At 61.5% G+C, this 56310-nt stretch carries 53 protein-coding genes and 4 pseudogenes (1 of these 57 only partly in view); 25 read left to right on the top strand and 32 right to left on the bottom strand.

What is annotated here, in order from left to right; translation table 11 throughout:
- The 4 genes from nhaD to rlmF all read left to right on the top strand — a co-directional run.
- On the top strand, positions 1–1200 hold the 3' portion of the coding sequence (nhaD, locus tag DQ405_RS17490; protein WP_168425361.1) for a sodium:proton antiporter NhaD. 183 nt of this gene lie to the left of the window's left edge; only the last 1200 of its 1383 coding nucleotides appear in the window; its start codon lies off the left edge, out of view; it ends in the stop codon at positions 1198–1200.
- A gap of 76 nt (positions 1201–1276) precedes the next feature.
- Complete coding sequence (locus DQ405_RS17485) at positions 1277–1573, top strand: winged helix-turn-helix domain-containing protein (protein ID WP_168425360.1); 297 nt, start codon at positions 1277–1279, stop codon at positions 1571–1573.
- A gap of 148 nt (positions 1574–1721) precedes the next feature.
- Positions 1722–2891 (top strand): YbfB/YjiJ family MFS transporter, encoded by a 1170-nt coding sequence (locus DQ405_RS17480; protein ID WP_168425359.1) that lies wholly within the window; start codon positions 1722–1724, stop codon positions 2889–2891.
- A gap of 47 nt (positions 2892–2938) precedes the next feature.
- Positions 2939–3943: a 23S rRNA (adenine(1618)-N(6))-methyltransferase RlmF gene (rlmF, locus tag DQ405_RS17475; protein WP_168425358.1), complete on the top strand. Its 1005-nt coding sequence runs from the start codon at positions 2939–2941 to the stop codon at positions 3941–3943.
- Position 3944: 1 nt separating this feature from the next.
- Here rlmF and DQ405_RS17470 read toward each other — a convergent pair whose 3' ends face one another.
- The 4 genes from DQ405_RS17470 to DQ405_RS17460 all read right to left on the bottom strand — a co-directional run bounded on the left by DQ405_RS17470 (position 3945) and on the right by DQ405_RS17460 (position 6048).
- Entirely contained in the window at positions 3945–4379 is a 435-nt protein-coding gene (locus tag DQ405_RS17470; protein WP_168425357.1) for a GNAT family N-acetyltransferase, read from the bottom strand.
- Positions 4380–4382: 3 nt separating this feature from the next.
- Complete coding sequence (locus tag DQ405_RS17465; protein ID WP_168425356.1) at positions 4383–4574, bottom strand: hypothetical protein; 192 nt, start codon at positions 4572–4574, stop codon at positions 4383–4385.
- 149 nt (positions 4575–4723) lie between these two features.
- Positions 4724–4846 carry a hypothetical protein gene (locus tag DQ405_RS28115; RefSeq protein ID WP_274597421.1) on the bottom strand — a complete coding sequence of 41 codons (123 nt, stop codon included), beginning with the start codon at positions 4844–4846 and terminating at the stop codon, positions 4724–4726.
- Positions 4846–6048, bottom strand: coding sequence for an MFS transporter (locus DQ405_RS17460; protein ID WP_174824690.1), 1203 nt, complete (start codon positions 6046–6048; stop codon positions 4846–4848). The genes DQ405_RS28115 and DQ405_RS17460 overlap by 1 nt, the downstream gene beginning before the upstream one ends.
- Positions 6049–6199: 151 nt before the next feature.
- Here DQ405_RS17460 and yejK point away from each other — a divergent pair, with 151 nt between their 5' ends.
- The gene (yejK, locus tag DQ405_RS17455; protein WP_168425354.1) at positions 6200–7207 is read left to right on the top strand and encodes a nucleoid-associated protein YejK; all 1008 of its coding nucleotides are present in this window, start codon (positions 6200–6202) and stop codon (positions 7205–7207) included.
- A 205-nt stretch (positions 7208–7412) separates the two neighbouring features.
- Positions 7413–8210: an undecaprenyl-diphosphate phosphatase gene (locus DQ405_RS17450; RefSeq protein ID WP_168425353.1), complete on the top strand. Its 798-nt coding sequence runs from the start codon at positions 7413–7415 to the stop codon at positions 8208–8210.
- A gap of 57 nt (positions 8211–8267) precedes the next feature.
- Here DQ405_RS17450 and DQ405_RS17445 read toward each other — a convergent pair whose 3' ends face one another.
- Together DQ405_RS17445 and DQ405_RS17440 are read right to left on the bottom strand one after the other, a co-directional pair.
- Positions 8268–9206 carry a glutathione S-transferase family protein gene (locus DQ405_RS17445; RefSeq protein ID WP_168425352.1) on the bottom strand — a complete coding sequence of 313 codons (939 nt, stop codon included), beginning with the start codon at positions 9204–9206 and terminating at the stop codon, positions 8268–8270.
- Positions 9207–9273: 67 nt separating this feature from the next.
- Positions 9274–9573: a GIY-YIG nuclease family protein gene (locus tag DQ405_RS17440; RefSeq protein WP_168425351.1), complete on the bottom strand. Its 300-nt coding sequence runs from the start codon at positions 9571–9573 to the stop codon at positions 9274–9276.
- Positions 9574–9880: 307 nt separating this feature from the next.
- Between DQ405_RS17440 and mltF the strand changes: the two genes are divergently transcribed.
- Complete coding sequence (mltF, locus tag DQ405_RS17435; protein ID WP_168425350.1) at positions 9881–11341, top strand: membrane-bound lytic murein transglycosylase MltF; 1461 nt, start codon at positions 9881–9883, stop codon at positions 11339–11341.
- A gap of 22 nt (positions 11342–11363) precedes the next feature.
- On the opposite strand, the gene ybaK is transcribed toward mltF, so the two are convergent.
- Together ybaK and metE are read right to left on the bottom strand one after the other, a co-directional pair.
- Positions 11364–11834 (bottom strand): Cys-tRNA(Pro) deacylase, encoded by a 471-nt coding sequence (gene ybaK, locus DQ405_RS17430; RefSeq protein WP_168425349.1) that lies wholly within the window; start codon positions 11832–11834, stop codon positions 11364–11366.
- Positions 11835–11949: 115 nt separating this feature from the next.
- Positions 11950–14250 carry a 5-methyltetrahydropteroyltriglutamate--homocysteine S-methyltransferase gene (gene metE, locus DQ405_RS17425; protein WP_168425348.1) on the bottom strand — a complete coding sequence of 767 codons (2301 nt, stop codon included), beginning with the start codon at positions 14248–14250 and terminating at the stop codon, positions 11950–11952.
- Between the two features lie 161 nt (positions 14251–14411).
- Here metE and DQ405_RS17420 point away from each other — a divergent pair, with 161 nt between their 5' ends.
- Together DQ405_RS17420 and metR are read left to right on the top strand one after the other, a co-directional pair.
- Positions 14412–15002 carry an exopolysaccharide biosynthesis protein gene (locus DQ405_RS17420; protein WP_168425347.1) on the top strand — a complete coding sequence of 197 codons (591 nt, stop codon included), beginning with the start codon at positions 14412–14414 and terminating at the stop codon, positions 15000–15002.
- A 163-nt stretch (positions 15003–15165) separates the two neighbouring features.
- Positions 15166–16092: a transcriptional regulator MetR gene (gene metR, locus DQ405_RS17415; protein WP_168425346.1), complete on the top strand. Its 927-nt coding sequence runs from the start codon at positions 15166–15168 to the stop codon at positions 16090–16092.
- A gap of 7 nt (positions 16093–16099) precedes the next feature.
- Here metR and DQ405_RS17410 read toward each other — a convergent pair whose 3' ends face one another.
- The 3 genes from DQ405_RS17410 to DQ405_RS17400 form a co-directional block, all read right to left on the bottom strand.
- The gene (locus DQ405_RS17410) at positions 16100–17227 is read right to left on the bottom strand and encodes a GNAT family N-acetyltransferase (protein WP_168425345.1); all 1128 of its coding nucleotides are present in this window, start codon (positions 17225–17227) and stop codon (positions 16100–16102) included.
- A gap of 90 nt (positions 17228–17317) precedes the next feature.
- Entirely contained in the window at positions 17318–18622 is a 1305-nt protein-coding gene (locus DQ405_RS17405; protein ID WP_168425344.1) for an OprO/OprP family phosphate-selective porin, read from the bottom strand.
- A 259-nt stretch (positions 18623–18881) separates the two neighbouring features.
- Positions 18882–20003 (bottom strand): beta-ketoacyl-ACP synthase III, encoded by a 1122-nt coding sequence (locus DQ405_RS17400; RefSeq protein WP_168425343.1) that lies wholly within the window; start codon positions 20001–20003, stop codon positions 18882–18884.
- A gap of 314 nt (positions 20004–20317) precedes the next feature.
- On the opposite strand from DQ405_RS17400, the gene DQ405_RS17395 reads away from it, so the two are divergent.
- A complete protein-coding gene (locus DQ405_RS17395) occupies positions 20318–20848 on the top strand; it encodes a hypothetical protein (protein ID WP_168425342.1) in 531 nt (176 codons plus the stop codon).
- A 39-nt stretch (positions 20849–20887) separates the two neighbouring features.
- On the opposite strand, the gene DQ405_RS17390 is transcribed toward DQ405_RS17395, so the two are convergent.
- Entirely contained in the window at positions 20888–21100 is a 213-nt protein-coding gene (locus DQ405_RS17390; protein ID WP_168425341.1) for a DUF3820 family protein, read from the bottom strand.
- Between the two features lie 345 nt (positions 21101–21445).
- Between DQ405_RS17390 and DQ405_RS17385 the strand changes: the two genes are divergently transcribed.
- The 4 genes and pseudogenes from DQ405_RS17385 to DQ405_RS28625 form a co-directional block, all read left to right on the top strand.
- Positions 21446–21970, top strand: coding sequence for an ankyrin repeat domain-containing protein (locus DQ405_RS17385; protein WP_168425340.1), 525 nt, complete (start codon positions 21446–21448; stop codon positions 21968–21970).
- A gap of 177 nt (positions 21971–22147) precedes the next feature.
- Complete coding sequence (locus tag DQ405_RS17380) at positions 22148–23371, top strand: MFS transporter (protein WP_168425339.1); 1224 nt, start codon at positions 22148–22150, stop codon at positions 23369–23371.
- Between the two features lie 134 nt (positions 23372–23505).
- Positions 23506–24081: pseudogene (locus DQ405_RS28630) on the top strand (cache domain-containing protein); the annotation flags it as partial.
- A 99-nt stretch (positions 24082–24180) separates the two neighbouring features.
- A pseudogene (locus DQ405_RS28625) lies at positions 24181–25188 on the top strand (methyl-accepting chemotaxis protein); the annotation flags it as partial.
- 132 nt (positions 25189–25320) lie between these two features.
- Here DQ405_RS28625 and DQ405_RS17370 read toward each other — a convergent pair.
- On the bottom strand, positions 25321–26226 hold the full coding sequence (locus tag DQ405_RS17370; protein WP_168425337.1) for an alpha/beta hydrolase family protein: 906 nt from the start codon (positions 26224–26226) through the stop codon (positions 25321–25323).
- Positions 26227–26523: 297 nt separating this feature from the next.
- Between DQ405_RS17370 and DQ405_RS17365 the strand changes: the two genes are divergently transcribed.
- Positions 26524–28380, top strand: a complete 1857-nt coding sequence (locus tag DQ405_RS17365) for an SLC13 family permease (protein ID WP_168425336.1) — start codon at positions 26524–26526, stop codon at positions 28378–28380.
- 57 nt (positions 28381–28437) lie between these two features.
- Here DQ405_RS17365 and DQ405_RS17360 read toward each other — a convergent pair whose 3' ends face one another.
- The 4 genes from DQ405_RS17360 to DQ405_RS17345 all read right to left on the bottom strand — a co-directional run bounded on the left by DQ405_RS17360 (position 28438) and on the right by DQ405_RS17345 (position 30615).
- Positions 28438–29424, bottom strand: coding sequence for an alpha/beta fold hydrolase (locus DQ405_RS17360; protein ID WP_241730057.1), 987 nt, complete (start codon positions 29422–29424; stop codon positions 28438–28440).
- Positions 29425–29656: 232 nt separating this feature from the next.
- Positions 29657–30085, bottom strand: coding sequence for a 3-isopropylmalate dehydratase (locus DQ405_RS17355; protein WP_168425335.1), 429 nt, complete (start codon positions 30083–30085; stop codon positions 29657–29659).
- Between the two features lie 82 nt (positions 30086–30167).
- Complete coding sequence (locus DQ405_RS17350) at positions 30168–30389, bottom strand: hypothetical protein (RefSeq protein ID WP_168425334.1); 222 nt, start codon at positions 30387–30389, stop codon at positions 30168–30170.
- A gap of 73 nt (positions 30390–30462) precedes the next feature.
- Positions 30463–30615, bottom strand: coding sequence for a hypothetical protein (locus DQ405_RS17345; protein WP_168425333.1), 153 nt, complete (start codon positions 30613–30615; stop codon positions 30463–30465).
- Between the two features lie 200 nt (positions 30616–30815).
- Here DQ405_RS17345 and DQ405_RS17340 point away from each other — a divergent pair, with 200 nt between their 5' ends.
- Positions 30816–31208: a hypothetical protein gene (locus tag DQ405_RS17340; RefSeq protein WP_168425332.1), complete on the top strand. Its 393-nt coding sequence runs from the start codon at positions 30816–30818 to the stop codon at positions 31206–31208.
- A gap of 147 nt (positions 31209–31355) precedes the next feature.
- A complete protein-coding gene (locus tag DQ405_RS17335; protein ID WP_168425331.1) occupies positions 31356–32621 on the top strand; it encodes a DUF445 domain-containing protein in 1266 nt (421 codons plus the stop codon).
- A gap of 42 nt (positions 32622–32663) precedes the next feature.
- Here DQ405_RS17335 and DQ405_RS17330 read toward each other — a convergent pair whose 3' ends face one another.
- Positions 32664–33110: an HIT domain-containing protein gene (locus DQ405_RS17330; protein WP_168425330.1), complete on the bottom strand. Its 447-nt coding sequence runs from the start codon at positions 33108–33110 to the stop codon at positions 32664–32666.
- An 89-nt stretch (positions 33111–33199) separates the two neighbouring features.
- Positions 33200–33541: a hypothetical protein gene (locus DQ405_RS17325; RefSeq protein WP_168425329.1), complete on the bottom strand. Its 342-nt coding sequence runs from the start codon at positions 33539–33541 to the stop codon at positions 33200–33202.
- A 192-nt stretch (positions 33542–33733) separates the two neighbouring features.
- Between DQ405_RS17325 and DQ405_RS17320 the strand changes: the two genes are divergently transcribed.
- Entirely contained in the window at positions 33734–34438 is a 705-nt protein-coding gene (locus tag DQ405_RS17320; protein ID WP_168425328.1) for a glutathione S-transferase N-terminal domain-containing protein, read from the top strand.
- Positions 34439–34444: 6 nt separating this feature from the next.
- Here DQ405_RS17320 and DQ405_RS17315 read toward each other — a convergent pair whose 3' ends face one another.
- The 3 genes from DQ405_RS17315 to DQ405_RS17305 form a co-directional block, all read right to left on the bottom strand.
- A complete protein-coding gene (locus tag DQ405_RS17315; RefSeq protein WP_168425327.1) occupies positions 34445–35173 on the bottom strand; it encodes an anti-sigma factor in 729 nt (242 codons plus the stop codon).
- Complete coding sequence (locus DQ405_RS17310; RefSeq protein WP_168425326.1) at positions 35170–35715, bottom strand: sigma-70 family RNA polymerase sigma factor; 546 nt, start codon at positions 35713–35715, stop codon at positions 35170–35172. Before DQ405_RS17310 ends, DQ405_RS17315 begins: the two co-directional genes overlap by 4 nt.
- Before the next feature lie 129 nt (positions 35716–35844).
- Positions 35845–36375, bottom strand: a complete 531-nt coding sequence (locus DQ405_RS17305) for a DUF3455 domain-containing protein (RefSeq protein ID WP_168425325.1) — start codon at positions 36373–36375, stop codon at positions 35845–35847.
- 584 nt (positions 36376–36959) lie between these two features.
- On the opposite strand from DQ405_RS17305, the gene DQ405_RS17300 reads away from it, so the two are divergent.
- Both DQ405_RS17300 and DQ405_RS17295 read left to right on the top strand, forming a co-directional pair.
- The gene (locus tag DQ405_RS17300; protein WP_168425324.1) at positions 36960–37379 is read left to right on the top strand and encodes a YciI family protein; all 420 of its coding nucleotides are present in this window, start codon (positions 36960–36962) and stop codon (positions 37377–37379) included.
- A 19-nt stretch (positions 37380–37398) separates the two neighbouring features.
- On the top strand, positions 37399–37824 hold the full coding sequence (locus DQ405_RS17295) for a VOC family protein (RefSeq protein ID WP_168425323.1): 426 nt from the start codon (positions 37399–37401) through the stop codon (positions 37822–37824).
- Positions 37825–38154: 330 nt separating this feature from the next.
- Here DQ405_RS17295 and DQ405_RS17290 read toward each other — a convergent pair whose 3' ends face one another.
- Together DQ405_RS17290 and DQ405_RS17285 are read right to left on the bottom strand one after the other, a co-directional pair.
- Positions 38155–38898 (bottom strand): Mut7-C RNAse domain-containing protein, encoded by a 744-nt coding sequence (locus tag DQ405_RS17290; RefSeq protein WP_168425322.1) that lies wholly within the window; start codon positions 38896–38898, stop codon positions 38155–38157.
- Between the two features lie 77 nt (positions 38899–38975).
- Positions 38976–39758 (bottom strand): sulfite exporter TauE/SafE family protein, encoded by a 783-nt coding sequence (locus tag DQ405_RS17285; protein WP_168425321.1) that lies wholly within the window; start codon positions 39756–39758, stop codon positions 38976–38978.
- Between the two features lie 204 nt (positions 39759–39962).
- Between DQ405_RS17285 and DQ405_RS17280 the strand changes: the two genes are divergently transcribed.
- On the top strand, positions 39963–40973 hold the full coding sequence (locus DQ405_RS17280; RefSeq protein WP_168425319.1) for an MBL fold metallo-hydrolase: 1011 nt from the start codon (positions 39963–39965) through the stop codon (positions 40971–40973).
- Between the two features lie 222 nt (positions 40974–41195).
- On the opposite strand, the gene DQ405_RS17275 is transcribed toward DQ405_RS17280, so the two are convergent.
- Positions 41196–41753 (bottom strand): TetR/AcrR family transcriptional regulator, encoded by a 558-nt coding sequence (locus DQ405_RS17275; protein ID WP_168425316.1) that lies wholly within the window; start codon positions 41751–41753, stop codon positions 41196–41198.
- A gap of 91 nt (positions 41754–41844) precedes the next feature.
- On the opposite strand from DQ405_RS17275, the gene DQ405_RS17270 reads away from it, so the two are divergent.
- The 3 genes from DQ405_RS17270 (at position 41845) to DQ405_RS17260 (ending at position 43918) form a co-directional block, all read left to right on the top strand.
- A complete protein-coding gene (locus DQ405_RS17270; RefSeq protein WP_168425314.1) occupies positions 41845–42576 on the top strand; it encodes an SDR family oxidoreductase in 732 nt (243 codons plus the stop codon).
- Between the two features lie 22 nt (positions 42577–42598).
- Positions 42599–43195, top strand: coding sequence for a 2-hydroxychromene-2-carboxylate isomerase (locus tag DQ405_RS17265; RefSeq protein WP_168425313.1), 597 nt, complete (start codon positions 42599–42601; stop codon positions 43193–43195).
- 243 nt (positions 43196–43438) lie between these two features.
- The gene (locus tag DQ405_RS17260) at positions 43439–43918 is read left to right on the top strand and encodes a VOC family protein (protein ID WP_168425311.1); all 480 of its coding nucleotides are present in this window, start codon (positions 43439–43441) and stop codon (positions 43916–43918) included.
- A gap of 204 nt (positions 43919–44122) precedes the next feature.
- Here the strand turns inward: DQ405_RS17260 and DQ405_RS17255 are convergent.
- From DQ405_RS17255 to hrpA, 7 genes and pseudogenes are all read right to left on the bottom strand, one after another.
- Positions 44123–45465: pseudogene (locus tag DQ405_RS17255) on the bottom strand (OprD family porin).
- 12 nt (positions 45466–45477) lie between these two features.
- Positions 45478–46941, bottom strand: coding sequence for an ATP-binding cassette domain-containing protein (locus tag DQ405_RS17250; RefSeq protein WP_168425309.1), 1464 nt, complete (start codon positions 46939–46941; stop codon positions 45478–45480).
- The gene (locus DQ405_RS17245) at positions 46938–47759 is read right to left on the bottom strand and encodes an ABC transporter permease (protein ID WP_168425307.1); all 822 of its coding nucleotides are present in this window, start codon (positions 47757–47759) and stop codon (positions 46938–46940) included. The genes DQ405_RS17250 and DQ405_RS17245 overlap by 4 nt, the downstream gene beginning before the upstream one ends.
- Positions 47756–48691 carry an ABC transporter permease gene (locus tag DQ405_RS17240; RefSeq protein ID WP_168425305.1) on the bottom strand — a complete coding sequence of 312 codons (936 nt, stop codon included), beginning with the start codon at positions 48689–48691 and terminating at the stop codon, positions 47756–47758. Before DQ405_RS17240 ends, DQ405_RS17245 begins: the two co-directional genes overlap by 4 nt.
- Positions 48688–50229, bottom strand: coding sequence for an ABC transporter substrate-binding protein (locus DQ405_RS17235; protein ID WP_168425303.1), 1542 nt, complete (start codon positions 50227–50229; stop codon positions 48688–48690). Before DQ405_RS17235 ends, DQ405_RS17240 begins: the two co-directional genes overlap by 4 nt.
- Positions 50230–50648: 419 nt before the next feature.
- Positions 50649–51542 carry an EamA family transporter RarD gene (gene rarD, locus DQ405_RS17230; protein ID WP_168425301.1) on the bottom strand — a complete coding sequence of 298 codons (894 nt, stop codon included), beginning with the start codon at positions 51540–51542 and terminating at the stop codon, positions 50649–50651.
- 60 nt (positions 51543–51602) lie between these two features.
- The gene (gene hrpA / locus DQ405_RS17225) at positions 51603–55727 is read right to left on the bottom strand and encodes an ATP-dependent RNA helicase HrpA (protein ID WP_168425389.1); all 4125 of its coding nucleotides are present in this window, start codon (positions 55725–55727) and stop codon (positions 51603–51605) included.
- Between the two features lie 276 nt (positions 55728–56003).
- On the opposite strand from hrpA, the pseudogene DQ405_RS27185 reads away from it, so the two are divergent.
- Positions 56004–56310 (top strand): annotated as a pseudogene (locus DQ405_RS27185) (tyrosine-type recombinase/integrase); the annotation flags it as partial.

The raw sequence follows: 56310 nt of genomic DNA, 5'->3' as shown, positions 1-56310 counted from the left end.
TCGTCCGCCGTGGTGGTCGAGGCGCTGCGGCATCACCTGGGAGAGATATCGGAAATCCTGTTCTTTCTGCTCGGTGCAATGACCATCGTCGAGCTGATCGATTCCCACGAAGGTTTCAAGGTCATCACCGACCGCATTCAGACTCGCAAGCGCGTCCACCTGCTTTGGATCATCGGCTTCCTGACGTTCTTCCTGTCTGCCGCACTGGACAACCTGACCACCACCATCGTCATGGTCTCGCTACTGCGCAAGCTGATCCGCGGCCGTCCGGAGCGCTGGCTTTTCGTCGGCGTTGTGGTGATCGCCGCCAACGCTGGTGGTGCCTGGTCGCCCATTGGCGACGTAACCACCACCATGCTCTGGATCGGCAATCAGATCACCGCACCAGGCGTGATCGTCGGGCTGTTTGTACCGAGCCTGGTTTGCCTGCTGGTACCGCTGCTGATCCTCAGCTTCCGCCTGCGCGGCGAGGTGCCCCGCCCTCGGGCCCGCGCGCATCTGGCCGAGCGCCATCCGTCGGCTACCACAGCCTTCGAACGCAACCTGGTACTGGCCCTGGGCCTGAGCGCACTGGTATTCGTGCCGGTGTTTAAGACGGTTACGCACCTGCCACCTTACATGGGCATCCTGTTCGGCCTTGGCGTCCTCTGGGTCGCCACTGAATTCCTCCATCGCCACAAGGAAGAAGAGCACAAGCATCCCCTCTCGGTCGTGGGCGTGCTGCGCAAGGTCGATACTCCGAGTGTGTTGTTTTTCCTCGGCATCTTGCTGGCTGTCGCGGCGCTAGCCACCGCCGGTCACCTGACCCAGGTGGCCACGTTGCTGCGCGAGTCGATGGGTCACATCTATCCGATCAACTACACCATCGGCCTGCTTTCGGCCGTGGTCGATAACGTGCCACTGGTAGCCGGGTCGATGAAAATGTATCCGCTGGTCAGTCCTGCCGTACTTGCGGCGGCCGCGCCGGGTGAGGTCGCCTGGCTGTCGCAGTTCGTGGTCGACGGTAATTTCTGGGAGATGCTCGCCTATTGCGCCGGCACCGGAGGCAGCACTCTGATCATCGGTTCGGCGGCCGGTGTCGCAGCCATGGGCATGGAAAAGATCAGTTTCACCTGGTACGTCAAGCGTGTCAGCCTACTGGCTTTCCTCGGTTACACGGCCGGCACGGTCACCTACATCGGCATGCTCGCCCTGCGTTGATGCGTGGCAATCCTCGAGTCGTCGAAGCCGTATAAAGCGGGCTTCAACGGCCCGGGTTTCAAATCATGGAATCGCGATGACCATCAGCAAGACCAAGAGCAGTTTCTACCGACGCCTCTACGTCGCCTGGCTGATCGACACCGGAGCGGCCACCAGCGTGCCAGCGTTGATGGCTGCAACCGGTATGCCCAGACGCACCGCTCAGGACACCCTGGCCGCATTGGCCGATCTCGATATTGACTGCCGGTTCACCCAGGAAGACGGTGAGCGACATAACGCCGGCCAGTACCGTATTTACGATTGGGGTGCGATCGACCAGCAATGGATCGAGCGCAACCTCGCCCAACTCAAATCTGTTCTCGGTTATCCATGACTTGCGCCCGGCGGCGAGGCGCCGCCGATAGGGTTACGCTCCGCTCTCCCATGCACTGACACACGCGCCATACTATCCATCGGTCGCGTGTTCGTTTATCGCGGGTATCGCTAAGCTGTGGATCTTTTCGCTGGATGGTCCGCTCCCGATGCCCCAACGCCCCGCCCTATTCCCGACTCTGCTGGCCGGTGCCACGCTGCTGCTGGTCGTTCACGGCCTTGGCCGCTTCGTCTATACACCGCTACTGCCGTGGCTGGTGCAAGACGGACTGCTGACGGTACAGGAAGGCGCCAGCATCGCCAGCTGGAACTACCTGGGCTATCTCATCGGGGCGCTCCTTGCGTTGCGCTGGCACCGGGTTGCTCAGATCCGCCGCAGCCTGCCGTGGGCGCTGGTCCTGCATGGGCTCAGCACGCTGGCGCAGACTCAGGTCGAATCAGCCGACGCGCTCTCCGCGCTGCGCCTGCTCAACGGCATCAGCAATGGGCTGGTTTTCGTCCAGGCCCCTTCATTGATCCTCGAGTGGCTTGCGCGCCATCGCCGCGTGTCCTCCAGCGGCCTGGTCTACCTAGGCGTGGGTGTCGGGATGATCCTTTCCAGCCTCCTGGTGAGCCTGAGCAACGGCGTGCTCGAAGGTGCCGATCGCTGGTGGCCGGCCGCGCTGCTGTCCATTCCGCTGGCATGGTGGGGCTGGTGGCGGCTGGCCCGCCTGGACATGCCGGAAGCTGAGCCCACCGAGGAACCAGTACACGTACCAAGCGGGCGTCTGCTGGATCGCGCCAGCACACCGCTATTTCTCTCCTACGCTGGCGCCGGTATGGGCTACATCCTGCCGATGACCTTCCTACCCATGGTGGCTAGCCTGCAGGTCGACCCGAGTGATTTCCTCATCGAAAGCAGCTGGTTGGTGGTCGCGCTCGCGACGCTCCCCTCGCCCTGGTTGTGGAACCGTCTTGGTGCGCTGCTCGGAGACATCCTGGCCCTGCGTCTAAGTTATGTCGCCCAACTGGCCGGCGTACTGGCCGCCCTATTACTGCCGGGTGCGCCGGGCATCTTGCTTTGTGGGGTATTGGTCGGCGGAACCTTCCTCGGCACTGTGTTGCTGACCCAGCGACTGGCCCGCGCCCTGCATCCGCACCAGGGGCCGCGACTGTCCGCCGCGCTGATCGCGCTCTACAGCCTTACCCAGTTGGCCGGCCCCTGGCTCACTGGCATCTGGCTGAATATGGGCGGCTCCCTGCACAGCGCCTTCTGGCTCGGTGCCGGTGCGCTGCTATGGGGTTTGATCTGGACGCTGCTGGTTCCACGTCGCACCTGAAAGCTGTGGGACAATACGGACTTTTCAACCGCTACCAGCAGCCGAACATGACCGTCTCGAAATCAGCCAAGGCGCCATCGCGCGCCGCCAAGCCCGCCGCTGACAAGACCGCTTTGCACCCCCGTAATCGGCACACCGGACGATACGATTTCCCTGGCCTGATAGCCGCCAGTCCGGAGCTGGCCGAATTCGTGATCATCAACCCCTACGGCAAGCAAAGCATCGACTTCGCCAACCCGGATGCGGTGCGGGTGTTCAACCGGGCGCTGCTGAAGCAGTTCTACGGAATCGCGCACTGGAATATTCCACAGGGCTACCTGTGCCCGCCGATTCCTGGCCGGGCCGATTATCTGCATGGACTCGCCGATCTGCTGGCCGACGAAAATGCCGGCCAGATCCCTCGTGGCGCAAGCATTCATGCGCTGGACATCGGCACCGGCGCCAACTGCATCTATCCGCTGATCGGCTTGCGCGAATATGGCTGGCGCTTTACCGGCTCGGACATCGACGCCACTGCGCTGGCTTCGGCGCGTACCATCGTCGCGGCGAACAAGCTGGGCAAGAGCATCACCCTGCGCCAGCAAACTGACCCACGCCACGTTTTCGAGAAGCTGCTGCAGCCGGATGATCGCTTCGACATCACGCTTTGCAACCCACCCTTCCACGCCTCGCAGGCCGAGGCCAGCAGTGGTAGCCAACGCAAGTGGCGCAACCTCGGCAAGCTCGACCCCAAGCGCAAGCTACCGGCGTTGAACTTTGGTGGCCAGGCGGCCGAGCTCTGGTGCGAAGGGGGCGAGGCGGCATTCACCGCTCGACTGGCGGACGAAAGCCACAGTGTGGCGCAGCAAGTCTGCTGGTTCAGCACGCTGGTATCCAAAGCAGGCAATGTGCAACCGCTACAGGCCCGGCTGAAGAAGCTCGGCGCCCGGCTGGTACGGGTCTCGGACATGTCTCAAGGGCAGAAACGTAGTCGATTCGTCGCGTGGACCTTCTTGACCGAACAGCAGCGGAGCGAGTGGCGCGCGACGCGCTGGAACCGTCGGCCCGGCTGATTCAGGTCGTCAGCGAGCGGCGAAAGTACTTCGGTGCATCTTCGTAGCCCAGTCTCGTATAGAAGCGATGGGCCGCGTCGCGACGAACATCGCAATGGAGCTCCAGGCGATCACAGCCACGGGCACGGGCTCGCTGTTCAGCAGCCTTCGCCAGCAGCGACCCGACACCCAGGCCGCGTGCCCTCGAGTCGACGCAGAAATAGCTGATGCGGCAGAAGTCGCCTTCAAGGGCGAGCTGCACAACGAAATGGAGGGAGATGAACCCCATCAATTGACCATCGTCCCCTTCCGCCACCAGCAGACAGGCATCAGCGTGATTCAGCTGTTGTTGTAGGCGATGGTCGATGAACTTACCGGTCCCTGGGTAACCCAGTTCGGCAAGCAGATGGGTTATCGCTGCAGCATCGCCGCAATGCGCGTCGCGCACGTGAGCCATGGCTCAGATTGCCACGTCCCATAATTGTTTGTTCTTCAGCGCCATGGTCTGGATGTAGCGCGGCTCGCCATTGATCTCCTCCAGCTCGGTCATTCCGGCAAGCTCGCCTACCACGCGGTAGCGCTTGCCAACACGCTTGTCCTGTAGAGGGTAGAGCTGGGCGATCTGTTGGGCGAGTTCGGTGAGAGTAGACATGGGTTCGGTGGCTCCAGATAACTGCATGCCGCAGCTTTTTACAGATCTTCGATGACGATTGCGCGACAACTTTCAATCGTCTCGTTTGTTGGAGCCACTGGTTGGCGAATTGATTCCATCGCTGACGATAAAAACGACCAAACGGTTGATCAGCAGATGCCGACGCCCAGCTGCAGCAGAGCCAGTCCACCCTGATGCCAGCCCCACCAGGCCGCAGCCAGCACCAGCGACGCCAGCACGATGCCGCCTGCCCAGAGTCCAGCGTTACGCATCAGGCGGTTCCCGCAGCCAGGCGCACCCGCTCGACCGGTTGCTCGCGAATCGGCCAGTTCAGTGCGGCGGCCATCAGGCTAAGCGCGATGGAAATTTGCCAGACCAGATCGTAGCTGCCGGTCTGGTCGTATACCCAACCACCCAACCAACCTCCAAAGAACGAGCCGATCTGATGAAACAGGAAGACGATGCCACCGAGCATCGACAAGTTGCGCACACCGAATAACGTCGCCACGGTGCCATTGGTCAGCGGCACCGTGGACAGCCACAGCAGACCCATGGCGATGCCGAAAGCATAGGCGGTCCAGAGCGTCAGCGGAGCGAAGAAAAACGCGCTGATCACCACCGCCCGCAGCAGATAAAGCGCCGTCAGCAGCTTGGGTTTCGAATAGCAGCCACCCAGCCAACCGGCGGTATAGGTACCGACGATATTGAACAGCCCTACCAGCGCCAGGACCGTGGTGCCCGCCATGGCCGGCAGTTGCTGATCCACCAGATACGCCGGCAGGTGAACGCCGATGAACACCACCTGGAAACCACAGACGAAAAAACCCAGCGCCAACAGGCGAAAGCCCGGATGCGCAACAGCCTCTCGCAGCGCCTCAGCCAGCGACTGCTGCGGTCCGGTCACCGGCGCGGGTGGACCGCTGCGCAGCATCAGCGCCAGCGGCATGATCAACGCCACCAGAAGCCCCAAGGCCAGCAAGGCCGAGGACCAGCCCAGCCAGCCGATCAGTCCGAGTGTGCCGGGCAGCATGGCAAACTGGCCGAAGGATCCCGCTGCACTGGCGATACCCATCGCCATGCTGCGCTTCTCCGCCGGTACGGCGCGACCGACCGCGCCGAGAATTACCGAAAACGAGGTGCCGGAAAGCCCCAGCCCGATCAGCAGTCCGGCGCTCAGCGAGAGCGACAGCGGCGAATCCGCGCCAGCCATAAATAACAGACCGACCGCGTAAAGCACGCCGCCAATCAGTACCGCCCGGGCGACCCCGAAACGATCGGCCAGAGCGCCGGTGACCGGCTGCGCCAGGCCCCAGATCAGGTTCTGCAGAGCGATGGCGAACGCGAAGACCTCGCGCCCCCAACCGAACTCCGCACTCATGGGTGGCAGGAACAAGCCGAACCCATGTCGCGTCCCCAAAGAAACGGCCAAGATCAGGGAACCACCCAGCAGAATCCAGACACTGTTGCGCCATATCGCATTCATCGCCGACACACTTAACAAAAAACGAGGGGGATCCATCTTACTCGTATACCCCTACCCGCTCGCATCCACTTTTTTGCTCTGCGGAGGACGTGGATGCTCGGGTAAACTGCCGCCTGCCTGTCTCACCCGACGCGAGTAACCCATGCCGATTCGCCACTGCATTGTCCACCTGATCGAGAAAAAGCCGGACGGCACCCCTGCCGTGCTTCACGCCCGCGACTCGGAGCTGGGCGAGTCCCAGGCCATCGAAAATCTGCTGGCCGATCTTAACGAGAGTTACAACGCCAAGCAGGGCAAGGCCTGGGGCTTCTTCCACGAGGAATCCGGCGCCTATCCGTTCAGCGGCTGGCTCGCGCAGTACATGGAAAGCAATCAAGACTTCGCCGCGTTCAGCCGTCAGGCAGTCGAGCATCTGCAGAAGCTGATGGAAGAATCCAACCTGTCCACCGGCGGCCACGTACTGTTCGCCCACTACCAGCAGGGCATGACCGATTACCTCGCCATCGCCCTGCTGCACCACAGCAACGGCGTCACCGTCACGGACTCGCTGGACGTCACCGAAGCCAGGCACCTCGACCTCAGCCAACTGCACTTGGCCACGCGGATCAACATCTCCGAGTGGCAGAACAACAAGCAGTCCAAGCAGTACATCTCCTTCATCAAGGGCAAGAACGGCAAGAAGGTTTCGGAGTACTTTCGCGACTTCATCGGTTGCCAGGAAGGCGTCGACGGCCCCGGCGAGACACGAACGCTGCTCAAGGCCTTCAGTGATTACGTCGAGAGCGAAGACCTCCCGGACGAGAAGGCGCGCGAGAAAACCAGCGCCCTGGTGGGTTACGCCAGCAGCCAGGCGAAGATCGGCGAGCCGATGTCGCTTGAGGAGCTGTCCGGCGTGATCGATGAGGAACGCCCGCGAGCCTTCTACGAGCACATCCGCAACAAGGACTACGGACTCTCGCCGGAGATTCCGGCGGACAAGCGCACTCTCAGCCAATTCCAGCGCTTCACCGGGCGCGCCGAGGGGTTGTCGATCAGCTTCGAGTCCCATTTGCTGGGCTCGAAGGTCGAATACGACGAAGCCCGCGATATGTTGATCATCCGGCAACTCCCGACCCAGCTGACCGATCAACTCAAGCGCCGCAAGGGCTGAGCCGCCAACCAGCGGAGACAGCTGACGCTACTTTCTCATCTTGGTTGCAGACAGCCGCTGCTACAGCGGCTCGGGTCATGCCGGCGCCGGTTCACTGAGCGGAACGAATTCCAACCGCTGCTGAATGAAACGCCGGTTTGTCAGTCACATGGGCTGCTCTATTGGAGCAGCAAACGTGCACGACCCGTTCTGGTAAGGATTCACAATGGATTGGCTTCACCTGATTGTTCTGTCCCTGGTTCAGGGCATCACCGAATTTCTCCCGATCTCCTCCTCCGCTCACTTGATCCTCCCGTCGCAGGTTCTCGGCTGGCCGGACCAGGGCCAGGCGTTCGACGTCGCCGTGCACGTGGGCACCTTGTTCGCCGTGCTGATCTGCTTCCGCCATGAAGTGATCGCCACCAGCCGCGGCTGGCTGTCGCATGTGTTCCGCCAGCAGGCCAGTGCCGAAAGCCGGCTGGGTTGGGCGATCATCATCGGTACGCTGCCGGCGGCGATCATCGGACTGCTGCTGGAGGACTACATCGAGCAGTACACCCGCTCCATGCTGTTCATCGCTGCCACCACGATCATTTTCGGCTTGCTGCTGTGGCACGCGGACGTCAAGGGCAGACGCGTCTCCGAGATGGATCAACTGACCTGGAAGAGCGCACTGATCATCGGCTGCGCCCAGGCGCTGGCATTGATTCCCGGCACGTCACGCTCAGGCATCACCATGACCGCGGCGCTGCTGCTCGGGTTCACCCGGCAGACCGCTGCTCGCTTCTCGTTTCTGCTGTCGATACCGCTGATTCTCGCGGCGGGTGGACTGAAGGCCGTCGAACTGGCCCAATCAGGAGAAGATGCGCAGTGGAACGACATTTTCATCGGTGCAGCGCTGTCCTTCGTCGCCGCCTTTCTTTGCATCAAGCTGTTCCTGAAGGCACTGGATGCAATGGGCATGCTGCCGTTCGTGATCTACCGATTGCTGCTGGGCGTTACCCTGCTGTTCATTGCGCTGTAACTGCAGGGGCCGGAGCGACCCGCGGCGCGGCGATCGCCGTACCGCGGGCCATACGCATCAGAGCGCGTCGATTCGATAGCCGATACGCGGGAAATGCACGTGCACCACCCCGGCGCGCTCGTCTTCACGGCGCAGGATCAGCTCCTCGACACCGGCAAATTGCAACTCACCGGCCACCGGTTCGGTCCCGTAATCCACGGCGCTGATGCTGACCTGCTGGCCGAGCTTGAAACCGTTGGGTTCGACGAATGCCTCATCCGGCAACGCGGCGGGCGAGGCATCCCTGGAGATTGTCAGCGCATCTTCGGAAGACAGTTCGCTATACGAGCCATGCCCGACACCCAGGATCTTGCTCAGCCAGACAGCGACCTCAGGGTAATTGTCGACAAGCGGCGAAGTCACCGGCGTGCCCTTGAGGAACCACAGGCAATGAGCCACCGCGAAATCAGCCACACAGGGCGCATTGCCCAACAGGAACTCACCATCCTCCCGTGCCAGCTGTTGCTGCAGGCGCGCCATCAGTACCGGCCACTGACTCTTGGCCTGCTCCAGTGGAATGCGCGCTACCGAGCCGCTGCTGAATAACGCGGCGCGATCCTTGCTGAACACCTGCACGAATTCCTTGGGTACCTGAGCGAAACGCACCGCCATCGACTCGGGCTGGAATGCCAGGCTCACGGCATGTAGAAACAACACCGAATCAGCCCACTGTGCCAAGGTCGCCGCTACGAATTCCTGGCCTTCAGGAAATAGCGCCGGGGTGCTTTTCTCGGCTTCGAGGCGGCGGGCCATCAGTGCGGTATCGCAATACACATCGGCCCCGATCTGCAGCACCGGCGTGCGGCGATAACCCCCCGTTAATGCAGTGAGATCCGGTTTGGGCATGATCGGTGGAATGGCCACCGAGCGCCAGGAGAGCTGTTTGAAGCCCAGCATCAGGCGCGCCTTTTCGGCGAACGGAGAGGTGGGATAGTGGTGCAGAATGATCTCGTGCATTGCAGGCTCCGCCAGTCTTGTAAGTAGACCGGCAGCTTACTCGCGCGCGACGAAGCAGCCCAGCCGTTCAGCTGATTGGCGCAGTATTCATCAGGTCGCAGCCACCCTGCATGGCGACCAGCCCTTCCTTGGCCGGCTTCTTCAGCCGCTTGATTGCACGCTCCCGGCGTAGCGCATCACCCTTGCTCTCGCAGGCTTCGACATAGACCAAAGCCACTGCCGGGCTCGAATGAAAGAAACGCGCCCCTCGCCCGGCCTGGTGCGCGGCGAAACGTCGCTGCGCATCATCGCTGATCCCGCAGTACAGCGAGCCGTTGGCGGCCCGTACCAGGTAGACGAACCAGGGTTTTGCAGCAACGACGCTCATGCGACGGAATCCTCGACGCGGATGGGTAACCACCCGGATATACCGGATAGCCCGGCCATGATCGGCAGATTTTCCCGGTCCGCAGCGCCCACGGCAAGCTCGCCAGGCTGCCGAGTACGCACCCAGGCGACCAACCCTGGCAGCGCCAACGACCGGTACGGCAATGCCTCGAAACATGTGCACCCTGACAGGCGAACTCAATAGGCCCCAAGCAGCCCGGTATCACCAGCGCCCTCTGCCGCGCTTAGCAAAGTCCGTCGATCCTGTCGAGATATGGTGGCGGTTCGCCTTTGCGTATACTGCGCCGATGTTTGCCCAAACCGCGTTCCGCAAGCGCTGCACCTCCTGGTTGCTGGCGACCGGACTCTTCCTGATGCTCAGCAGCTGCGCTGAACCGCCCAGCGCACTCGAGCGTATTAAGGAGGAAGGCGTACTGCGCGTGATCACCCGCAACAGCCCGTCCACCTATTTCCAGGACCGCAACGGCGAGGCCGGCTTCGAGTACGAGTTGGTCAAGCGCTTTGCCAGTCATCTCGGCGTCAAGCTGCAAATCGAAACCGCCGATAGCATCGAAGAGATTTTCACCCGCCTTAATCGCCCCGGCGGCCCTACGTTGGCGGCGGCCGGCCTGGTGGCCAGCGAAGGACGTAAAGATCTGGCGCGCTTCACCAAACCCTACCTGGACGTCACCACACAGGTGGTTTACCGCCGTGGACAACGCCGACCGACCGAGCCCGAAGATATGGTCGGCAAGCGCATTCTCGTACTCAAGGGCAGCAGCCAGGCGGAAAAACTCAAGGCGCTGCAGGCCGAACTGCCGGATCTGCGCTATGAGGAATCCGACGCGGTGGAAGTGGTCGACCTGCTGCGCATGGTCGACGAAGGTCAGGTGGACCTGACGCTGGTCGAGTCGAATGAACTGGCGCTCAATCAGGTGTACTTCACCAATGCACGGGTGGCCTTTGACCTGGGCGAGCAGAACAGCCTGTCGTGGATCATTGGCAAGGGTGAAGACGACACGGTGCTAGAGGCCGCGAACCAGTTTCTCGATCTGGCTCAGGAGAACGGTACTCTGCAGCGCTTGCGCGAGCGCTATTACGGTCATGTCGACGTGCTCGGCTACGTCGGCGCCTACGCCTTCGCAAAACACCTGCAGCAGCGCTTGCCTCGCTATGAAAAAGTCTTTCGCGAAACGGCCAAGGAACATGGCGTCGACTGGCGTCTACTCGCCGCGATCGGCTATCAGGAATCCCACTGGCAGCCGGAAGCGACATCGAAAACCGGCGTGCGCGGCCTGATGATGCTGACACTGAATACCGCCAAGGCCATGGGCGTGACCAACCGCCTCGACCCTGTCCAGAGCATTCAGGGTGGCGGCAAGTACATCGCCCGGGTTCATGCCAACCTGCCAGACAGCATCAAGGAACCGGACCGCACATGGTTCGCCCTGGCCGCCTACAACGTCGGCGGAGGCCATTTGGAAGACGCACGCAAGCTCGCCGAGAGCGAAGGGCTGGATCCGAACAAGTGGCTGGACGTGAAGCAGATGCTGCCACGCCTGTCGCAGAAACAGTGGTACACCAAGACGCGCTACGGGTATGCGCGCGGAGGCGAACCGGTGCACTTCGTCGCCAACATCCGCCGCTACTACGACATCCTGACCTGGGTAACCCAGCCGCAAATGGAAGGCCAGCAGCTGGTTCACAACGAGATTCACATCCCCGGCATCAACGATACCGACCTCGGCGAGATCCTGCCGCCGCTCTGACCCACTCAGCCGCCCAGCCTGATCAAGGCCGGCCGATCGGCGCGAAGCTGCCGCCGGTGTGCTCGGCCAACATCTCGGCCAACAATTCCACCTCCAATCCTCGCCGCCCGGCACTGACATAGATGCTCGGTTGCGCCTGAGCCGAACTGTCTATAAAGGTACGAAGCCGTTTCTTCTGACCCAGCGGACTGATACCACCCACCAAATAGCCCGTCGCCCGCTGCGCCGCCATGGGATCGGCCATGTCGACCTTTTTCACCCCCGCCGCCTGCGCCAACGCCTTGAGATCGAGGCTACCGGCGACGGGCACGACGGCGACCAGCAGTTCGTTCTTCTCGCTGCAGGCTAGCAGCGTTTTGAACACCCGCGCGGGTTCCAGGCCGAGCTTTTCGGCCGCCTCGAGCCCATAGGAAGCGGATTTCGGGTCGTGCTCGTAGCTGTGGATGCGATGGTCAGCCTTGGCTTTTTTCAGCAGATCGATAGCGGGCGTCATTACGGTAAGGTCATTGAATGAGAGCCGCTACATTAGCCAAAAACACAACGGCCCGCACAGTGTGCAGGCCGAACAGGTCGCAGCGGGATCGAGCGGGGCCACGACCGATCCTGGCTCAGGCCACCTTTGCCCGCTGCGCCAAACGTAGCTGCCGAGCCGCGGCGACCATGTTGACTAGCGCTGCCTCGGTTTCCGGCCAGCCGCGAGTCTTCAAGCCGCAGTCCGGATTGACCCAAAGTCGATCCGCGGGGATGCGCTCGCAGGCCTTCTCCAGCAGCTGAACCATCTCGCCCGTATCCGGCACCCGCGGAGAATGGATGTCATAGACGCCCGGGCCGATGTCGTTGGGATAGTCGAAGGCGCGGAAGGCCTCAAGCAGCTCCATCTGCGAGCGCGAGGTCTCGATGGTGATGACATCGGCGTCCATCGCCGCGATCGACTCGATCACATCGTTGAACTCGCTGTAACACATGTGTGTATGAATCTGCGTCTCATCGCGTACTCCACTGGCGCACAGGCGGAACGCCTCGACCGCCCAATCGAGATAGCCCTGCCACTGTGCACGACGCAACGGCAGGCCTTCACGGAACGCCGCTTCGTCGATCTGCACGATTTTTATACCTGCCGCTTCGAGATCGCAGACCTCGTCGCGGATTGCCAGCGCCAGCTGTCGTGCCTGCTGCTCTCGGCTGACGTCCTCGCGGGTGAACGACCACATCAGCATCGTCACCGGGCCGGTCAGCATCCCCTTCATGATCTTCCCGGTCTGCTGCTGTGCGTAGTGAATCCACTCCACCGTCATGGGTGCCGGGCGGCTCAGATCACCGTAAATGACCGCCGGCTTCACGCAGCGCGAGCCGTAACTCTGCACCCAGCCAAAGCGTGTGAAGGCGTAACCATCCAGCTGCTCAGCGAAATACTCCACCATGTCGTTGCGCTCGGCCTCGCCGTGCACCAATACGTCCAGACCTAGCTGCTCCTGTACCGCGACGGCGTGCCGAATCTCCGCCTGCATCGTCTCGGTGTAGTCGGCCGGCGCCAGCCTGCCCTGCTTGAACGCCTGACGCGCCAGGCGGATAGCTGGCGTCTGCGGAAACGAACCGATGGTTGTGGTCGGAAACGGTGGTAGATCCAGCCGTGCGCGCTGTTTCTCGATCCGCTCGGCAAAGCGTGACTGGCGCTGACTATGGCGCGGCTTGATCGCAGCCTGACGCGCTTGCACCTCGGGCTTATGGATACGCGGCGATTGCGCACGGCTGGCCTGCACGGCGCGACTATCCTGCAACGCTGCCTGCACCTGGGCATCTTCGGAACTATTCAACGCACGCGAGAGAATCGAGACTTCAGAGCATTTTTGCACCGCGAAGGCGAGCCAGCTTTTCAGCTCGGCATCCAACTGGTCTTCCCGTGCTAGATCCACCGGCGTATGCAGCAAGGAACAGGAAGGTGCGACCCAAAGCCGCTCGCCGAGCCGCTCGTCAGCATGCCGAAGCACCGCCAGCGCCTTGTCCAGATCGCAACGCCAGACGTTACGTCCGTTGACCAGGCCGAGCGACAGGATCTTGTAAGCCGGTAGGCGGTCGAGAATCACCGGGTATTGCTCCGGGGCGCGGACCAGATCGATGTGAAGACCATCTACCGGCAGCGCAGAGGCAAGTCCCAGATTGTCTTCCAGACCACCGAAATAGGTCGCGACCAGCTTCTTCAAAGGCGCACGCTGCAACAGGTTATAGGCTCGCTCGAAGGCATTCTTCCAATCCTGCGGCAAATCCAGCACCAGAATCGGTTCGTCGATCTGTACCCATTCGACGCCTTGCGCAGCCAACCGCTCAAGCACTTCGCCGTAGATCGGCAGCAGCCGTTCGAGCAATTCCAGCTTGTCGAATGCATCGCCCTTGGCCTTGCCCTGCCAGAGGTAGGTCAGTGGGCCTATCAGCACCGGCTTGATTGCATGGCCCAGCGTCCGGGCTTCCTCGACTTCTTCGAACAGCTGCATCCAGGACAGGCTGAACTGCTGGTCCGCAGTAAATTCGGGCACCAGATAGTGATAGTTGGTATCAAACCACTTGGTCATTTCCTGCGCCTGGGCTCCGCCGCAGCAGCTCTTGGTGACGCCACGCGCCATGGCGAACAGGGTATCCAGCGTCGGAATACCATCGACAGGGCGAAACCGCTCCGGAATCACGCCGAACATCAACGAGTGGGTCAGCACCTGGTCGTACCAGGCAAAGTCGCCGACCGGCAGCAGTTTGATACCTGCATCGGCCTGCAGCTGCCAATGGGCAGCGCGTAATTGCCGGCCGACCTGACGCAGCTCACCCTCGCTCAGCTCGCCCTTCCAGTACGCCTCCAGTGCCTTCTTCAATTCACGATCGGCGCCAATGCGTGGAAAACCCAGGGAATGAGCAATAGCCATAACAATCTCCAATTCATCTCGTTCTTCGATGAAGGGATTGTCGGCGCATGGAATCGATGAAACAAACTCATCTAATTTGATTCAAACCGTAGAATTCTTCATGTTGGACATTTCGTCCGGTTTGCTCTCTAACAACCTACACGCAGTGAGACGACCGAAAAATGATTGCCGAAGAACAACCGCAGAACCTCCGAACCCTCCTTGAACACCTTGCCCAGGCCGGCGAACCCGGCGAACCGATCACCATCGAGAGCATGCTCGAAGCGACCGGTCACCGCAGCTTCGGTGCCTTGTTACTGGTGCCGGGATTGCTGGTATTCTCCCCATTGTCGGGTATCCCCGGGCTACCGAGCTTCTTCGCCGTGATGGTGGGGCTAATCGCACTCCAGTTGCTGATGGGGCGCAAGCATTTCTGGCTACCTCGGTGGTTGCTTGGACGCTGCGCTTCGCGTGGTAAATATGATCGCGCCATCGCTTTTCTCAAGCGCCCCGCGCGTCTGGTCGATCGAATGCTGCGCCATCGCCTGACGTTCCTTACCGAAGGCATCGCGGTATATTTCAATGCAGTGGTCTGCCTGCTGATCGCCGCCACCATGCCTCCACTCGAGCTGATTCCGTTCGGCAATTCCATCGCGGGTGCGGCGCTGAGTTTCCTCGGGCTGGGCATGATGGCGCGCGACGGCGCACTGGTCCTCGTCGCCCTCCTGTTTCTTGTCGTGCTGGCCTATCTCGTGAGCCGCATCTGGATGTAAATCACGCAGTTGCCAGCTGAAACGGCTCGCCGTCTCCCACTCGACAATCGCCATCGCGCTGGGACAAACTTCGCCATCACGATGAGCGGTGTTCAAGTCGCCGGCTTATCCCTGATCGAGCCCAAACTCGTATCCAGGCCCCGAAACAGCAGGAAGCCGTCGCATGCTGGAAATTCGTCACCTGAAAACCCTTCATGCACTGCGCGAGACGGACAGCCTCGTCGAGGCGGCCGAACGCCTGCATCTGACCCAGTCGGCGCTGTCGCACCAGTTCAAGGAACTGGAAGAGCGCTTAGGCCTTCAGCTTTTCGTGCGTAAGACTCGGCCGGTTCGCTTCACCAGCGCCGGTTTGCGTCTGCTGCAACTGGCAGACAGCCTGCTGCCACAGCTGCGCAGCGCCGAGCGTGACCTGGCCAGATTGGCCGGGGGGACCGCCGGCCGCCTGCACATGGCGATCGAGTGCCACAGTTGCTTTCAGTGGTTGATGCCGACCATTGATCAATTCCGCGATGCCTGGCCGGAGGTCGAGCTCGATCTGGCATCGGGGTTCTCTTTCGCGCCCCTACCGGCGCTGGCACGGGGCGATCTGGATCTGGTAGTGACGTCCGACCCGATCGAGCTGCCCGGCATTACCTACGTTCCACTGTTTACCTACGAAGCGTTGCTGGCGGTCGCCAACCAACATCCACTGGCAACCAGGCCTTACGTGCGCGCCGAAGACCTCGCCAGCGAAACCTTGATCACCTATCCGGTGGACCACGATCGGCTGGACATCTTCACCCGCTTCCTCGAGCCGGCGGATGTGGAGCCGGCCCAGGTCCGCACCTCGGAGCTCACAGTGATGATGATGCAGCTGGTGGCGTCAGGCCGCGGCGTTTGCTGCGTACCGAACTGGGCGCTGCACGAATACAGCACGCGCGGCTATGTCACCGCCAAGCGCTTGGGTGAGAAAGGCCTGTTCGCCACCCTGTTTGCTGGCATTCGTGCCGACATGCTGGATTCACCCTTCATGCGTGATTTTCTGCTGACCGCCAAGGACACCTCCTTTGCCACGCTCGAAGGCGTCAGCGCAGCGCCGAAGGCGAAATAGCACCTGCTCAGCCTTGCCGATAGGGCAGCGCGTCACGCGCCGCCTCGGCATAGCGCAGTACGCCCAGGCGTTCCTGCTCGAGAAATTCGCTGACCGCAGCGTGCAGTCCCGGATGCACCAGATAATGCCATGAGCGCGTAATCACCGGCTCGAACCCGCGGATCAGCTTGTGCTCGCCCTGGGCGCCGGCGTCGAAACGAGGCAATCCAGCAGCAATCGCCTGATCGATGCCCTGATAGAAGCAGGTCTCGAAGTGCAGCCGATCGAAATCGGCGAGACAGCCCCAGTAGCGGCCATAGAGCCCGCACGCGCCGATCAGGCTAAAGGCCATGGCCACCGGCCGGCCGCCCTGGCGGGCCAGCACCACCCGGATCGCCTCGGGCATCCGCTCGGCCAGCAGAGTGAAAAAGCCGCGCGTCAGGTACGGTGCCTGGCCGCGCACGTGGTAGGTGTTGGCATAACAGGCGTAGACGAAATCCCACTCGGCCTCGCCAAGCTGGTGGCCCTCGCGCCAATCGAACTCGATCCCCTGTCCCGCCACATACTCGCGCTCCTTGCGTAGCTGCTTGCGCTTGCGCGAGGTGAGGCCGTCAAGGAAGTCTTGAAAGTCCCGGTAGCCACGGTTTTGCCAGTGGAACTGGCAGCCAATTCGCTCCAGCCAGCCGTCGCGACCCTGAAAAATCGCGTCGGCATCCGGCTCGGTGAAATTGACGTGCAGGCTGGACTGCCCCGTCTCAACAAGCCCGGCAGTGAGCTGATCGAGCAGCTGGCCAGCCGCCGCGCGATCACCCAGCAAGCGCGCACCGGTCACCGGCGAAAACGGCACCGCGCAAAGCAGCTTGGGGTAATACTCGATTCCGGCCCGATGGCAGGCATCGGCCCAGCCCCAGTCGAATACGTACTCGCCGTTGGAATTGGTCTTGCGGTACAGCGGTAGCGCGGCGATCGCCTCACCCTGCGCATCGCTGAGCAATTGATGCTGCGCATGCCAACCCGAGCGCCCACCGACGCTGCCGCTGTCCTCCAGGGAAGACAGGAAGGCATGCCGTACAAATGGCTGCGGATTGTCACCGAGTAGCGCGTCCCAACGAGCGGGGTCGATGTCGGCAAGTCGGGAAAGAGTCTGAATAGGCATGGACGCCAGTCTGGCGGGTAACCGGGACGAAAAAAAGCCCCATGAAACATGGGGCTTGAAAGGGAGCATTACGGATGAAGCGGTGTTGCGTTAGAACACGTACTGAGCGCGCAGGCTGATGGCGTCACCATCGTCATCGCCATTGGCGTTGACCACGTCATCCACGCTGGTCTTCAGGTAATTGGCAGAGATCTTTACCGCCTCGTTGGCGTACCAGTTGACGCCGATGGTGTGGGTCTTCGCCGCAGCTTCGGCGTTGTCGACCGTCAGGCCAGCAACCGGCACGGCTGCACCTTCGCCGACTGGAAGCATCGCGGTTTCGTCGACAGTGATGTTGTCGTAACGATAGAACACTTCCCAGGCACCGATCTGCTTGTTTTCCGGCTTGATCTTATCGAACTTGCCGCCGTTCAGCTTGTAGCTGCGCGATTCGCCAGTCAGCGTATAAGCAAGCTGAACGTTGTAGCCGGTAGCTTCCAGATCGTTGTCGTTGCCGTTCAGAGCAGCATCACCATCCGCTGTGCGGTTGAGATACTCACCCTGTACCGAGAACGGGCCAATCATGTAGGCCGCTTCGAGCCCCCAAGCCTGATCGGTGCCGTCCAGAGCCGCGCCGCCGAACAGAGCACGGTTGCCATTCGGACCGTCTTCGGTGGTGCCGCGTACCGACAGGCGCGACTCGATTTCTTCTTCAAAGCCGGCTTCGACTTCGCGCGTCGCGAAGTTCAGACCGAAGTGCAGCACCTGGTCGTCCTGAACGATCGGAGCGATCACGCCACGCGCGATAAAGGATGTGTTGTTCTGCCCATCTTCGTCTTCGTTGCCGCTCTGACGATAGCCGCCGACTTCGCCGTGGAACATGCCCATAGTGGTACGCAGGCGAATGCCTTCACCGTTTTCATGGCTGTTCAGCCAGGGAGCCAGGTCGTACATCGAAGAACGTTCGATTGCCGTAATCCACTTGGAACTGACCGCCTCTTCCAGGCCGAAAGTCGGGTTGATACGGCCGATCGACAGCTGCATTGGCTTCCAGCCATTGTAGTGGATCGCTAGTTCGTGCCAGTTACTGGCGCTGTCGCTGAAGTTACGGTTAAAGGTGTAGCCCCAGTCTGTGAAGGCGACACCGGATATTTCGAGACGCGCGCGGCGGAAGTAGGACTCGTCAGCCCGCTCACCGTTCTGGGTGTAGAAACCATCGAAGCTGTCGGCATCGGCTTGCAGACGACCGTTGATCTTGAAGGAGAACTCCTTGTCCGTCGTCCCTACTTCCAGACCACCCTTGGTCTTGATCATGATATCGGCGCCATCGGTGGTGACGGTGCCGGCGAAAGCCTGGGCGGAAACGGCCAAAGCGAGGGCGCTGGCGGCGAAACCGGCGAAGTGCTTACGGATCATCAAAATTCCCCTTAAAGGTCAGCGTTGGTGAACACAGGAGGTTGGCTCTTTGTGCTGCGGGAATCTTGGCCAGCCGTTGTGTCAGCCAAGTGGCTGTTTGATAAAGCTTTTATTACAAGAGGAACTAAAACACCGTCCGTTTATCGCCAGAACGGGCTGCCAAAACTACATCGCCGCTGACGTTTGCCGCCTTTGGAACAAAATTCGAGCGCAAAAAAAGGGCGGGCCCGAGCCCACCCTTCATGCCCTCTGGCTGGGATCAACGCTTACGCAAAATCACGCTGCCGATCGAGTAACCCGCGCCAAACGAGCTGAGCACGCCGAGACTGCCGCTGGGCAGGTCGTCCTGATGCTTGTGGAATGCGATTACCGAACCGGCCGAGCTGGTGTTGGCGTAGGTATCCAGAATCACCGGCGCCTCTTCCGGACTGGCGTCGCGGCCGAGCAGCTTGCGCACGATCAAGTGGTTCATGTTCAGGTTGGCCTGGTGCAACCAGAAGCGCTTGACCGAGCCGACCTCGATGTCATTTTCCTTCAGGTGTTCGCCGATCAGCTCAGCCACCATGGGACAGACTTCCTTGAATACCTTGCGGCCTTCTTGGACGAACAGCTTGTCCGGGTTGGTCATGTATTCCTCGGCCGTGCGATTGAGGAAGCCGAAGTTGTTGCGGATGTTGTTGGAAAATTCGGTCACCAGCTTGGTGCTAACCACATCCCATTGATAGGCGGAAGTCGCCAGATCGGCGCGCTCGACGATCACCGCGGTGCAGGCATCGCCAAAAATGAAGTGGCTGTCACGGTCGCGGAAGTTCATGTGGCCGGTGCAGATTTCCGGATTGACCATCAGCACCGCCCGCGCCTGGCCCAGCTGCACCGAGTTGGCGGCATTCTGAATGCCGAAGGTGGCGGAGGAGCAAGCCACATTCATATCGAATCCGAAGCCCTTGATGCCCAACGCCGCCTGAACTTCGATGGCGACGGCTGGGTAGGCACGTTGCAGGTTAGAGCAGGCAACGATCACGCCGTCGATATCCGCAGCCGACTTGCCGGCCCGCTCGAGTGCCTGCTGAGCGGCCTTGACCGACATCTCACAAAGAATCGACCACTCGTCATTGCTACGCTCGGGGATGCGAGGGACCATGCGGTCCGGATCAAGGATACCGGCCTTGTCGGTAACGAAGCGGCTCTTGATACCCGATGCTTTCTCAATGAAGGCCGAGCTGGACTCCGGCATCGGCTGCACCTCGCCAGCTTCGATGGCCGAGGCATGCTCGGCGTTGAAGCGACGGGAGTAGATGTTGAAGGATTCAACCAGTTCGTCGTTGGAAATGCTGTTGGCAGGGGTATAAAGGCCGGTACCGCTGATGACGACGTTATGCACAGTCGTTCCTCTTGAAATTGGCTGATCGTTGTCTGGCGTCGGAACAGAGCGATGCCGGCCAACGCCGATCGCCATCGTCATCCCGCCTCCGTTTATATGGCGGCTATTGTGCACGAAAACCTAACAGAAACAGCAGCTGCGCTTTGAAAATGCAGACAAACGATCACAGCTCTGACACAACGCCAGCACGGATGCCGGCCGGGACTTCATGACCGACTGGATGTCGCCCACGCATATCGATCCGCATGGAGCGATCCAACCGGAGGCGCACAGCTTTCGGTTATTCTTGCGTACCCAACAAGCAGGACCGCCAGATGAAAGATCAACTCGCCGAACTGATCACCCTGATCAGCTCGGGCTGCATGAGCGAAGACGAAACCAATCGGCTCGCCGACGAAGCAGCGCAAGCCTACGCTGATCCCCAAGCGTTCCTGCAGGCCAACCCGGACATCATCTACGACGATGACTTCCCCATTCCGCTGGGCGAATGGATGGTCGTCGGCAGCCTGCCGGATACCGTGCTGTTCCAGGCCGATGATTACCAGACCCTGTTCGAGTACATCCTCGGCTCGTTCGGGCCGGATGTGCCCTTCGTGCTCAAACCCAAACAGTTGGCCAAGACCGAACCGCTCAAGGCGCTCAACCGCATCCAGACGCAGCTCAGCAGCCTGTACCCGGAGAAAGGCGGCTATGTGCTGGTGGATTTCAGCGAACCCCTGGACGACGAGCTACAGGCCGTACTGGTCTATACCTGCGATCTGGATCGGGTGATGGTTCTGGCGGTCGAGATCGGTATCTACGCCGCGCCGGCGCTGGCTGCGCTGCAGGCTGAACAGAGCGAATAAACGAGGGGCCGCACCTGCTCGCGCACGACCACGCGAGGTCTAGCGCCGCCGCAGCGGGTCGAGCAGGGACGACAGTCCGTTGTGGTCGATTTCCTGCATAAGCGCCAGGAGCTGACCAATCTCACCGGGCGGAAAACCGACCCGAGCGAACCAGTTCAGGTAGTTGCCCGGCAGATCGGCAATCAGACGCCCCTTGTACTTGCCGTAGGGCATCGTCTGGGTCACCAAGCGTTCGAGATCTTCTGGTTTCATGGCTGCAGGTCGATTAAAAGCGCAAATACTGCCACAGCCCTTCGATGGCGGCAGCCCTGCCGGACGGACCGCTTCGACGTAGCTCTTCGTCGCAAGCAGCGCGCTAGCGGCAAGGTCTAAGCGCCATTGCGCTTTAGCCTGCATCGCATCGCGGCCTGACCCAAGACTGAAAGACCGATCTCGTGGCTGTTCTGAATATGCTCGGAATCGCAGGACGAAGGGCATTCGATACAAACGGGCTATACCGGGCATAGCGATCGTCATGGCGCCTTTTGCGCTATCGCTTGTCAGAATGAGCACGCGCCGGTGGGTACCGCCGACGATGCCTCAATCAAGGAGCCGCCCATGACCAAGCCCGACCAACCCAAACCCGAATTAGACGACGCCGCCCTGGCTTTTGCCGAACAGGTGTTCGAAAGCACGCGCAAAGGCGATGCCGCTCGCCTCGCCGACCTGCTCGGCCGCGGTCTGCCGGCCAATATCCGCAACCATAATGGCGACAGCCTGCTGATGCTCGCGGCCTATCACGGCCATCTCGATACGTCGCGCGTATTGCTGGAATACGGCGCCGACCCGCAGCTGCGCAATGACAAAGGCCAGACGCCGCTGGCCGGCGCCGCCTTCAAGGGTGATCTGGCGATGATCAAATTGCTACTCGAACATGGTGCCGACGTCGAGGGTGCGTCGCCCGACGGCAAGACCGCGCTGATGATGGCAGCCATGTTCAACCGTACCGAGATCGTTGAATACCTGATTGCCCACGGCGCCAACCCGCACGCTGCCGACAGCAACGGCGCCACACCACTCGCCGCCGCGGCGATGATGGGCGCCACCGACACCCATGCGCTGTTGAGCCGGATCGCCAGCTGACCGACGCAGATTGAACGGTTGCATCGCCATGGGTTGCGAAAACCAATGCCCCGTGGCATGCGGTTGAACCAGCACGTCATCTCGCTCTTCGTCGACTGATCCGATAGCGGCAGCACTCCCCTTTCAGGCCGCCCGTACGGGATAATCCCGCGCTTTCCCACCCCTCCGAGGTACACCATGACGGCTCACGCCAACCCGCCGATGCCGCGCTTTTCGCCGCGCGCCATCCTGTTGATCGAGCTGGCGCTGGCCATGGGCGGTTTCGCCATCGGCACCGGCGAGTTCGCCATCATGGGGCTGATGCCCAACGTCGCGCAGGGGCTGGGCATCAGCGAGCCGCAGGTCGGCCATGTGATCAGTACCTACGCGCTTGGCGTGGTGGTCGGTGCGCCGCTGCTGGCGATTATGGGCTCACGGATGTTCCGCCGGCACCTGCTGTTGCTTTTGATGAGCTTCTTCGCGCTGGGCAACTTCGCCAGCGCCATGGCGCCGGATTACCACTCGCTGATGCTGTTCCGCTTCATCGCCGGGCTACCCCACGGCGCCTATTTCGGCGTGGCAATGCTGGTGGCCGCGTCGATGGTGGCGCCGGATCAGCGGGCCAAGGCGGTCAGCCGTGTGCTGGCCGGACTGACCATCGCCATGCTGATCGGCAACCCCACCGCCACCTGGCTGGGGCAATGGCTCAGCTGGCGCTGGGCGTTCGGTCTGGTGGGCATAATCGCGCTGTTGACCGTCCTGCTGGTGGCCATGTTCCTGCCGCTCGATCGGAGTGAGCCGCGCAACGATCCGACGCGCGAGCTGCGCGACTTCAACCGAAAGCCGGTCTGGCTGGCGCTGGCCATCAGCTCGATCGGCTTTGCCGGAATGTTCTGCGTGTTCAGCTATCTGGCGCCGACCATGTTGGAGGTCACCGGGGTCGGCGAGAATTGGATTCCGGTGGGCCTAGCGGCTTTCGGGCTGGGCGGCATCGTCGGGAACATCTTCGGTGGCTGGCTGTTCGACAAGCTGCGTTTCAAGGCCATCGCCTGGTTGCTGCTCTGGAGCATCTTCGTCCTGCTGGTATTTCCCTTCGCGACGCACTCGCTGTGGACCATCCTGCCGGCCGCCTTCGCCGTGGGCACTATGGTCGCGCTGTCTCCAGCGCTGCAAACGCATCTGATGGACGTCGCCGCCAATGCGCAGACGCTGGCGGCAGCTTCCAACCATTCGGCATTCAACGTTGCGAACGCGCTCGGCCCGTGGCTTGGCGGGCTGGCCATCAGCGCAGGTTTTGGCTGGACCTCCACCGGCTACATTGGCGCCGCCACCGGAGCGGTCGGCCTGCTGGTGTTCTGGTGGGCCTTGACCGCTCAGGATAGCTCCGCCAGTGCCGCCAGACCGGCAACCGCCAGCGATTGACCTCAGTGTTCGCAGAGGCGATGGGATAGAAACCGCTGGGGCCGAGTCGCGCGCGAATATCTCGACGCTGGGCTTAAGTTTTTTCGGATGCCGGTCGCCTTACTGGACCTTGTTTTCCTCACCGGCAGTTATCAATGCATCTCTCCCTGAAACAGAAAATGATCCTTCTGGCGTTGCTGCCTGTGCTACTGCTCGCGCTGGTGCTGTGCGGCGGGACGGCAAAAATCCTCGCGGATCGCGCCGAGACCGAGATCGCCGACAGGCGCGAACGGCTCATGGCACAGAGCAAAAAAGAGCTGAAGGGCTACGTCGAGGTGGCGCTCACTGCCATCGATGACCTCTATGAAAACTCGCCCAACGGCGACATGGCCGCCCGCGCCGAAGCCATCAAGCGGCTGTCACGTATCAAGTTCGATAACAGCGGATATTTCTACGGCCACGACTCGAACATCGTCCGTCTGTTCCGTGGCACCAACCCGGACGGTGTCGGCACCAGCATGAAGGATCGTCGCGATCAACAAGGCATGCTGATCAACACCGAACTGGTACGCGCCGCGAAGGATGGCAGCCATTACCTCCGGTATTTTTCCTCGATGCCGGGCAACGACAGCGTGCTGCTACCGAAGCTGTCCTATAACCACTACCTGCCGAAGTGGGATATGGCCATCGGCACCTCGATCAATATCGACAGCATCGACGCCGAACTGGAACAGATCCAGACGCAGATCGATGAACGAATCGAGGCAATCATCACCGGTACCATCGTGCTGGCGGCCATCATGCTGGTCGCACTTGGCCTCGTCGGGCTGGCGCTGAGCAACTCAATAGTGCGCCCTATCCAGCGCATCAAAGACAACCTCGACGACATCGCCGCCGGCGACGGCGACCTGACCCATCGGCTGCAGATCACCAGTCAGGACGAAGTCGGCGAACTGGCATCCTCGTTCAACCGTTTTGTCGACAAGATTCACGGCATGGTCGGCCAGATGGTCGAGGTCACCTCTCAGCTGACCGAGCTGGTTGGTGAGGTGGCCGCGCAGGCGCGGCGCTCCGAAATCGCCATGGCGCAGCAGCGCCAGGAAACCGACCAGGTGGCCACCGCCATTCATGAAATGTCCGCCGCTGCGCAGGAAGTGGCACAGAGCGCACAGAATGCGGCCAACGCCGCGCAACAAACCGATCAGGAAGGTCAGGACGCCAAGCGGGTAGTGAACGTCAGTGTTCAGCGCATTCATGCGCTGGTGCAGGACATCCGTGAAAGCGGCGCGTCCATCAACAATCTGCAAAAGGACGTGGAGTCGATCATTAATGTGCTGGGCGTGATCCGCTCGATTGCCGACCAGACCAATCTGCTCGCGCTCAACGCGGCCATCGAGGCGGCACGCGCCGGCGAGGCTGGCCGAGGCTTTGCTGTCGTCGCCGATGAGGTACGCGCGCTAGCCAGCCGGACTCAGCAGAGCACTCAGGAAATCCAGGGCATGATTGACCGCCTAGAGCAAGGCACGCAAAGCGCAGTCAACGCCATGATCCGTTCCAGCGAAGCGGGCGAGAGCAGCAGCGAACAGGCCAATCGCGCGGGCGTTTCCCTGGATGCGATCGCTCAGCTGATTGGCACCATCAACGCCATGAACGCGCAGATCGCCAGTGCCGCCGAAGAGCAGACCTCGGTTGCCGAGGAGATCAACCGCAGCGTGCATCAGATCGCCGTCTCGGTCGATCAGGTCGCCGACGAGACCCAGCAAGGCGCGCAGACGGCGCGCAACCTGGAACAGCTGGGCAACCGCCTGGGCGCACTGGTCAAGCAGTTCCGGATCTGACCTGCAATCCAATCGCCTCGCGCCAGTGCAGCGATCGGACCAAGCTAGTCAGGGAAACCGTCATCGCAGGTCGCCAGAAAGACTGGCGGCCTGCCAGCCAGTGCCGGTCTCGATCTGCTGACCATGCCGCACTCAGCATGCCCGGCATTCGGTCGACTCAACGGGGGCCGTTGTCCATGGATTGCGGCCCTCGTCTATCCAGGCCAGGGTCGCCTGCCAGAAGCCGTGCCGGTGGCGCTCGTGGAACAGATCGAAATGCCCGACCCGCGCCAGCCCCAGCTCGGCGGGGCTGAGCCTCACGTGTTCGCAGACGCTGTTTCGGTAATAACTCAACCCTCGCTCGATAGCCGGCAACGTGCCGTATTCATCATCCGTGACGCTTACCGCGAGAATCGGCGCACGCACTGCGGCAAAGCGTTGTACCACTTCGTCACGTTCGTGGGCCGGATAGCTGCTTTCCAACCGAGCGCGGCGAAACGCCCATTCCAGCGCGACACCGGCCGGCAGGTCTTCCAGCCAGCCCAGGCGCCGCCCGGGGAAATAACCGCATAGCGCCGTCACGGCCGGCATGAACAGGTGCCACTTGGCGAACATCTGCCAGCGCTGCGCCGCGGCGTAATCCGGCCAATAGGCGTATTGCGCACCGACACTGAGAAAGCGATCCACTTCCGTTGCCGCCGTCGCGAAGCCAGGCAGGAAGCCGCCGATGCTGTGCCCGACCGCCACCAGCAGCCCCTCTGGATCGCGAGCACGCATCCAGCGCACTGCCGCATCGAAGTCATAGTCGCCCCAGTCGCGCCAACGCATGCTGAAGCCACGCAGGCTCGCCGGTCGCGACCCGCCGATACCACGGTAGTCGTAGGTCAGCACCGCATAGCCCTGCTCGCGCAAAAAAACGGCGTAACGCGCGTAGTAGCGGGCCAGCACGCCGGTCGCACTGCTGACGATCACCGAGCCGCGCGCCTCGCCAGCGGGCAACCAGAGTTGCGCGGCGAGCGGATAGCCATCGCGGCATTGCAGAAGGATATGCTTGGGCATAAAGGTCGCCGGTCCGTGAGGTCCCGTACAACCTTGCCCGCTTGCATCGATTTTGGCCAGTTTGATGACGGAGCTGAGAGCCACGCCTTGCCCGGCACACCGCCGAACGGCCGGGCTGGAGCGTTCTGGACACTTCTCGGCGAAACGACAGCCGCGAACAGGAAGCTGGCACAGCGGCCGGTCCTCGGGATAATGTGGTCTCGCTGCGACGCCCGTTTCACACGAACGACCGCGTCCATCCAACCGCCCTGCCCGCCGCTTCTCTCCGATCGCGGCCGCTGCCTTCCGGAGTTATCCATGCAAAGCGATCAGCTGATCGTATTCGCCGTTCTGGCTGCGACGCTGGGCCTGTTCGTGTGGAATCGCTGGCGCTACGACATTGTCGCGCTCGGTGCATTGCTAGTCGTCACCCTGGCCGGCATCGTGCCAGCCGAGAAGGCGTTCATGGGCCTGGGTCATCCAGCGGTGATCACCGTCGCGGCGGTGCTGGTGCTCAGCCGCGGCCTGCTCAACAGCGGCGTGGTGGATTCACTGGCGCGCCATCTCACCAAAGTCGGCGATCGACCTTGGGTCCAGGTGCTGACGCTCACCGGTATCGTCGCGCTGTGCTCGGGTTTCATGAATAACGTCGGCGCGCTAGCGCTGTTCATGCCAGTTGCCGTGTGGATGTCGCGCCAGAGCGGCCGATCACCCTCGTACCTGTTAATGCCGCTGGCGTTCGGCTCGCTGCTCGGCGGCACGCTAACGCTGATCGGTACGCCGCCCAACATCATCATTGCAGGCTATCGACGCGAAGTCGGCGACGCGCCATTTCGCATGTTCGATTTCCTCCCCGTCGGCCTCGCAATCACTGCCGCGGGCTTGCTGCTCATCGTCTTGCTCTGGCGCCTGATACCACGTCGTGAAGACCGGGGCGGCGATCAGGAGCTGTTCGAGATCAGCGCCTACATGACCGAGCTGACAATCCCCGACGGCAGCAAATATGCCGGCCGCACGCTGCGTGACCTGATCGTCGCGGGCAGTGACGAGGCGGACGTGATGGTCATCGCCCTGGTGCGGGCCGGTCGTTATCAGGCCATGCCGTCGACCTACGAAGTGCTGCACGACAGGGACGTGCTGCTGGTAGAAGCCGACTCGGACAGCCTCAAGAAATTTCTCGATGTCACACACCTGCAGCTCGCCGCCGAGGCCGACAGCAAAGCGGAAGCACGCGAGAAAGCCGAACAGGACAAACAGGCGGCAAAGAACGGGGGCCAGAACGAGACAGACGACAGCGAATCCGGCAGCGATCGCCACCGCGATCGAGCACTAGCCGAGGCGATCGTCACGCCGGGATCGTCATTGATCGGCACGACGGCGACCGGCCTGTCGCTACGCGAGCGCCACGGGGTGAATGTGCTAGCCGTGGCGCGTCAAGGTCAGCGCTTGCGCGAACGCCTGGGAAAGATCCGTTTTGCCGCTGGCGATATTCTGTTGTTGCAGGCACGCGAAGATCAGCTGCAATCGACGCTGAATAATCTCGGCTGCTTGCCGCTGGCATCACGCGGCTTGCGCATCACCGCCCCTCGCCAGGTGATGTTGGCAAGCAGCATCTTCGCCGCAGCGCTGGTGCTCATCGCGCTGGGCGTGGTTCCGCCCGTCATTTCGCTGGTAGGCGCTGCGCTGGCCATGATTCTCGTCGGGCTGGTGCCCAGCGGCGATATTTACAAGAGCATCGACATGTCGATCATCGTTCTGATCGCCGCCATGCTGCCCATCGGTGAAGCACTGGAGACCACTGGCGGCTCGCGGCTGATCGCCCATGCCCTGCTGGAGATCGGTCAGGCGGCACCGCCCGCGGCGACCGTGGCGATACTGATGGCCGGCGTGATGCTGCTATCGAACGTGGTCAACAATGCCGCCGCTGCGGTACTCGCCGCACCGGTGGCAATCAGCCTGTCACGCGGCATGGAGGCCTCTGCCGATCCGCTGCTGATGGCGGTGGCCATCGGCGCTTCCTGCGCCTTTCTCACGCCCATTGGCCATCAATCGAACACGCTGGTGATGGCGCCGGGCGGCTACCGCTTCGGTGATTACTGGCGCCTGGGGTTGCCGCTGTCGGTTCTGGTCGTGCTGGTGGCCGTGCCGGTCATTCTCTGGGTCTGGCCGCTCTAGGGGTATCGTCGAGCGGCCGTGCAACAGCATGAGTCGGTGCGCTACCCGCGGTGCCAGTCAGCGCCCCCTGAGCCCTTTCAGCAACGCCTTATGGAACACATCTGGCGCCTCGACCTGCGGTGAATGCCCCAGCTCAGGGAACGGCACGAGCGTCGCATTGGGAATCATCGCCGCGGCCTGCCGACCGAGTTCAGGGTAATTACCCAGACGCTGTGCGACGTCATCCGGCGCACGATTGGCACCCGGCGCAGTGCGGTCCTTCCCACCGATCAGCAACAAGGCGGGCATGCTGATTTTTCCGAACTCGTGGATCACCGGTTGGGTAAAAAGCATCTCCGATGTCTGCGCCTGATTCCAGGCAACGATTTCCTTGCCTTCTCCGGCGTACATCCCAGCCAGCATGGCTACCCAACGGTCATATTCGGGCTTCCATTCGCCGTTGTAGTAGAACTTTTTCTGATAGGCCTTGATCTTCTCGAAGTCGGTTTTCAACTCGCTCTGGTACAACTGGTCGATCGACGCATAAGGCACGCCTTCGGCCTGCCAGTCCTCCAGGCCGATTGGGTTGACCAGCACCAGTTGTTCGACCATCTGCGGGTAGTTTAGGGCGAACCGCGAGGCCAGCATGCCGCCCATGGAGTGGCCGACCACGGTGACCTGATCGAGATCCAGCGACCGCAGCAGGGCCTGGGTGTTGTGCGCCAGCTGCGCGAAACTGAACTGGTAGCCCTTAGGCTTGCTGGAGCTGCAGAAGCCGATCTGGTCCGGAGCGATCACCCGATAGCCATTTTGCGAAAGTACGGCGATGCTCTCCTGCCAGGTCGCCGCGCAAAAATTCTTGCCATGCATGAGCACAATCGTGCGCCCGTTGGCCCTGCCCGTTGGCTGCACATCCATATAAGCCATCGATAGCGGTTGCCGCTGGGATGAAAACCCGAAGCGCTTGATCGGATGGGGATAACTGAAGCCTTCGAGGTGCGGACCATATACCGGCCGTTGCTCGGCATGCAGTGATGGGATTAGGGCAAGCCCGGCGACAAGCATCAGGGAAGACATGGCTTTGTTCACGCATCGACTCCTTGCAGGCGGCCGCTGGGCCGCATTGGCGTAGGCCGTTGTGTATCACGGACGCTGAAGGCCACGTAACAACGGCATGCCTAAATCGGAGCAAGAAACATGCGCGAGGTTCTGTGGTGCCGGAACGAGAATGTTTCGCCGTTATTCCATCGTGCAGGCATTCGACGAAGGCACGCCTGTCACCTGATCGAGGAGTGGCTTACTTGGCTTCTACCTGCTGGATGTCGAACCCGATGCGGTTGTCGGCGCTGATACGAAAGTGCAGCGCCTCGCCGACTTCTACCCGTGCGGCCTTTTCGCGCAGAAGGTTGCCCTTGCCGCACAGCGTGTCGTCTTCGGGATCGGATTCGATGCTGACGATGCGCATCCCTGCCGGCACGTGCAAGCGCACCTGCTCACCCACGTGAATGCGCGCGGCGATCTTGCGATCGACCAGCACAGCCACGTAGCACCCGCCTCCACGAAGCCCGAAGTCACGCGTCACCACCAGCTCCCCGCCGTTGGTTACGGGCGTCTGGTAGCCGCGCAAACGCTCTTCTGGCACCGGTTTGATGTCCGCCGGATCGGCCTGCCAGGACGAACAACCGGCCAGCGCCAGCAGAGGAACGAGTGCGAGTAGCAAGCGCATGCGGGGGTGTTCTCCGATAAGCGAAACGATGATGGTAGAACAGCTTGTCGCTTTGCGTGCGAAATGATGCAGCGACCGGTTTCTAGCGGGTCGATATCGGATGGCTGCTGCCCGGATAAGGTCTTTCTTCTTCCAGGCCACCATGGCGGTCATAAACCTGGACAGAAGCCGTCTTGCCCTCCATGAACGCGTCGAGCTCGGTGAACATCTCGTCCTTGGTAAGGGTTCGCAACACCGTTTCTTGCGATTGCTGGTCGGTCAGCTCCCAGCCCATTGGGGTCGGGTTGACGTGAAACGTGTCCATAGCTTGCTCCGGAGTAACGGGCACACCGTCAGGCGCACCGGGAATGAGCGGGTTGATGCGGCGGATCGGTCGTCTAGCCCCGATTGTCGCTGTCGCTTTCTATCTCGCTGTCATCGAAGTCGGGGTCCTCGCCTGGCTCCTTTTCGCCGCTATCGGTCATGGTGATATCCGGCGACTCCTCGGCGGGCTTGTCGTGCTCGGTTCGACTCTTATGGGTTTCGTTCATGGCAACCTCGCTGTATGACGCAATGGGCTCTACCGGATTGGAGCTGCACCAGCCTGACGGCGTTCGCTGCCCCTCTTGCCGGCCGTCAGAACGCCGCAGTCGGCCAGGATAATCTGCTGCACTCTTCCATCTTGCGATTGCAGCCGCACCAGGACTCCACCACACTGCCGGCAATCCCACCTGTGACCGGAGCTGCCCTCATGCCTGCCAATACCCAACCCTCACGCGACAGCATCCTGGCGGATCCGAATGCGCTTAACTGCACGATCTACCGCGCCCATGAAACCGATCCGGACGGCGAAGAGCGGGACATGGGCGATGCCCGCGTCATCATTACAGGCAACTTCGAACCACCGGCGGATTGGGACGCCAAGGCCCGTGCCGACTACTTCGACGGCATGCCGGAAGATGCCTTCTTCACCGCCGTGTTCGCCAGCGAAGCCGGCTCCGACTCCAAAGGCTACTTCACCGTCGAGGCAGATGATTACGCGGCCGTGACCGAGCAGGACGGCACCATCTCGATGTTTTACGTCTGCGAGCGCCTGGATGACGGCACCTACGTCCTGCTGCGAGAGGAAGACGACGAGGAATAAGCGGCGCAAACCGCTCCGGATAAACGTACCAAAGGGGCCACTCGAACCCACTCCCGCTCAACCGGGTCTGTTCTGTATGGGCAGACCCTCGGTCATCCGGCCGATTCCGCCTTCGCTTCATCCTCCGCCGCCACCAAGAGGAATCGCATGAGCCCTCTGCAACGCCATTGGCAATCCCCGGTTTCGCGCATGAAGCTGGTTGCCGGCCTTCTGCTGCTGTTCGCCGCCCTGCTTTATGTCATTGCGACCGCCATGGAGCCGCGCCACCCGGCCTGGGGTTACCTTGCCTCGTTCGCCGAAGCGGCCATGGTCGGCGCCATTGCCGACTGGTTCGCCGTCACCGCGCTGTTCCGCCATCCGCTCGGCCTGCCGATTCCGCACACAGCGATCATCCCGCGCAGCAAGGCGCGCATCGGGCAGAACCTGTCGACTTTCATCACCACGCATTTTCTGTCCACACCGCTGGTGCTGGCGAAACTGGAAGCCTTGGATCTCGGCGGACGTCTGGCCAATTGGCTGCGTCATCCAGACAATGCCCAAGCGGTGGGTCAGCAGCTCACCGGTATGGCGCGGTTCGGCGTCGATTCGCTGCATGACGAGCGCGTGCAAGCCTTCGTCCAGGCCAAACTGATCAAGCGCGCGCGTCAGGTCGATCTGGCCCCGGTGTGCGGACAGGTATTGGAGATGCTCACCCGCCAGAACAAGCACCAGGCGATGCTCGACGAGGCGTTACTCAAGCTCGATGCGCTCCTGCAGGACGACGATACCCGGGCGCTGGTCGCCGATGCGATTACCGCCGAAGTCCGTACCCTGCGCTATCTGGGCCTCGGAAAGGCCGTAGGTGGCTGGTCAGCGAACAAGTTCGTCGACGGCGTCTCGGCGGTGATCACCGAAATCGCGGGCGACCCCGAGCACCCGCTGCGTGAGCGCTTCGATGAGCATGTTGCCGAGTACATTGACCGGCTCAAGCATGACCCGACCTATCGATTGGAGGTCGAGCGCATCGTTGCGCAGTTGCTGGACCATCCCGCCACCACCGAATATATCCAGACGCTCTGGCACGAGCTGACCGACTGGCTGCAGGCCGACCTGGACAGCCCGGATTCGCGCATTGGCAAGCGCATCGTCAAGCTGACTCAGGGCCTCGGCGACTCCCTGGCTGCGGACGCCACCATGCGCAGCTGGATCAATGAGCAGCTTATGACTGCGGCACCGGCGATGCTGGAGCGTTACCGCGGAAAAATCGGCCACTACATCGCGCAGCGGGTGGAAAACTGGGAGAGCCGCGAACTGGTCGAGCAGATGGAACTGAGCGTCGGCAAGGACCTGCAATACATCCGCATCAACGGAACCCTGGTCGGAGGTCTGGTAGGGCTGGTGCTACATGCGTTGACCCAGCTGGCGACGGGCTGACCCCGTCGCCAGCTAGCGAGTTGCCGTGATATCGAACCCTATTCAGATAGGTTTTTGAGTGATTCGCTGCACCAGTCGCGCCTGCAGCTTTTCCAGCTCCGCCGGCTCGGCCTTTCCCGCTGCGTGGATTCCCAGGCCTTCGCCGGCGTAACGCGGCACGATATGCATGTGGATGTGAAAGACCGTCTGACCCGCCGGCGCGCCGTTGAACTGCGCGACCTGCACGCCGTCGGGCTGCAGTTCGTCAACGATTGTCCGGGTCAGCCTCTGCACCACAGCCATCATTTTGCACAACGCGTCGGTGTCCACGTCCAGGATGTTGCACGCCGCGGACCGTTTGGGAATCACCAGCGCGTGTCCGTAGGACTGTGGGAACAGGTCGAGAAAGGCGAGCACATCGTCATCCTCGTAGAGCTTGTAGCAAGGCGCATCGCCTCGGATGATCTGGGCGAAGATGTTTTGCGGGTCGTAGGGTGTGGTGAGAGACACGTGCAACGCTCCTTGGCGAAGGTTTGTTGCACAGACCATAGCGGGAGCGGGAGGTGCTGAACAGCGCAACGGCGGCTCACCCTTTCGCACTACTCCTGCCACTCGCCCTGCTCGCTCAGCAGAACCTCGTCGCGTCCGCGCACTACCTCCAGCAATCCGCTTTGATGAACACGATAGCTGACATTGCCGTCTTGGAATCTGTAGCCCAGAAAGCGACAGGGGGAGCCATCGGCACAGGCCGTATGCCAGGTCCCGCCTGTGAGCACGATAGATTCGCCGCCCTCCTTGCTGCGAGCTACATATCGAACGTCACTGCATGAAACATGACCCTCGCCACATCGAGGCTCGATGTTTATGCGGTACGTCTTGGTCTCCAGATCGGCGGCCAATACGCAACAAGGAATAAACAGGGTCGCTAGTATCGTTTTCATGCCCCTCGACCCGCTTTCAAGTAGAGACGAAGCCCCTCAGCCAACCTCGCCAGTAGCCAAGGAAAAGCGCAGGTGCTGGCCGCAGCGCCGTCTGCTGGGATGCTGCTGTCGAAAGATGATAGCGTCCCGGCAATCAAGAGCATCGTCCTTACCGCTATTCTCATCTTCCCATCGTTTCTAGGAGAGCACCCGATGCACGATCTGGCCACCTTCCCCATCACCCAGAAATGGCCCGCCAGCTACCCGGATCGCTTGCAGCTATACTCGCTGCCCACCCCCAACGGGGTGAAGGTGTCGATCATGCTGGAGGAGACCGGTCTGCCCTACGAGGCGCACCTGGTCAGTTTCGAAAGCAACGACCAGCTCTCGGAAGAATTTCTCTCGCTGAACCCGAACAACAAGATCCCAGCGATCCTCGACCCCAACGGGCCAGACGGCGAGCCGCTGGCGTTGTTCGAGTCCGGCGCGATCCTCCTGTATCTGGCAGACAAGACCGGTCAGTTCATGCCCGAGGATGCGGCGGCTCGCTACGAGGCGATCCAGTGGCTGATGTTCCAGATGGGTGGCATCGGCCCGATGTTCGGCCAGCTGGGCTTCTTCCATAAATTCGCCGGCAAGGACTACGAGGACAAGCGTCCTCTTGAGCGCTACGTCGCCGAAAGCCAACGACTGCTCGGCGTACTGGACAAACGTCTGGAGGGCCGCGAATGGATCATGGGCGGGCGCTACAGCATTGCCGATATAGCCACCTTCCCCTGGGTGCGCAATCTGGTGGGTTTCTACGACGCGCGCGAGCTGGTGGAATTCGAACGGTTCGTCAACGTCCAGCGAGTGCTGGATGCCTTCGTCTCGCGGCCTGCTGTCGCCAAGGGGCTGAACATCCCACCGCGCGGTTGAGAAATTTCAGATCACCTTGGCCGCTCGCCCGATGAACTGGATCGGCCCGGTCGGCTTGCCGGTTGGCGAGCCGGTCGGCTGCTCCAGCGTCAACTCAAACAGCTGATTGGGCTGCAACGGCGGCAGGTCGTCGAGGCGGATTTTCACCGGTTCGCCCGGTTTGACCAAGCCGAGGGAGACCGGCGCCTGCCAGCCTTCGGCCTTCGTCCAGAGTTGCAACGCCTTGTCCGACGGCAGCTCGGTGACGCCCAAGGGAATCAGCTCGATTTCCCGCGACTGATTGCTGGCCTGCACCACCCACCCGGGGGCCAAGTCCTGCGGCGTGGCGAGCACCACCAACCAGGTCGGCGATGGTGCCGGCGGCAGACGCGTCAGCAGCAACACACCCAACACCAGGGTCGCGGCCATGCCGGCGGCAGCGAAGCCGCGCCAGATCGATAGGCTGCTCCACCAAATGTCCTGACGCCCGGACGCCACCGGAGCGATCTGCCGGCTCGACTCGTCCAGGCTGCGCTGGATGCGATTCCACAAGCGTGGCGAAGGCGTTTGCGGCTCGACCAGATCGGTCAGGTGCAACAGTCGCGCCTCCCAGTAATCCACCGCCGTCTGCAGCTCGGGCTCGACCGCCAGACGCCGCTCGATGGCTTCCCGCTCCGAGGCCGAGAGCGTGCCGAGCACGTATTCGCCGGCCACTTCGTTCAGGTTCTCGCCCGATTCGCTGGGGTCGATGTTCATCCGATGCACCCACGAAGGGCAGTCAGGCTGCGACGGATCCAGGCCTTTACCGTGCCCAGCGGCGCACCCAGGCGCTGGGCTATTTCCTGATGGGAATAACCGTCGACGTAGGCATGAAGCAGGCAGTTGCGGCGCACCGGTTCAAGTTGTTCGAGGCAGGCTTCGATTTTGCCGGGGTTGATTCGCCAATCGAATGCGTCGGTTTGCTCCTGCCAGCCATCGATGACGGCGTGTTCCATGTCGCCCTCCTCGTCCGGTGCCATCTGGACGTGGCGGGCATCGTTGCGTACGGCGTTGAGGGCCAGATGGCGAGTCAAGCTGAAGATCCAGCCGCGGGCAGAGCCGCGCGTCTGATCGTAGGTACCAGCCTTGTTCCAAATGCGGATGAACGCGTCATGCACGATGTCCTCGGCTAACGCGAGGTCGCGCACAATACGCTGAACCACGCCGAGCAGACGCGGGCTTTCTTGTTCATAAAGCTGCTGCAATGCTGAGCGTTCGCCTCGCGCGCAGGCGCGCAGAACCGCTTCGTAATCGAACAAGGGGGTTGCGACACGTGATCCGCCACTGTCTGGTTAGAGAAACCCCGGCGCGAGGACAGCCGGGGCGTCAGATGAGCATAGAGGCGATCGGCGCTCTTATCGAGCAGCTTTTCGCTCGCTGCATTCAGCTCACTTGCTGGCCCAGAACAGATAGTCAGCTTGATACTCGACGGTCTGGCGCTCGCCTTCGTTGGTGGCCGCACACGCCTTGTCCGGTGCTACGCCGCCCTTGGTCGCAACCCGCTGGATATAACTGACCTCGGTCATCGCGCCCTTGCCTTCGGCCGGGTTGGCCTTGACCAGCTGATGTGGAATGTTGCCATCGCCGGCCGGTGCGATCGCCAATTGGGTGCCGGTCAGCTTGGAGCCGTCCATGCTTTCCCAGGTCGCCGGCGGGCCGTAATAGGTCCCGACTTGCTTACCGCTGCGGTCGTTGAGCGCCGCTTTCGGGCCCATGAAGACCCAGGCCATCTGCCCGGGCATGTCTTTGTTGGCCTGGCATTCGTAGGTGATCTGGCCGACGCCAACGGTTTCCATTGCCACTTTGTGACCGTCCGGCACGCGCACGGCTTCAGGCACATCCATCTGAGCGACTGCAGAGGCGGAGCAACCGAGGGCTAGTGACAGGCCAGTCAGGCAGAGGATCTTTTTCGCGTCCATTTTCGTGTCTCCGGGTAGTGATCGGATTGGGCGGCAATGGTGCCGCTACCTGTACTACCCGCCAGACAGGCGATTGGATGCAGTGAAATTGCAAAATATCCTGGTCAGCCTTGAGCACGGCCTGTCGGGCCGAAGCCACTCCCCGTTTTCGTCCGAGCGAGGCCACGCGATGCCGTATCTGACCATCTTGGAATTCCGGACATCGACCAGCAACGCTAGACGAGCGCAGCGCAAAGCTCGCGTCGAGCGGCCCGCCACCCGGCATCCTGTCTCACTCATGCGTAGCGGTGCCTGGCGGCTGGCTAATCACCGATTTCTCGGAAACCCCAACGGCGTTCGACCAGTTCATCGATGAAGCGCTACCGGCCTGCCGCGCGCTGGGCTGGCAGGAGCCATCGACGCGTGAATGTTTCGCCACGTACCACGCGGGCATGGTTCAGCGCTGAGTGGACAGAGACGCTGCCTGCAAAAAAGATCGCAAGCGGTTGTCGATTCCCGAGGTCCTGAAACGACCAGTGATCAGAGCCAGCGGATTCGTGCAACGCCGACTAGGCTGTTCTTCCATTCGATGAGGGAGCCAGACGATGCGATTCATGGTGATGATCAAGGCCAACCGCGATACCGAAGCGGGCGTGATGCCCAGTGAGGATATTCTCGCGGCCATGGGCCAATACAACGAAGAATTAGTAAATGCCGGGGTAATGCTCGGCGGTGAAGGCCTGCATCCCAGCAGCCGCGGCGCACGGGTGCGCTTCAACGAGGGGCAACCGTCGGTGGTAGACGGCCCTTTCGTCGAAACCCGCGAGCTGATCGCCGGCTATTGGATATTCCAGACAGCCTCACTACAGGACGCCGTCGACTGGGTGAAGCGCTGCCCATCATCGGCCGTAGGCGATTCGGAAATCGAGATTCGCCAGATATTCGAAGCCGAGGATTTCGGCGCCGAATTCACCCCGGAGCTGCGTGAGCAGGAAGAACGCTTGCGCGCACGGATCACCCAGTAACCGAAACAGGAGACGCCCCATGAAAATCACCCCCTACCTGACATTTGATGGCCAAGCACGCGATGCCTTCACGCTCTATCAGAAAGTGCTGGGCGGCACGCTGGAAATGATTACCTTCGCTCAGGCGCCCGAAGGCGAGCGATTTCCTGCCGAGCACCGTGAGCGAATCATGCACGTCTGCCTGAGTCTCGGCGACTACCAGCTGATGGCATCCGACACCATGCCCGGCGACCCTGCCTGTGGCGGCGGTCCATACGAAGGCATCAAGGGCTGCTCAATCTCGCTGCATCCGAAAAGCGTTGCGGAATGTGAGCGCGTGTTCGCGGGATTGGCAGATGGCGGGCAGGTCGTGATGCCCCTGGAGAAAACCTTCTGGGCTGAGCGTTTCGGCATGTTCGTAGACCGCTTCGGCGTGTCCTGGATGATCAACTGCGAGCAGCAGTGAGCCGGGCGATATTAATTCAACGAGTTGAGCGCGCAATAACGAGCTGACACGTTTAGATCTGCGGCGGAGAACCGATGGGTTTCATCTACGAAAAGCGTGACCCGAACCAACGGTTGGTGCGCGCTTCCGCATAGGCGCAGTCCATCGTCTCTCCGCCCACGGCCGCTTTCCATGCTTGTGCAATCAGCCGAGACCGCGAACGGCAAGCCATGCAGGGCGGCCAGGCATTGACGCCGGACAACATCTACCAATCCTACCAGCGCGCCATCCAAGCCAGATGAGCAACCCATGCCGTAGCGCCGCCGAAGGCAGACGGTTGCGCACGGTCAATCATTCCTCCAAGGTCAGCGAATCAAGCAAGGCGCGCATGTCCTGCCAGTGCGAGCCCTCCCAGAAGATCCTGCCGCAGCGATCACAACCCATGAACCGCTCATGGCGTTCCAGCACTCGGGGCGGTACGCGCGCACGTGCCACCTGCTCGCCTATTTGGCGCAGTGGCGCGTTGCAGGTCATGCACAGGCTGAAGGGGCGCGCATGGGCGGCCAGTTCCAGCCGCTCATACAACTCACGCAGCTGGTCCGCTGGCTTCAGCGAATAGACGTAGCAGCCGTGCGTCACCACCCGGTGCATAAGCAACGCACGGTCACGAGTCAGCAGTACCCTGCACTCTCGGTTAGCCAGTTCTGTCATGGCCGCATCTTCGTAATGGTTGTCGAAGAGCGTATCGAAGCCGGCCATGCGCAGCAGCCGGGCGAGACCACCCAGATGAGCGTCAGCGACGAAGCGCGGCGGGCCGGGCGGCAAAGGCTGCAAGTCGGCCAGCGTGCTGACGTCCAGCTGTTCGAACTTCGGATACACAGCGATCCGGTCTCCGTCCTTGATCAGCCACTCAAGCCCAACCGGGCTGCCATTGACCAGTACCAGCGCTACCTCGGTATGCGGCACGCCAAGGGCTTCGATCATATGCTTGGTCGTCGCGGCCTGCGCGCACGACCAGCTGAACGCCTGTCCACGGCGCTCGGCTGGAAGGAAGGTGTTGAGCCTGGCATAGAAGCGGAAGGTGGCTGTCGTCATGCATGTTCAGCAACGCCAACCGCGATTATCTCCACAACTGAACGCGCGGTGCGTCGCGCCTCCGAAAAAGGCTGCGGTCAGATCAGCTTATAGCCAATGGTCGCCAACATCACCGCCATGCAGGGCCGCAAGACGGCATCCGGTACCCTGCCGGACAGGTTGCTGCCCAGGTAGATGCCCGGTAAAGAACCCACCAACAGATAGGCCAGGATGGTCCAGTCCATGTTGCCCATGCCAGCGTGGCCGAGGCCGGCAACCAGCGTCAGCGGCACGGCGTGGGCGATTTCCGTTCCCACCAGACGGTGGGTAGTGAGCAAAGGGTATAGGAAGAACAAGGCCACGGTGCCCAACGCGCCGGCACCGATGGAGGTCAGCGTCACCATCGCACCGAGAATCAGGCCGACTACAACGGTCAACGCATTCAAGCCCCGAGGTGACAAGCGCGGCGTCGGTCCGGACAGGCGAGATGCGAATGCAAGCAGACGTTTCTTGAACAGCACCGCCAATGCGGTAAGCACCAGGACGATGCCCAGCGATTGCTTGATGACCGCGTTGAGCGCGTCCTGATCGCCATGCAGTCCCTTCAGCACCCAGAGCATCAGGGCAGCGGCCGGCAGGCTGCCCAGTGAGAGCCAGCCGGTGATGCGCCAGTTGATGTTGCGATTCTTCTGATGGACCCAGACACCGCCCGCCTTGGTGATTGCCGCGTAGAGCAGATCGGTGCCGACCGCCGCAGCCGGGTTGACGCCGAACCACAGCAGGATCGGCGTCATCAACGATCCGCCACCAACGCCCGTCATGCCGACGATGAAGCCGACCACCAGGCCGGCGATCACAAAGCCAAGAACACCAAACTCCATCATTCAATCCCAAAGTGGGCCTGTCGGGCCGTGTCGATGGCGGCCAGCATAAGGGCATTGTTTAGCTATTCTTAATATAAGTTTGTGCTTTATTAGTATCTAAAATGAATAAGCAAGCAGGCCGCGACGGCTTTCTGCGCGTGTGAACTTATCCGCCGCGATCTGACTCGCCATACTGACGTCACGAAAACAAGGAGCCAGCGCGTGGACCTGCTATTTCTCGGCACCTCATCCGGCACCCCGACCCGGGCTCGCAACGTCAGCGGCCTGGGTTTGCTCGAAGACAGCGGCAAGGGCTGGTACTTGATCGACTGCGGCGAAGCCACCCAGCACCAGTTGCTGCGTACACCGCTGACGCTGCATGGCCTGCGAGCGATCTTCATCACGCACGTTCACGGTGACCATTGCTACGGATTGCCCGGCCTGCTCGCCAGTGCCGGCATGGCGGGTCGTCAGGAACCGCTGGATATCATCGCTCCGGCAGCGATTGAAGGGTGGGTCCGCGCGACGCTCGAGATGAGTCAAAGCTGGTTGCCCTACGAACTGAATTTTTACCCCACCGAATCCCTCAAGGGATGGCACAGCCGGCTGCTGAGCGTCGAAGCCACTCCCCTTTCCCACCGAGTCCCAAGCTGGGCTTATACGTTCACCGAAACCCGCCCCGACCCACGCTTGAATGTCGACAAACTCGACCATGACGGTATTCCCCGTGGCCCTCTCTGGGGCGAGCTGATGCGCGGCCATGATGTCGAACATGAAGGCCGCTCCCTGTGCAGCAAGGACTATCTGCTGTTTACCCGTTCACCGCAGCGCATTGTCATCGGCGGCGATAACGATCGCCCCGAGCTGCTCCGCGACGCCTGCCAGAATGCGCAACTATTGGTACACGAAGCGACTTACACCCAAGCCATCGCTGACGCTGGCAAGGCCGATTTCGGTCACAGCACCGCCGCCCAGGTCGCCGCGTTCGCGGAATCGATTCAGGTACCTAGTCTGGTGCTGATGCACTTCAGCGCCCGCTATCAGAGCGTCCCGAACCGAGGTCAGTCGATTGAGGATATTCGAACAGAGGCGGGCCGACACTACAGCGGACAGCTCATACTGGCCGAGGACCTGTTGCGGCTCAGGTTGAGCAAGACGGGACAGGTGAAACGAGTGGAACGCCATCTGCGAAACGAGATGGAGGCCTCTGAGGCCGACCAGCGAGGCGGGTGATCGGGGCTACGGGTGATAAGACGGGCTCCACCGATCGGAATAAACCACCAAGCACAACGAGAGACACGAGGCGCTTGTACAAGCGCCTCGTCGTTTCGGCTTGCCTGCCCGCACCGTCGTTGAGTGCCTGTCGTTCATAGCGATTGCTCGGTTGCGGTGAAGCCCGATGCTCGGGAAAAACAGGCGGATAAACGCCCCGCTCTCCTATTTCTTGGATGGCTGCTAGCCCTGCGCCAACGCCGAATGGAGCATCGCTCTACTCGCCTCGAGCACGTTGCGCTGCGTATCTTCGGTTACCAACATACGTGCCACTACCAACGCCCCGACGCACTGTGCAATCAGCGCCCAGGCTAGATCCCCGTCGCCGAGCGCCTGAGCCCAGGCATGCTGCAGCGCGCAAAGCCAATGCTCGGCTTCCTCCCGCACCTGGATATCGGCACGAGCAATCTCAGCGCCCAGCGCAGGAATCGCACAGCCGGCTTCGGGGTTATGCAGATGAGCCAAACTCAGGTAGCTGTCGAGGCAGCATTCCAGCCGATCCGCAGTCAAACTGCCGTCCTGCGCCAGAATCGGGCTCTGCGACAGCTCGCGCCGGACGACCTCGGTGAACAGATCGTTCTTGGAGGGAAAGTGGCTGTAGAACGCGCCACCCGTTAGGCCAATGGCTTTCATCAGCCCATCGACACCAGTGGTCGCAAAGCCGCCACGCTTGGCGATAGCGCCACTGCTTTCAACCAGACGCTGGCGGGTTTCTTCTTTGTGGCCGGCGGAGTAACGCATGCAGCACCACCTCATGACGCTCGCTTGACGAAGCGCGAAGCGTAACATAACGTTCGTTTACCTAACGAACGTTTAGCAAGAGAGCAAGCTCATGCATAACAACAATCGCGTGGTCCTGGTGATCGGCGCCGGGGACTCCACTGGCGGTGCTATTGCGCGGCGTTTCGCGCGGGAGGGCTTCATTGCCTGCGTTACTCGACGCAGCGCGGACAAGCTGCAGCCACTGGTCGACGGCATCATCGCTGACGGCGGCCGCGCCCACGGTTTCGCCTCTGACGCGCGCAAGGAAGAGGATGTCGCGCAACTCATCGAGACCATCGAACGCGACATCGGCCCGATCGAAGCCTTCGTTTTCAACATTGGCGCCAACGTACCCTGCAGCATCCTCGAGGAAACCCCGCGCAAGTACTTCAAGATCTGGGAGATGGCCTGCTTCGCCGGTTTCCTGACCGGCCAGGCGGTGGCCAAACGCATGGTCGCTCGCGGCCGCGGTACGATTCTGTTTACCGGTGCTACTGCTGGACTGCGTGGATCGGCTGGCTTCGCCGCGTTCGCCGGCGCCAAGCATGGCATTCGCGCGTTGGCACAGAGCATGGCGCGTGAACTGGGCCCTCTGAATATCCATGTCGCTCATGTCGTGGTCGATGGAGCCATCGATACGGACTTCATCCGCGACAGCTTCCCCGAGCGCTACGCCCTGAAGGACCAGGACGGCATCCTCAACCCGGAGCATATCGCCGATAACTACTGGCATCTGCACCGCCAGCCACGTGACGCCTGGACCTTCGAACTTGACCTGCGCCCCTGGACCGAACGCTGGTAAACCACTCAGATGGAGACGCTGTATGAGCAAGACCGTGGAGTTCTTTTTTGACGTGGGCAGCCCGGCCAGTTACCTCGGCTGGACTCAGCTGTCAGGCCTGTGCGAGCGCAACGGCGCTGCGTTGCTGTACCGGCCCATGCTGCTGGGCAGCGTGTTCCAGGCCACCGGTAATGCCTCGCCGGTCAGCGTGCCGGCTAAGGGGCGCTACATGCTCCGAGACCTGCAGGGTTATGCCAGGCGCTATGGCGTACCGTTCACTTTCAACCCGCATTTCCCGATCAATACGCTCGGTCTGATGCGCGGCGCCGTCGGCTATCAGCTGCAGCAGCCGGAAAGCTTTCCACGCTACCTGACAGCGATCTATCGCGCGCTCTGGGCCGAACAACGCAATCTGGGCGATGAGGCTGTGCTTGCCGCCACGCTGGAAGCGGCAGGGCTCGACACTCGGCAGTACCGCACGATGATCGCCGAGGACGAAGTCAAGGCCGCGCTCAAAGCAAACACTGAAGAAGCCGTGCGCCGGGGCATATTTGGCGCACCGACGTTCTTTATTGGCGACGAGATGTTCTTTGGACAGGACCGGTTGGAATTCGTCGACGAGGCGCTAAAGGGCGCCTGATACCCGTCCGTCGCACACAAAGAGCGGCTGCTCCCGCCAGGTGAATTCAACGTGCAGAGCAGCCGGCTCGTGTGAAGGGTCATCGTGCCCTGGCACCGGGAGCTATCGAAAGCCGCCCGGCTTCCCAAAAGCCTGCAAAACCGAAGTGGGTCTACGCTTGCCGAACGATGCGGACAGTCCGAGTGGCCTGGCTGTCTGCATTGCTAGAAGCCTTTACCCAGCCCTATTTTCTGGAGAGCCAAGATGAGCAGCAAAAACACGATTTGCCTCTGGTACGACGGCACCGCGTTGGAGGCAGCGACTTTCTACGCCGAGACGTTTCCCGACAGCGCCGTGGGCGCTGTCCTTCATGCGCCGGGCGATTATCCGGCGGGCAATCAGGGAGACATCTTGACCGTCGAGTTCACAGTGATGGGTATACCTTGTCTTGGGCTGAACGGAGGACCGGCGTTCAAACACAACGAAGCGTTCTCGTTCCAGGTCGCGACCGACGACCAGGCCGAAACGGACCGCCTATGGAACGCCATCGTCGAAAATGGTGGCCAGGAAAGTGCTTGCGGCTGGTGCAAGGACAAGTGGGGGCTGTCGTGGCAGATAACACCCCGCGCCCTGACGGCCGCCATAACCAATCCTGACCGAGCGCTAGCCAAGCGTGCGTTCGACGCAATGATGAAAATGACGAAGATAGACATCGCAGCGATCGAAGCGGCTGTGAAACGTTAACCCGCACCGCTTCGGACTGAGCGCCCTGATATACGGAAGCAAGCCATCCACTCTAAGCCGTGGAGTCATTCGATAACGCAATGCTCTGAAGCCTTCGCAAACATGCGGCCAGGCCGTCCGGCAGCTCGGGTTCGCCGCTCAAAACGCCCTTTGGCACGCTGAAGAACAAGGTACCGGAGCGTTTGCGACGTACGCGAGCATTATTCAGAAAACACCTGATAGGGGATACTCGACAGCCAGGCGTATCTGATCAGCATCCAGCTCCGCTTGTGCGCCATTGCTGCGATGCACGTTGTGCCGCAGAGAGATGGTAGTGCCCTTGGCGGTGCCATCCTGAACCACGTAGCGTGCTTCCAGATCGCGCTCCCAGTGCTTGCCGCCTTCGCCATAACCGAGATAGGCATAGCCCCCAGTTAGGTCGACGTGACTGCCATCTATCTGGCTGCCCCGCACGTAGGCCGCGCTGAGCACCAAGCCGGGCAGGCCGAATTCGGCCATCGCAAGATCATAGCGCGCTTGCCAGGATTGCTCGTTGGGCGCATTGAAGTCAGACATATGCACGGCATTGGTGATGAAGATCGCGCCACGGGTTACGTAGTCGAACGGAGTGTCGCCGTCGACTTTCTGATAACCCAGGCTGAGGCTATGCGGGCCGTCGGTGTAGGTGGACATCAGGCTCCAGGTCGTGTTGTCGATGTCGCCTGACAGTGACTTGCCTGTGTCAGTGGTACGGTACAGGTTCAGGTTCAGCGCCACCGAGCGGTTATCATCGATCGCCTTGACCAGGGTTCCCCCAGGTAATGACGGTTCCAGGTGTCCTCGTAACGTGACGTATAGAAACTTGCGCTGAGGTTCTTGTCCGGCGTGAATATCATCCCCGCAAAGTCGAGCGCGTCGCCTTTCTCCGCATTCGAATAGTTGACGACGAATCCCTGGTCATGACTGCTGGCGTTGCGGTCGGTGCTTTCGGTGAAGTGCCCACCAACGAATCGCAGCGTTTCGAACTCGCTACTGTTGATGAAAATTCCGGTGGCCGTTTCCGGCAGTAAGCGGCTGTCAGACGAGCTGAAAACGGGCGTCTTCACGCGCTGCTCGCCGTACGATAGAACGGTCGATGACAGGCGTAGCTTTACCGCAGCACCGGCGCGGCTGAACTCATCCTTGGGATATCCATCATTATCCACACCGAGCAGTCGTGCCTTGCCCGCACGACCGCCACCGCTGTCCAGCTGTGCGCCGAAGTAGGCATGGGCATCCATACCCACGCCGATTGTGCCCTGAGTAAAGCCTGACTGCAGGGTAGCCATCAGCCCGTAGGCCCATTCTTCTGCATAGCCGTTGCGCTCGGCGCGAGGCTTGTAGGCGTTGCGCGCACCGCTGTTGCTGCCGTCGTTGCGGTATTCGCGGTTGTCATAGACGGTGCGGTTGAGCAGGTTCCAGGTACTGTCTTCGATGAACCCGTTGGATTTCGATTGTGCCGAGTCGGCCATGGCTAACGGGCTCACTAAAAGAGCGAGACTCAAGGAACGAAGTGGCAGTGAGGTCATTTCAGGCTCTTTTCACGCTTGGGTAGGACTGCAGCGGAGCTGGGTGTCCGCGTGCTCGACTGTGCTGATGCTCTGGCTCAAGGAACCCAGTCGAACGCGCTGATCCGATACGGCGTCGATCAATGCTTCGTCGTGGCTCACAAGAAGTACGGCGGTGTCGTTTTCTCTGGCCGCCTCGACCAGCAACTCGATCATTTCCTTTTGGGCAATGAGATCGAGGCGCGAACTGGGCTCATCGGCAAAAATGAACACTGGCTTGAGCAACAGCACGCGCAGCAAGGAGAAGCGTTGCAGTTCGCCGCCAGAGACATTGCCGGGCAAGCGGTTCAAGAGCGAAGGCTCCAGGCGCAGCCGTTGCAGTAGCACGTCGATGCGACTCGAGTCGAGGCGATGCAGGCGAACCAGATCGGCGAGGTTGCGAGCAAGGGTGACCGACGGCGGAAATGCGGAGACAGGGTCCTGGTAGAGCTTCTGGAACGCCACTCGGGGAGCCCCCGACTGAGTCGTCACCGTGCCTTCACGGGCGCTGATCAGACCCAGGATGACATCACCCAGGGTGGATTTTCCGCAGCCGGATGGACCGGTGACACCCACGATTTCACCACGGCGTACGTTGAAGGAGAGCGCTTCAAACAAGGCGTGTCCGCCACGCTCCACCGCCAGGTTGCTAACCTGAACCACAACCTCGTTCTCGAAGGTTGGACGGCTACATGGCGCCCAGCTTTTGGGATCGGCATCCAACAGTTGCCGCGTGTATTCATGGGCTGGCCTGCTGAGCACCTGTTCGGCGCTGCCGCTCTCGATGACCTTGCCCTTGTGCATGATCATCACATCGCCCCCCAGCCGGCGAGCGACCTCGATGTCATGTGTGATGATCAGCAGCGCGCCGCCATTGGCGAGCCCGGCTTGCAGCAGGCCGACGACTTCGCCGATTCGTGCGCTATCCAGACCTTTGGTTGGCTCGTCGGCGATCATTACCTTTGCGCCGCCGGCGTGTGTCGCGGCGAACGCGAGGCGCTGGGCCATGCCGCCCGATAGCTCGAATGGAAACTTCGCCTCTGCGTGTTCCAAGCCCATCTGGGCCATGTCCTTGCGGGCCAGGCGTTGCGACTCGTCCGTGCCTTTACCGCGTACGTACCGGTAGGTTTCCGAGACTTGTCCCAAGGCACGCATGGTTGGATCGAGGCTTAGCCAGGGCTCCTGCGGCAACACAGCGATGTCACGACCCCATAGCGTTCGGCGCTCGCTGGCGTGGCCTTCTTCGCTGAAGCCACTGCCAAACTCGACCTGCCCGCGGGCATGCAAGCCCGGGGGCAGATTACCTACGACGCCCTGTGCGAACAGACTTTTGCCCGATCCGGTCTCGCCGATGATGGTCAGCACCTGTCCCGGGTACAGCTCGATGGATAATGGCTGCACAAGCTGAGCGGTGGCGGTGCGGATCTCCAGCGCCTCGGTTTTCAACAGTGATTTCACGGCTTGCGCCCCCCGGCAATCAGCATGAGCGACAGAACGATGAGAAAGATCACCAGGATGGGCAGCGCGATGATGAACGGCGCTTCGGCAAAGTAAGGCAGCAGTTCAGTGATCATCAGTCCCAACTCGGCAGTCGGTGGGCGCACGCCGACGCTGACGAAACCCAGTGCCGCGATGGCCATGATGGCCGAGGCGGCTCCGAATGCAGCGATGGTCATCAGGACTGAAGCCAGCTCTGGCCATAGATGCCGCCGAATGATGTAGAGCGGCCCGAAACCCAGCAGGCGAGAAGCAGCCACCGCCGGCGATGCCAATACGGTGCGCGACAGAGCCCGCGTCATGCGGAAATACTCGATCCACAGCACCAGCGCGACCGCGCCATACAGGGCCAGGAACGAACCGGGATAGATCGCCACGATCAGCAGAACCAGCAGCAGGCCCGGCAGCGCCATGAACAGTTCAACAAGCAGGCCGAGGCCCTTGTCCGTGATGCCACCTTTCCACGCGGCAAGGATGCCCAGCATCACGCCGGGCACGGCCGCGGTAACCACGCTGACCAGTGCCAGGCCCAATGACAGGCGGATAGCCGCAGCCAGGCGTGCAAGCATGTCGCGACCGAGATGGTCGGTGCCTAGGGGGTGAGCACTTTCCGGGCCCGACAGGATCGCTGAGTAGTCCTGCTTGGCCATATCCAGGCTCCAGAGCAGCGGTACGCTCACGGCGAAGATCACCAGCATCACCAGGATGGCAACACCGATCAGGCGCGACATTGCGCGCGGTTGAGGAGCCGCGTCGGCGATAGCGATTTCCAGATTCATGCATCCCTCCTGCGCGGGTCTATCAAGTGGTTGGCCAAGTCGACGCAGGTATTGAGCACCACGAACATCAATCCCATCGCCAGCGCCGCGCCCTGGACCATGGGTACGTCGCGCTGAACGATGGCGTGCACGAGACCATGGCCGATGCCTGGCCAGGCGAACAGCGTTTCCACGACCACCACGCCCTCGATCAGGTACACCAGCTGTACACCCAGGTAGGTCACGACCGGTACGCCGATATTGCGAAGACCGTGACGCATGAAAACCTGGCTCGAACCGAGCCCCTTGAGGCGTCCGAAGGCGTAGTAAGCGGACGATGCGATAGCCACCGTAGCGTCTCGGGCAACACGCGAGGAGACCGCGGCAAGTCCGAGCGCCAGCGTGAGGGTGGGCAAAACCGTGTGGGCAAAGCTTCCGTGGCCTGCCGATGGCAAGAGCGCCAGCGACACCGCAAAGATCAGCACCAGAATCACGCCCAGAACGAAGTGCGGTATCGCACGTGTCGCGGTGCTCAGCAGTAAAAGCCCGCGATCCAACAAACCGCCTGGACGCAGCCCGGCGATGATCCCCAACGGCGGACCGATGAAGAACGACAGGAGCACCGCACCGACGGCCAGGCGCACCGAGCTTCCCAGTTCGTGGGCAACCATTTCGGTAACCGGCTTTCCGGTCACCAGCGAGTTGCCAAGATCCAGCGTCAGCAGGTCACCGATCCACGCCACGAAGCGCCACAGCACTGGCTGGTCCAGATTGAGTTCAGCGCGTACCGCTTCGGCTGCAGCACTGTTGACCATGTCGTAGCCGTAACGGCCCGCGGCGATCCGATAAGCCGCATCACCCGGTAGCAATGTCATCAGCAGGAAGGTCAGAGCACCGACCAGCACCGCAACCATGACCGCCTGCAGCAAGCGAAAGCCCAGCAATCGAATCATTCGGCCCACCGCATCGTGCTGAGGCCGAAGGTGCGCTCGAAGGGATCGATCGCCGCGTTTTCGACCGAGTTGGATACAGCGATGGACTGGCGATACCAGGCGATGGGGATCAACGGCAGATCGTTCTGGATCAGCGCGACGATCTGGTTGCGCAAACGCTGCTGTTCAGCCGGGTCATTGCTTGCCAGCAGGGCGCTCATGGTTTGCTCGAATTGCGGATTGCTCCAACCGAGCGGCCCCCATTCAGCGCCGCCGTCGCTGAAGTCAGCAAGCAGGGTGACCAGTGGGTCTGGTACCAACGCGTAGTTGCGGCCATACAGGGCCAGCTGCAAGGTGCCATCGTTGTGTGCCGCTGGGATCGCGCTGGCGTTCGCCACCGATACCTCAACGTCCACGCCCACTTCGCGAAGCTGGGCCTGCAGAGCCGTCGCAATTAGCGGAAGCTCCGGGCGATCGGAATAGGTGAGCAATTTGAGGCTCAGACGTTCGCCATCCTTCTGCAGGATGCCATCGGCACCCGATGTCCAGCCCTGCCCCTTGAGAAGCGCTCGCGCAGCCTCGGGATCGTAGGCGAGAGCGGGAAGGCTCTCGTCATGCCAGGCCGGTACGCTGTCGGCAAACATCTGCGTGGCACCGGTGCCCGGAGCTCGCAATACGGCGGCCGCGATGCCTTCACGCTGGATGGCAAGGCTGATGGCTTTGCGCACCTCGACCGGTGCGGTGGCGCCGCTGCCGGCATTCGCAGCCAGTACCACCACTCGCGGTACCGGCCCCATCAGTACCTGTACATCCTTGAAGCGCTTGAGACGGGCGATGCTGGGCGGATCGAGTTGGAAGACGAGTTCGGCGCCATTACTTTCGGCCATGAGCGAACGCGTTTCCCCTCGGCCGGCGGCCAGATAGGTCGCCTTCTCGATGCTGGGTTTCTCTCCCCAGTAATCCTCGAAGCGATCTGCGGCCAGTCGTTGTGGCGGCTCAAGCAGCGTCAGCTGGTAGGGCCCGGTGGCAATGATCTTCTGGACTTTGCCGTCCGCGTCGTAGGCCGCGGCGGCCAGAATGTTCGTCGAGGAGTGAGCCAGGACTGCCGTCAGAGGCTTGAAGGGCTCAGCCAGACGGATGACCACGTCATTGCCTTCTGCGGTAATCGCATTGATTTCGGCACTGCGCAGCATACCGGGCTTGGTGTTCGCCACGTTGAGCGAATGCGCCGCGACTTCGGCGGTGAGATCGGTGCCGTCATGGAATTTGACACCCTGGCGGATCGTCAGCCGCCATTCCTTTCCATCATCCGAGACGCTCCACTTCTCCGCGAGTGCAGGCAGGGGCTGTCCTTTCGCATCGGCCTCCAGCAGCGTTTCGGTTATCTGCATCCTTTGAAATACGAACCCTGAAATCGCCGGATCCAGGCCGCCAATCTCGAAGGGGGCCACAACGTCGAATACCTTTTCATCGGCCGAGACGGGGCTGCCGCCAACCGTCAACCAAGTGGCGATCGCCGCCGCGAGCAGCGGAAGACGGTGTCTATTTCTGAAATGCATGACGTTCCTTATGAATGTACGCCGGAGGGCTGACCAAGCGTGATGCCGTAGCTGAGTGGTGTCTGCTTCTGTTTGCGCCGGGTCATCCCGAAGCGTTTTTTTGAAGCAGATAATTCTTGCGAGGCTTAGAAAGCGCAGAATAGCAGTTCACGTAATAGTATAACGTCTACATTCTGTACGTTATTTCAGGGCGAGCGGCTGCCGGAGCACCGCGGGGGACATTATTGAAAGCCGGAGGATACGGAGACGTATGGCACTGGCTGGCATCCGCCGGTACTTAGCACTGTTGAAGGCAACGCCGGTAGCGCCAGTTTGATCATCTGGGGGCCGTTGGCGTTAGTTAATGAATGCACCCAAGGCACTTGACTGCCAAAGCATGCAACGCCCAGCGTTGGGTCGAGCCGCCCTCCGATAGAGCGTTAGCCCCGCCCCCTGCGCAACACCCTCGCCCCCTCCGCCACCAGCACCACGATTGCCAGCCAGATCGCACCGTAGGTCAGCCACTGATCCGGCGCGATGCTTTCGCCGAGCAATAGCGCCACCAGGACCAGCAGGACCGGTTCGACGTAGCTGAGCAGGCCGAACACGGCCAGGTTCAGGCGCTTGCCGGCGATGATCATCAATGCCAGTGCCAAAGCGCTGAGTGCACCCAGCCCGACGATCAGCAGGAGCAGACGTGGACTCGCGACGAGCTGCTTCAGGGTGTCGGGATCGGCCAGGGCGAAGGTGGCGGCTACCGGCAGACTGATGGCGAGGTCAATCCACAGGCCACCCAGGTTGGCGGTGCCGATCCAGCGGCGCAGGGCGAAGTAGCAGGGATAGCCGAGCGCGACTGCCAGCACTGGCCAGGATGGTGACGAGACCAGCAACAGTTCGTTGCCGACGCCTACCGCCGCGAAAAGACAGGCCAGCCGTTGCAGCCGGCTGATCGCCTCGCCAAAGAGCAGACGGCCGGTCAGTACCAGGGTCAGCGGCAGCAGGAAATAGCCGAGGGAGACATCCAGGCCATAGCCGTTGATTGGCGCCCACATGAATAGCCAGAGCTGCAGGCTGACCAGCACCGAGGACAGCGGCAGTGCCAGCCAAAGCCGCGGTTCGGCCGGCACCCGCACGAGGACCTGGCGGACCTCACTCCAGCGGCCCAGGCCGAGCAGCAGCAAGGCCAGACACGGCGCGGTAAACAGAATGCGCCATCCGTATATCTGCTGGCCGGTCAACGGTTCGAGAAGCGTGGTGTAGTAATACAGCGTGGCGAACAGCACCGATGCTCCAAGCGAACTGGCCACTCCCGGCAGACTGTTCCGGCCTTCCATATAACGTCCTGGGGTTCTGAGGTTTCGGTGACGCGGACATCGTGACGCCATACTCGACCGTCAGGGCTCGACCTGATTCCACTGCTTGTTCAGACGCTTGTCCGACACCGCCATCTTCGTCCCAAGCTGCTGGGCCCACAGCGATACGCGATATTCCTCCAGCATCCAGCGGTACGACATCAGCTCCGGGTCGCGCTTGCCTTCCTGCAAATGTTTCTTCAGCCGCCGCTGGTACTGCTCCCAGTAACCACCTAACTCGCCGGACCAGACGCGATCACGCTGCAGTTGCGCGCCGATCTTTTCAAATCGCTGCTCGATCGCCTTGAGGTAGCGAGGATATTCCTTCAGCCACTCGGCCGGGGTTTCGCGAACGAAGCCGGGATATACGAGACTGCCAAGCTGCGCCTTGATGTCGTTCAACGCAACCGCCTGGGCCAGATCGATCTTGCCCTTGAAGCGCTTCTGCAGACCGTGCCAGAGCTTGAGAATCTCCAATACCAGGCGCGCCAGGCGCTCGGCATGCGGCGTCCAGTCGCTGCGTTTGCGTTCCGCTAGCGCAGCCAATGCGGCGCCATCGCGGGGTAGTTGGGCTTCACCGTCAAGCACGCAACTGTCGAGGCTGGCCAGCAGAATATCCTCGACCAACGCGTCAATCTTGCCCATGTCCCGGTACAGCAACGCCATCTCGGTCAGACCCGGCAGCTTGTTGCGCAGATACTTGGCCGGCTCGGCCAGCTGCTGCAGCAGCAGCCGCTGTAGCGCCCGACGGTGCTGATAGTTGGCTTCGGCCTGGGTCGGGAAGCGTCCCTCCTTGACCACGCCATTCTCTTCTACCAGTGCCGGGTAGACGGTCATCGAGAGCCCGGCCATCTTCGCCTGGGCCTTTTCCGCGACCTCGGCGAACGCCTTGGCCTCTACCGGCTTCTGTTCGGCTTTCTGCTGCGGCGGCGCCAGTGCGGCCTGGCTGGCCTCGTTGAAGCGCGCCGTGAGTTCGACGAGATCGCGGCCTTCGCCAAGGAATTTTCCGCGTGCGTCGACCACCTCGATGTTCATCTTCAGGTGGTTTTCCAACCCCACCGCCGCTTCCGCCCAGGCTTCGTCCGAAACGCGCGCGCCGGTCATGCGCAGCAGCTCGCGGCCCAGCGCCTCGGGCAGCGACCCATCACCAAAGGTGATCTTGGATAGCGCCGCCTTGACGAAGTCCGGCACCGGCACGAAGTTCTTGCGGATCGCCTTGGGCAGGTTGCGAACCAGCGCCACCGCCTTGGCTTCGATCAAGCCCGGCACCAACCAGTCGAGCCGTTCGCTTCGCAGCTGCGGTAGCAGAGGCGCAGGCACGCGCAAGGTCACGCCATCTCGCGGATGATTGGGTTCGAAATGGTATTCCAGCGGCAGTTGCAGCTCGCCGATGCGCAGATGGTCGGGATACTGAGCTGCGGTGACTTCGCTGGCGTCTCGGGCCAGCACATCTTCGTCGCGCATCATCAGCAACTGCGGATCTTTCGCGCTCTCGCGCTTGTACCAATTTTCGAAGCTGGCGGTCTGGTAGATGTCCTGCGGCAACCGTGCGTCGTAGTAGGCGAACAGCGTGTCTTCGTCGGCAATGATGTCGCGCCGACGAGCCTTGGCTTCCAGCTCGTCGAACAGTTCCAGCAACTCGCGGTTGGCGGTCAGCGCCTTGGCGCGGCTGTGCATCTCACCGCGCACCAAGCCCTCACGGATGAACAGCGCACGCGCTGCCGACGGGTCGATGGCACCAAAATGCACCGGCCGGCGGGCGACGATGATCATGCCGTACAGGGTGACCTGTTCGAATGCCACCACCTGGCCGCGCTTCTTCTCCCAGTGCGGCTCGAAGTGGTTGGTCTTGGTCAGGTGTTTGGCCAGTGGCTCGATCCAATCGGGCTCGATCTTCGCTACCATGCGCGCGAACAGTTTGGTGGTCTCGACCAGTTCCGCGGCCATGATCCAGTTGGGTTTCTTGCGCCCGATGACGCTGGACGGATGCACCCAGAAGCGCCGTTGCCGGGCGCCGAGAAAATCCCCCTCTTCGGTCTTGTGCCCGACCTGGCTGAGCAGCCCGGACAAGATCGCCTTGTGCACTGCGGCATAACTCTTGGCGCGCTGCGCGGCCTCGCTGGCCTCGGCTTGCTGCGCCAACTTGACGTTAACCTTTTTGTCAGTGGTGAGGGCAGGTTTGGAATCCGGCGCCGTGGGCTCTTCGTAGGAGCGAGCTTGCTCGCGAACTTTGGCACCCGCCGCCTGTTCGCGGGCAAGGGCTGGGACGCTCCCCCCGCTCCTGCGGAGCTCGGCATTTGCCTTACGCTCGCCACCCAGCTTCAGCTCCCGCACGATCAGCGTCAGCTGCCGGTGGGCATCCCGCCACTCGCGCAACCGTAGATAGTTGAGAAAATTCTTCCGACACCAGGTGCGCAACGCATTGGAGCCCAGCGCCTGGCGCTGCTCCTCGAAGCCGCGCCAGAGGTTGATCAGCGCGGCGAAATCCGAGTCCGGATCCTTCCACTGCGCATGCGCCTGATCGGCCTGTTGTTGGCGATCGGCTGGGCGCTCACGCACATCCTGCACGGAAAGCGCACTGGCAACGATCAGCACCTCGGCGATGCTGCCCAGCTGCGCTGCTTCAAGCAGCATGCGTCCGAGCCGTGGGTCGATCGGCAGACGCGCCAGCTGCCGGCCCAAAGGCGTCAGCTGGTTCTCGCGGTTGACCGCCGAGAGCTCCTGCAACAGGTTGAAACCGTCGCTGATGGCCTTGCCGTCCGGCGGCTCGATAAAGGGGAAATCTTCGATCTGGCCGAGGCGCAGATGCAGCATCTGCAGGATCACCGCCGCGAGATTGGTACGAAGAATTTCCGGATCAGTGAACTCCGGTCGAGAGAGAAAATCCTCCTCGCTGTAGAGCCGAATGCAGATACCCGGCTCGACCCGCCCGCAACGGCCCTTGCGCTGGTTGGCGCTGGCCTGGGATACGGCCTCGATCGGCAGCCGCTGGACCTTGGCGCGGTAGCTGTAACGGCTGATGCGCGCGGTACCCGAATCGATCACGTAGCGGATGCCGGGCACGGTCAGCGAGGTCTCCGCGACGTTGGTCGCCAGCACAATCTTGCGTCCGGCCGCGGGCCGGAAGATCTTCTGCTGCTCGGCTGGGGTCAGCCGCGCATACAGCGGCAGCACCTCGGTGAAGCGCAGGTTCGCCTTGCGCAGCACCTCAGCTGCGTCGCGGATTTCCCGTTCGCCAGGCAAGAACACCAGCACATCGCCGGGGCGTTTGCCGATGATCTTTTCATGGGCGTCGATTTCCTCCAGCGCGGCGAGGATGCCCTGGTCGACGGTGAGGTCATCCTCGACACGGTTGCCGTCTTCGTCGACTTCTGCTGAAAGAGGTCGATACCAGGTTTCGACCGGATAGGTACGCCCCGACACTTCGACGATGGGCGCACCGTTGAAGTGTTCGGAGAAGCGCGCGAGGTCGATGGTCGCCGAGGTGATGATCACCTTCAGATCCGGGCGGCGCGGCAACAGGGTCTTGAGGTACCCGAGCAGGAAATCGATGTTGAGGCTGCGTTCGTGCGCCTCGTCGACGATGATGGTGTCGTACTTTTCCAGAAAGCGATCATGCTGCGTCTCGGCCAACAGAATGCCGTCGGTCATCAGCTTGATCAGCGAGCTTTCCTTGCTCTGATCCTCGAAGCGCACCTGATAACCCACCAGCTCACCCAGTGGCGTGCCGATCTCCTCGGCAACGCGGGTCGCGACACTGCGCGCGGCCAACCGACGCGGCTGGGTATGGCCGATCAGCCCATGCACGCCGCGGCCCATTTCCAGGCAGATCTTCGGTAGCTGAGTGGTCTTGCCCGAGCCGGTTTCGCCGGCAATCACCAGCACCTGATGCTTTCCCAGCGCGGCTTTGATCTCCTCGCGCTTGGCGGCGATCGGCAGCTGGTCGTCGTAACGCATCGTCGGCACGCTCTGTCGGCGTGCCTCGACCTTGCCCACCGAGGCCTGGAAGCGCTCGAGCCACTGCCCGAGGCGCTCGTCGTCGAGCGACGCATCGCCGGCCTTCTTGCGCAGGTCATGCAACTGACGGCGCAAACGATGACGGTCGGCGAACATCGCCTGGTCGAGATTCTTCAACAGGGTATCGATAGCGGGCGTTGCGTCGGTCATGGACAGCCGTAGACGATTTCGTAAGGACGGCGATTGTCGCAGATTTGGCATGGATGTGGTGGCTCCCCAGGAACCACGCGGACTCCAGCAATCATGGGCCTTCACGAAGCTACACTCAGTCACAACCCAGTCACAAGCCGGTCACAAGTTCGGGTCGTTTTGGCCCCCCCTTGGCACTTCAGGAAGCAAGGCGTTTATCAGCTGAGGGTCCGACCCAAGGGCTCCGTTGTGGCATCCTGCACAGTCTCTCTCCGCACCACTGACCGATCTACCGCAATGACAACCAGCAAGCAGCTCCAGGCGGCTCTCAGAACCTTCCATCTCGACAATCCTGACTCTACGTGGCCTGAAATACGCGATCACCTTCGGTCTATCGCAGAGGACCTGTTGGCGACTCCGACAGAGTGGGAACTGCTGGACGTAATGTGCATGAACTACTCGGACCTCAATGATGACTTGGGGTACATCGCATCGACTGCCGCTCTGACCGTTCCTCAGGCAAAAGGCGTGTCCATGGCAAGGCAGATTATGCTGGCAGCTGAGCGAAGGCTGGGAGGTGACCCAAGGCAGCTGGTAAGGCTTA

Source organism: Pseudomonas sp. SST3, assembly GCF_003325755.1.
This window is presented reverse-complemented; position numbering and strand designations above follow the sequence as displayed.

Excerpts from the sequence above, each read along its gene's own strand:
- DQ405_RS17485 (WP_168425360.1), top strand. The coding sequence starts at position 1,277 with ATGACCATCAGCAAGACCAAGAGCAGTTTCTACCGACGCCTCTACGTC.
- DQ405_RS17480 (WP_168425359.1), top strand. The coding sequence starts at position 1,722 with ATGCCCCAACGCCCCGCCCTATTCCCGACTCTGCTGGCCGGTGCCACG.
- rlmF (WP_168425358.1), top strand. The coding sequence starts at position 2,939 with ATGACCGTCTCGAAATCAGCCAAGGCGCCATCGCGCGCCGCCAAGCCC.
- DQ405_RS17470 (WP_168425357.1), bottom strand. The coding sequence starts at position 4,379 with ATGGCTCACGTGCGCGACGCGCATTGCGGCGATGCTGCAGCGATAACC.
- DQ405_RS17465 (WP_168425356.1), bottom strand. The coding sequence starts at position 4,574 with ATGTCTACTCTCACCGAACTCGCCCAACAGATCGCCCAGCTCTACCCT.
- DQ405_RS28115 (WP_274597421.1), bottom strand. The coding sequence starts at position 4,846 with ATGCGTAACGCTGGACTCTGGGCAGGCGGCATCGTGCTGGCGTCGCTG.
- yejK (WP_168425354.1), top strand. The coding sequence starts at position 6,200 with ATGCCGATTCGCCACTGCATTGTCCACCTGATCGAGAAAAAGCCGGAC.
- DQ405_RS17450 (WP_168425353.1), top strand. The coding sequence starts at position 7,413 with ATGGATTGGCTTCACCTGATTGTTCTGTCCCTGGTTCAGGGCATCACC.
- DQ405_RS17445 (WP_168425352.1), bottom strand. The coding sequence starts at position 9,206 with ATGCACGAGATCATTCTGCACCACTATCCCACCTCTCCGTTCGCCGAA.
- DQ405_RS17440 (WP_168425351.1), bottom strand. The coding sequence starts at position 9,573 with ATGAGCGTCGTTGCTGCAAAACCCTGGTTCGTCTACCTGGTACGGGCC.
- mltF (WP_168425350.1), top strand. The coding sequence starts at position 9,881 with ATGTTTGCCCAAACCGCGTTCCGCAAGCGCTGCACCTCCTGGTTGCTG.
- ybaK (WP_168425349.1), bottom strand. The coding sequence starts at position 11,834 with ATGACGCCCGCTATCGATCTGCTGAAAAAAGCCAAGGCTGACCATCGC.
- metE (WP_168425348.1), bottom strand. The coding sequence starts at position 14,250 with ATGGCTATTGCTCATTCCCTGGGTTTTCCACGCATTGGCGCCGATCGT.
- DQ405_RS17420 (WP_168425347.1), top strand. The coding sequence starts at position 14,412 with ATGATTGCCGAAGAACAACCGCAGAACCTCCGAACCCTCCTTGAACAC.
- metR (WP_168425346.1), top strand. The coding sequence starts at position 15,166 with ATGCTGGAAATTCGTCACCTGAAAACCCTTCATGCACTGCGCGAGACG.
- DQ405_RS17410 (WP_168425345.1), bottom strand. The coding sequence starts at position 17,227 with ATGCCTATTCAGACTCTTTCCCGACTTGCCGACATCGACCCCGCTCGT.
- DQ405_RS17405 (WP_168425344.1), bottom strand. The coding sequence starts at position 18,622 with ATGATCCGTAAGCACTTCGCCGGTTTCGCCGCCAGCGCCCTCGCTTTG.
- DQ405_RS17395 (WP_168425342.1), top strand. The coding sequence starts at position 20,318 with ATGAAAGATCAACTCGCCGAACTGATCACCCTGATCAGCTCGGGCTGC.
- DQ405_RS17390 (WP_168425341.1), bottom strand. The coding sequence starts at position 21,100 with ATGAAACCAGAAGATCTCGAACGCTTGGTGACCCAGACGATGCCCTAC.
- DQ405_RS17385 (WP_168425340.1), top strand. The coding sequence starts at position 21,446 with ATGACCAAGCCCGACCAACCCAAACCCGAATTAGACGACGCCGCCCTG.
- DQ405_RS17380 (WP_168425339.1), top strand. The coding sequence starts at position 22,148 with ATGACGGCTCACGCCAACCCGCCGATGCCGCGCTTTTCGCCGCGCGCC.
- DQ405_RS17370 (WP_168425337.1), bottom strand. The coding sequence starts at position 26,226 with ATGCCCAAGCATATCCTTCTGCAATGCCGCGATGGCTATCCGCTCGCC.
- DQ405_RS17365 (WP_168425336.1), top strand. The coding sequence starts at position 26,524 with ATGCAAAGCGATCAGCTGATCGTATTCGCCGTTCTGGCTGCGACGCTG.
- DQ405_RS17360 (WP_241730057.1), bottom strand. The coding sequence starts at position 29,424 with ATGCTTGTCGCCGGGCTTGCCCTAATCCCATCACTGCATGCCGAGCAA.
- DQ405_RS17355 (WP_168425335.1), bottom strand. The coding sequence starts at position 30,085 with ATGCGCTTGCTACTCGCACTCGTTCCTCTGCTGGCGCTGGCCGGTTGT.
- DQ405_RS17350 (WP_168425334.1), bottom strand. The coding sequence starts at position 30,389 with ATGGACACGTTTCACGTCAACCCGACCCCAATGGGCTGGGAGCTGACC.
- DQ405_RS17345 (WP_168425333.1), bottom strand. The coding sequence starts at position 30,615 with ATGAACGAAACCCATAAGAGTCGAACCGAGCACGACAAGCCCGCCGAG.
- DQ405_RS17340 (WP_168425332.1), top strand. The coding sequence starts at position 30,816 with ATGCCTGCCAATACCCAACCCTCACGCGACAGCATCCTGGCGGATCCG.
- DQ405_RS17335 (WP_168425331.1), top strand. The coding sequence starts at position 31,356 with ATGAGCCCTCTGCAACGCCATTGGCAATCCCCGGTTTCGCGCATGAAG.
- DQ405_RS17325 (WP_168425329.1), bottom strand. The coding sequence starts at position 33,541 with ATGAAAACGATACTAGCGACCCTGTTTATTCCTTGTTGCGTATTGGCC.
- DQ405_RS17320 (WP_168425328.1), top strand. The coding sequence starts at position 33,734 with ATGCACGATCTGGCCACCTTCCCCATCACCCAGAAATGGCCCGCCAGC.
- DQ405_RS17315 (WP_168425327.1), bottom strand. The coding sequence starts at position 35,173 with ATGAACATCGACCCCAGCGAATCGGGCGAGAACCTGAACGAAGTGGCC.
- DQ405_RS17305 (WP_168425325.1), bottom strand. The coding sequence starts at position 36,375 with ATGGACGCGAAAAAGATCCTCTGCCTGACTGGCCTGTCACTAGCCCTC.
- DQ405_RS17300 (WP_168425324.1), top strand. The coding sequence starts at position 36,960 with ATGCGATTCATGGTGATGATCAAGGCCAACCGCGATACCGAAGCGGGC.
- DQ405_RS17295 (WP_168425323.1), top strand. The coding sequence starts at position 37,399 with ATGAAAATCACCCCCTACCTGACATTTGATGGCCAAGCACGCGATGCC.
- DQ405_RS17290 (WP_168425322.1), bottom strand. The coding sequence starts at position 38,898 with ATGACGACAGCCACCTTCCGCTTCTATGCCAGGCTCAACACCTTCCTT.
- DQ405_RS17285 (WP_168425321.1), bottom strand. The coding sequence starts at position 39,758 with ATGGAGTTTGGTGTTCTTGGCTTTGTGATCGCCGGCCTGGTGGTCGGC.
- DQ405_RS17275 (WP_168425316.1), bottom strand. The coding sequence starts at position 41,753 with ATGCGTTACTCCGCCGGCCACAAAGAAGAAACCCGCCAGCGTCTGGTT.
- DQ405_RS17270 (WP_168425314.1), top strand. The coding sequence starts at position 41,845 with ATGCATAACAACAATCGCGTGGTCCTGGTGATCGGCGCCGGGGACTCC.
- DQ405_RS17265 (WP_168425313.1), top strand. The coding sequence starts at position 42,599 with ATGAGCAAGACCGTGGAGTTCTTTTTTGACGTGGGCAGCCCGGCCAGT.
- DQ405_RS17260 (WP_168425311.1), top strand. The coding sequence starts at position 43,439 with ATGAGCAGCAAAAACACGATTTGCCTCTGGTACGACGGCACCGCGTTG.
- DQ405_RS17245 (WP_168425307.1), bottom strand. The coding sequence starts at position 47,759 with ATGAATCTGGAAATCGCTATCGCCGACGCGGCTCCTCAACCGCGCGCA.
- DQ405_RS17240 (WP_168425305.1), bottom strand. The coding sequence starts at position 48,691 with ATGATTCGATTGCTGGGCTTTCGCTTGCTGCAGGCGGTCATGGTTGCG.
- DQ405_RS17235 (WP_168425303.1), bottom strand. The coding sequence starts at position 50,229 with ATGCATTTCAGAAATAGACACCGTCTTCCGCTGCTCGCGGCGGCGATC.
- rarD (WP_168425301.1), bottom strand. The coding sequence starts at position 51,542 with ATGGAAGGCCGGAACAGTCTGCCGGGAGTGGCCAGTTCGCTTGGAGCA.
- hrpA (WP_168425389.1), bottom strand. The coding sequence starts at position 55,727 with ATGACCGACGCAACGCCCGCTATCGATACCCTGTTGAAGAATCTCGAC.